Origin of the sequence: Streptomyces sp. NRRL S-337, assembly GCF_000720175.1 — a bacterium.
In the GTDB taxonomy this organism is placed as follows: domain Bacteria; phylum Actinomycetota; class Actinomycetes; order Streptomycetales; family Streptomycetaceae; genus Streptomyces; species Streptomyces siderophoricus.
On sequence record NZ_JOIX01000001.1, the window covers coordinates 341,280 to 397,955 of the forward strand.

47 protein-coding genes and 1 pseudogene (1 of these 48 cut by a window edge) are annotated in these 56,676 nt (G+C 70.4%); 20 read left to right on the forward strand and 28 right to left on the reverse strand.

The window, feature by feature from the left end; translation table 11 throughout:
* A protein-coding gene (locus IG62_RS41185) for an NAD-binding protein (RefSeq protein WP_234326145.1) crosses the window boundary here: on the forward strand, positions 1-77 show its 3' portion. 1,012 nt of this gene lie to the left of the window's left edge; 77 of the gene's 1,089 nt are visible here — the last part of the coding sequence; its start codon lies beyond the left edge, outside the window; the stop codon is at positions 75-77.
* A 360-nt stretch (positions 78-437) separates the two neighbouring features.
* Positions 438-1,586, forward strand: coding sequence for an MFS transporter (locus IG62_RS0101520; protein WP_030796548.1), 1,149 nt, complete (start codon positions 438-440; stop codon positions 1,584-1,586).
* A gap of 791 nt (positions 1,587-2,377) precedes the next feature.
* On the opposite strand, the gene IG62_RS0101525 is transcribed toward IG62_RS0101520, so the two are convergent.
* The 6 genes from IG62_RS0101525 to eno form a co-directional block, all read right to left on the reverse strand.
* Positions 2,378-3,520: an LCP family protein gene (locus tag IG62_RS0101525; protein ID WP_078871757.1), complete on the reverse strand. Its 1,143-nt coding sequence runs from the start codon at positions 3,518-3,520 to the stop codon at positions 2,378-2,380.
* Between the two features lie 403 nt (positions 3,521-3,923).
* Entirely contained in the window at positions 3,924-4,361 is a 438-nt protein-coding gene (locus tag IG62_RS48185) for a hypothetical protein (protein WP_234326179.1), read from the reverse strand.
* Between the two features lie 706 nt (positions 4,362-5,067).
* Entirely contained in the window at positions 5,068-6,222 is a 1,155-nt protein-coding gene (locus IG62_RS0101535) for an FAD-dependent oxidoreductase (protein ID WP_030796553.1), read from the reverse strand.
* Between the two features lie 412 nt (positions 6,223-6,634).
* Positions 6,635-7,312, reverse strand: coding sequence for a class I SAM-dependent methyltransferase (locus IG62_RS0101540; RefSeq protein ID WP_030796555.1), 678 nt, complete (start codon positions 7,310-7,312; stop codon positions 6,635-6,637).
* A 256-nt stretch (positions 7,313-7,568) separates the two neighbouring features.
* Complete coding sequence (locus IG62_RS0101545; RefSeq protein ID WP_030796557.1) at positions 7,569-8,294, reverse strand: dienelactone hydrolase family protein; 726 nt, start codon at positions 8,292-8,294, stop codon at positions 7,569-7,571.
* A 534-nt stretch (positions 8,295-8,828) separates the two neighbouring features.
* Positions 8,829-10,106: a phosphopyruvate hydratase gene (gene eno, locus IG62_RS0101555; RefSeq protein ID WP_030796559.1), complete on the reverse strand. Its 1,278-nt coding sequence runs from the start codon at positions 10,104-10,106 to the stop codon at positions 8,829-8,831.
* A 183-nt stretch (positions 10,107-10,289) separates the two neighbouring features.
* On the opposite strand from eno, the gene IG62_RS0101560 reads away from it, so the two are divergent.
* Both IG62_RS0101560 and IG62_RS0101565 read left to right on the forward strand, forming a co-directional pair.
* Positions 10,290-10,712, forward strand: a complete 423-nt coding sequence (locus IG62_RS0101560; RefSeq protein ID WP_030796561.1) for a MarR family winged helix-turn-helix transcriptional regulator — start codon at positions 10,290-10,292, stop codon at positions 10,710-10,712.
* A gap of 449 nt (positions 10,713-11,161) precedes the next feature.
* On the forward strand, positions 11,162-11,914 hold the full coding sequence (locus IG62_RS0101565; RefSeq protein WP_030796563.1) for a DUF4232 domain-containing protein: 753 nt from the start codon (positions 11,162-11,164) through the stop codon (positions 11,912-11,914).
* Positions 11,915-12,133: 219 nt separating this feature from the next.
* Here the strand turns inward: IG62_RS0101565 and IG62_RS0101570 are convergent, their stop codons facing one another.
* A complete protein-coding gene (locus IG62_RS0101570; protein WP_030796566.1) occupies positions 12,134-13,660 on the reverse strand; it encodes a YncE family protein in 1,527 nt (508 codons plus the stop codon).
* Between the two features lie 418 nt (positions 13,661-14,078).
* Here IG62_RS0101570 and IG62_RS46960 point away from each other — a divergent pair, with 418 nt between their 5' ends.
* Complete coding sequence (locus tag IG62_RS46960; protein WP_158794942.1) at positions 14,079-14,228, forward strand: hypothetical protein; 150 nt, start codon at positions 14,079-14,081, stop codon at positions 14,226-14,228.
* Here the strand turns inward: IG62_RS46960 and IG62_RS0101580 are convergent.
* The gene (locus IG62_RS0101580) at positions 14,192-15,085 is read right to left on the reverse strand and encodes an FAD-dependent monooxygenase (protein ID WP_051797400.1); all 894 of its coding nucleotides are present in this window, start codon (positions 15,083-15,085) and stop codon (positions 14,192-14,194) included. The genes IG62_RS46960 and IG62_RS0101580 overlap by 37 nt on opposite strands.
* Before the next feature lie 261 nt (positions 15,086-15,346).
* Positions 15,347-16,408: a GlxA family transcriptional regulator gene (locus tag IG62_RS0101585; RefSeq protein ID WP_051797402.1), complete on the reverse strand. Its 1,062-nt coding sequence runs from the start codon at positions 16,406-16,408 to the stop codon at positions 15,347-15,349.
* 160 nt (positions 16,409-16,568) lie between these two features.
* On the opposite strand from IG62_RS0101585, the gene IG62_RS0101590 reads away from it, so the two are divergent.
* Complete coding sequence (locus IG62_RS0101590) at positions 16,569-17,402, forward strand: dienelactone hydrolase family protein (protein WP_037837628.1); 834 nt, start codon at positions 16,569-16,571, stop codon at positions 17,400-17,402.
* A gap of 122 nt (positions 17,403-17,524) precedes the next feature.
* Here the strand turns inward: IG62_RS0101590 and IG62_RS0101595 are convergent, their stop codons facing one another.
* Positions 17,525-18,031: a carboxymuconolactone decarboxylase family protein gene (locus tag IG62_RS0101595; protein WP_030796581.1), complete on the reverse strand. Its 507-nt coding sequence runs from the start codon at positions 18,029-18,031 to the stop codon at positions 17,525-17,527.
* 151 nt (positions 18,032-18,182) lie between these two features.
* Positions 18,183-19,151: a LysR family transcriptional regulator gene (locus IG62_RS0101600; protein WP_030796584.1), complete on the reverse strand. Its 969-nt coding sequence runs from the start codon at positions 19,149-19,151 to the stop codon at positions 18,183-18,185.
* A 122-nt stretch (positions 19,152-19,273) separates the two neighbouring features.
* Here IG62_RS0101600 and IG62_RS0101605 point away from each other — a divergent pair, with 122 nt between their 5' ends.
* The 3 genes from IG62_RS0101605 (at position 19,274) to IG62_RS0101615 (ending at position 21,895) form a co-directional block, all read left to right on the forward strand.
* Positions 19,274-20,521 (forward strand): MFS transporter, encoded by a 1,248-nt coding sequence (locus IG62_RS0101605; protein ID WP_030796586.1) that lies wholly within the window; start codon positions 19,274-19,276, stop codon positions 20,519-20,521.
* A gap of 134 nt (positions 20,522-20,655) precedes the next feature.
* The gene (locus tag IG62_RS0101610) at positions 20,656-21,363 is read left to right on the forward strand and encodes a helix-turn-helix transcriptional regulator (RefSeq protein WP_030796589.1); all 708 of its coding nucleotides are present in this window, start codon (positions 20,656-20,658) and stop codon (positions 21,361-21,363) included.
* A 31-nt stretch (positions 21,364-21,394) separates the two neighbouring features.
* Entirely contained in the window at positions 21,395-21,895 is a 501-nt protein-coding gene (locus tag IG62_RS0101615; RefSeq protein ID WP_030796592.1) for a DUF3291 domain-containing protein, read from the forward strand.
* A 144-nt stretch (positions 21,896-22,039) separates the two neighbouring features.
* Here IG62_RS0101615 and IG62_RS0101620 read toward each other — a convergent pair whose 3' ends face one another.
* Together IG62_RS0101620 and IG62_RS0101625 are read right to left on the reverse strand one after the other, a co-directional pair.
* The gene (locus tag IG62_RS0101620; protein WP_030796594.1) at positions 22,040-22,549 is read right to left on the reverse strand and encodes an allene oxide cyclase barrel-like domain-containing protein; all 510 of its coding nucleotides are present in this window, start codon (positions 22,547-22,549) and stop codon (positions 22,040-22,042) included.
* Between the two features lie 211 nt (positions 22,550-22,760).
* Complete coding sequence (locus IG62_RS0101625) at positions 22,761-24,350, reverse strand: IPT/TIG domain-containing protein (RefSeq protein WP_234326148.1); 1,590 nt, start codon at positions 24,348-24,350, stop codon at positions 22,761-22,763.
* A gap of 558 nt (positions 24,351-24,908) precedes the next feature.
* Here IG62_RS0101625 and IG62_RS0101630 point away from each other — a divergent pair.
* Complete coding sequence (locus IG62_RS0101630) at positions 24,909-25,565, forward strand: sulfite exporter TauE/SafE family protein (RefSeq protein ID WP_234326181.1); 657 nt, start codon at positions 24,909-24,911, stop codon at positions 25,563-25,565.
* Between the two features lie 62 nt (positions 25,566-25,627).
* Here the strand turns inward: IG62_RS0101630 and IG62_RS0101635 are convergent, their stop codons facing one another.
* Together IG62_RS0101635 and IG62_RS49420 are read right to left on the reverse strand one after the other, a co-directional pair.
* A complete protein-coding gene (locus IG62_RS0101635; protein ID WP_030796600.1) occupies positions 25,628-25,846 on the reverse strand; it encodes an EF-hand domain-containing protein in 219 nt (72 codons plus the stop codon).
* Positions 25,847-26,043: 197 nt separating this feature from the next.
* The gene (locus IG62_RS49420; protein ID WP_051797404.1) at positions 26,044-28,965 is read right to left on the reverse strand and encodes a tetratricopeptide repeat protein; all 2,922 of its coding nucleotides are present in this window, start codon (positions 28,963-28,965) and stop codon (positions 26,044-26,046) included.
* Positions 28,966-29,093: 128 nt separating this feature from the next.
* Between IG62_RS49420 and IG62_RS0101645 the strand changes: the two genes are divergently transcribed.
* Positions 29,094-29,303, forward strand: coding sequence for a hypothetical protein (locus IG62_RS0101645; RefSeq protein WP_030796604.1), 210 nt, complete (start codon positions 29,094-29,096; stop codon positions 29,301-29,303).
* Positions 29,304-29,439: 136 nt separating this feature from the next.
* Here the strand turns inward: IG62_RS0101645 and infA are convergent, their stop codons facing one another.
* The 3 genes from infA to IG62_RS0101660 all read right to left on the reverse strand — a co-directional run bounded on the left by infA (position 29,440) and on the right by IG62_RS0101660 (position 31,410).
* Positions 29,440-29,664, reverse strand: coding sequence for a translation initiation factor IF-1 (gene infA / locus IG62_RS0101650; RefSeq protein ID WP_030410176.1), 225 nt, complete (start codon positions 29,662-29,664; stop codon positions 29,440-29,442).
* An 82-nt stretch (positions 29,665-29,746) separates the two neighbouring features.
* Positions 29,747-30,544, reverse strand: a complete 798-nt coding sequence (locus IG62_RS0101655; protein ID WP_030796607.1) for a GNAT family N-acetyltransferase — start codon at positions 30,542-30,544, stop codon at positions 29,747-29,749.
* A 263-nt stretch (positions 30,545-30,807) separates the two neighbouring features.
* Positions 30,808-31,410: a TetR/AcrR family transcriptional regulator gene (locus IG62_RS0101660; RefSeq protein WP_030796609.1), complete on the reverse strand. Its 603-nt coding sequence runs from the start codon at positions 31,408-31,410 to the stop codon at positions 30,808-30,810.
* Positions 31,411-31,495: 85 nt separating this feature from the next.
* Between IG62_RS0101660 and IG62_RS0101665 the strand changes: the two genes are divergently transcribed.
* The 3 genes and pseudogenes from IG62_RS0101665 to IG62_RS0101675 all read left to right on the forward strand — a co-directional run.
* Positions 31,496-31,933 (forward strand): nuclear transport factor 2 family protein, encoded by a 438-nt coding sequence (locus tag IG62_RS0101665; RefSeq protein ID WP_234326150.1) that lies wholly within the window; start codon positions 31,496-31,498, stop codon positions 31,931-31,933.
* On the forward strand, positions 31,930-32,796 hold the full coding sequence (locus IG62_RS0101670) for an NAD(P)H-binding protein (protein ID WP_030796613.1): 867 nt from the start codon (positions 31,930-31,932) through the stop codon (positions 32,794-32,796). Before IG62_RS0101665 ends, IG62_RS0101670 begins: the two co-directional genes overlap by 4 nt.
* Before the next feature lie 165 nt (positions 32,797-32,961).
* Positions 32,962-33,177 (forward strand): annotated as a pseudogene (locus IG62_RS0101675) (pyridoxamine 5'-phosphate oxidase family protein); the annotation flags it as partial.
* Between the two features lie 195 nt (positions 33,178-33,372).
* Here the strand turns inward: IG62_RS0101675 and IG62_RS0101680 are convergent.
* The 4 genes from IG62_RS0101680 to IG62_RS42980 form a co-directional block, all read right to left on the reverse strand.
* Complete coding sequence (locus IG62_RS0101680; protein WP_063755312.1) at positions 33,373-35,064, reverse strand: DUF6895 family protein; 1,692 nt, start codon at positions 35,062-35,064, stop codon at positions 33,373-33,375.
* A gap of 34 nt (positions 35,065-35,098) precedes the next feature.
* On the reverse strand, positions 35,099-35,311 hold the full coding sequence (locus IG62_RS0101685; RefSeq protein WP_030410179.1) for a hypothetical protein: 213 nt from the start codon (positions 35,309-35,311) through the stop codon (positions 35,099-35,101).
* 292 nt (positions 35,312-35,603) lie between these two features.
* On the reverse strand, positions 35,604-37,196 hold the full coding sequence (locus IG62_RS42975; RefSeq protein ID WP_051797405.1) for a caspase family protein: 1,593 nt from the start codon (positions 37,194-37,196) through the stop codon (positions 35,604-35,606).
* Positions 37,193-37,609 (reverse strand): effector-associated constant component EACC1, encoded by a 417-nt coding sequence (locus tag IG62_RS42980; RefSeq protein WP_051797407.1) that lies wholly within the window; start codon positions 37,607-37,609, stop codon positions 37,193-37,195. Before IG62_RS42980 ends, IG62_RS42975 begins: the two co-directional genes overlap by 4 nt.
* A 319-nt stretch (positions 37,610-37,928) precedes the next feature.
* Here IG62_RS42980 and IG62_RS0101700 point away from each other — a divergent pair, with 319 nt between their 5' ends.
* The 4 genes from IG62_RS0101700 to IG62_RS0101715 all read left to right on the forward strand — a co-directional run bounded on the left by IG62_RS0101700 (position 37,929) and on the right by IG62_RS0101715 (position 40,227).
* Entirely contained in the window at positions 37,929-38,525 is a 597-nt protein-coding gene (locus IG62_RS0101700) for a TetR/AcrR family transcriptional regulator (protein ID WP_030796622.1), read from the forward strand.
* Positions 38,526-38,600: 75 nt separating this feature from the next.
* Positions 38,601-39,149, forward strand: a complete 549-nt coding sequence (locus IG62_RS0101705) for an SRPBCC family protein (protein WP_051797409.1) — start codon at positions 38,601-38,603, stop codon at positions 39,147-39,149.
* A 97-nt stretch (positions 39,150-39,246) separates the two neighbouring features.
* The gene (locus tag IG62_RS0101710) at positions 39,247-39,753 is read left to right on the forward strand and encodes a glycine-rich domain-containing protein (RefSeq protein ID WP_063755313.1); all 507 of its coding nucleotides are present in this window, start codon (positions 39,247-39,249) and stop codon (positions 39,751-39,753) included.
* A 39-nt stretch (positions 39,754-39,792) separates the two neighbouring features.
* A complete protein-coding gene (locus IG62_RS0101715) occupies positions 39,793-40,227 on the forward strand; it encodes a hypothetical protein (protein ID WP_199812387.1) in 435 nt (144 codons plus the stop codon).
* A 33-nt stretch (positions 40,228-40,260) separates the two neighbouring features.
* On the opposite strand, the gene IG62_RS0101720 is transcribed toward IG62_RS0101715, so the two are convergent.
* The 4 genes from IG62_RS0101720 to IG62_RS0101735 all read right to left on the reverse strand — a co-directional run bounded on the left by IG62_RS0101720 (position 40,261) and on the right by IG62_RS0101735 (position 44,643).
* Entirely contained in the window at positions 40,261-41,478 is a 1,218-nt protein-coding gene (locus IG62_RS0101720) for a SpoIIE family protein phosphatase (protein WP_030796627.1), read from the reverse strand.
* A gap of 253 nt (positions 41,479-41,731) precedes the next feature.
* Positions 41,732-42,877, reverse strand: a complete 1,146-nt coding sequence (locus IG62_RS0101725) for a S8 family peptidase (protein ID WP_234326152.1) — start codon at positions 42,875-42,877, stop codon at positions 41,732-41,734.
* Between the two features lie 143 nt (positions 42,878-43,020).
* Positions 43,021-43,764: a hypothetical protein gene (locus tag IG62_RS0101730; RefSeq protein WP_030796633.1), complete on the reverse strand. Its 744-nt coding sequence runs from the start codon at positions 43,762-43,764 to the stop codon at positions 43,021-43,023.
* Positions 43,765-43,923: 159 nt separating this feature from the next.
* The gene (locus IG62_RS0101735) at positions 43,924-44,643 is read right to left on the reverse strand and encodes a helix-turn-helix transcriptional regulator (RefSeq protein ID WP_030796636.1); all 720 of its coding nucleotides are present in this window, start codon (positions 44,641-44,643) and stop codon (positions 43,924-43,926) included.
* Between the two features lie 92 nt (positions 44,644-44,735).
* Between IG62_RS0101735 and IG62_RS0101740 the strand changes: the two genes are divergently transcribed.
* Positions 44,736-45,608 carry an NAD(P)H-binding protein gene (locus IG62_RS0101740; protein ID WP_030796639.1) on the forward strand — a complete coding sequence of 291 codons (873 nt, stop codon included), beginning with the start codon at positions 44,736-44,738 and terminating at the stop codon, positions 45,606-45,608.
* A 61-nt stretch (positions 45,609-45,669) separates the two neighbouring features.
* On the opposite strand, the gene IG62_RS49425 is transcribed toward IG62_RS0101740, so the two are convergent.
* The gene (locus IG62_RS49425) at positions 45,670-55,308 is read right to left on the reverse strand and encodes an Ig-like domain repeat protein (RefSeq protein WP_037837630.1); all 9,639 of its coding nucleotides are present in this window, start codon (positions 55,306-55,308) and stop codon (positions 45,670-45,672) included.
* Positions 55,309-55,927: 619 nt separating this feature from the next.
* On the opposite strand from IG62_RS49425, the gene IG62_RS45970 reads away from it, so the two are divergent.
* Positions 55,928-56,269: a hypothetical protein gene (locus tag IG62_RS45970; protein ID WP_199812388.1), complete on the forward strand. Its 342-nt coding sequence runs from the start codon at positions 55,928-55,930 to the stop codon at positions 56,267-56,269.
* A 75-nt stretch (positions 56,270-56,344) separates the two neighbouring features.
* Here the strand turns inward: IG62_RS45970 and IG62_RS0101760 are convergent, their stop codons facing one another.
* Positions 56,345-56,653: a hypothetical protein gene (locus IG62_RS0101760; RefSeq protein ID WP_030796642.1), complete on the reverse strand. Its 309-nt coding sequence runs from the start codon at positions 56,651-56,653 to the stop codon at positions 56,345-56,347.
* Positions 56,654-56,676 lie beyond the last annotated feature (23 nt).

The following is a 56,676-nucleotide window of genomic DNA, read 5'->3' on the forward strand; positions in this document are numbered from 1 at the left end:
GGGTCGAGCACGGCAGCGGAAGCTTCACGCCGTGGCCACACGCGCTCCGGTGCGACCACCCACAGGACGGTGTCTGAACGGTGGGATCCGCCTCGCGAACCCACCAACCCGGTGCACCGCTCACCTGCCGACGGGGGCCATTCAAGTTGCCCCCGACCCGGCCTCCGCCCCCGACCGCTGTCCCCGTCCTCGGACGCGCCGACGACTTCACCGTCACCCAAAAGCTCCCAGTCGGTGCACGGGCTGGCCCCGGGGGCCGGTAGACGTCGGTCGGTATGTACCACGGTTCGGTATGTACGACGGTTCGGCATCTACCACGGTTCGGACGAGCATCAATAGTGTGGGCAGCGAAGGCAGGGCCCCCTGACCGGCACTCGTGAGGCCCCGGAGGAGGACCGGTGACGGCGCCGACCACAGAGTGCGCACCGCGGCGGCAGATGTGGCCGCTGTACGCAGCCGGATTCACCACCGCGTTCGGTGCCCACGGCATCGCAGCCAACCTCGGCGGTCTCTCGCCGGACGCGGTGACCTCGGTCATGGTCCTGGGCGGGCTGCTGGCCCTCTACGACGGGGCGGAGGTACTGCTCAAGCCGCTGTTCGGCACCCTGGCGGACCGGATCGGCGCCCGCCCCGTGCTGCTCGGCGGACTGGCCGCCTTCGCCGCGGCGTCGGCCCTCTACGTGCTCGCGGACAGTCCAGGCTGGCTGTGGGCAGCCCGCCTCGGCCAGGGCGCGGCCGCCTCCGCCTTCTCACCTTCGGCCTCCGCGCTGGTCGCCCGCTTGAATCCGGCGGCCAGGCACGGTCGGGCGTTCGGCAGCTACGGCTTTTACAAGAGCATCGGCTACACCTTGGGCCCGCTGCTCGGCGGCGTCCTGATGTGGGTCGGCGGGCTGCGCCTGCTCTTCGCCGTGCTGGCAGTGCTGGGTGCGGCTGTCGCGGTCTGGTCTGTGCTCGCCGTGCCGCACGTACGACCGTTGCCGCGGGCCCGGCAGACGGTGGTGGATGTGGCCCGGCGGCTGGCCGACCCGGCCTTCTGGCGCCCCACCGCAGCTCTCGCCGGTGCGAGTGCCGCGCTGTCGGTCGGCGTGGGCTTCCTGCCGGTCTCCGGGCGGGCCGCGGGTCTGGGCGCTGTTGCGACCGGTGCCGCCGTATCGGTCCTCGCCGCCTGCGCCGCGATCGTCCAGCCACGCGCGGGGCGGGCCCTGGACGCCGGGCTCCTCACCGCGCCCGCCGGCATCAGCGTCGGCCTGCTGACCACGGCCGCCGGTTTGGCCTGCGCCGTGCTGCCCGGACTGACCGGTGTCCTGCTCGCTGCCGTATTGATCGGTATCGGCACGGGGCTGATCACACCGCTCGGCTTCGCCGCCCTGGCGGCCTCCACCCCTCAGGCGAGGCTCGGCCAGACCATGGGCGCCGCCGAACTGGGGCGCGAACTCGGTGATGCGGGCGGCCCGCTGCTCGTCGCCGGCGCCGCCACTTTGGCCACCCTCGCCCACGGCTACGTGGTCCTTGCCGTGCTCCTCGCGACGGGCCCGGTCATCGTGCTCACCCACCGCCGCCCACGCGGCAGCCGTACCCGCGAGTGACGCCGCAGGGGGTCTTGACCCTCTCCGCCCAGCCGCGTTGGCGGTACGGAAGTTCAGCAACAGCCGGCCGTGCGTGCACCGGCTGCCCGACGAGAACCACCCCGCCTTCCGGTCGGTCGCGCACCACTGTCACCCCGATCCCGACCACCTTCCGGTTCCACTGGGGCAGACAGACAAGTTCGGCACGCTCACGGCGCTGCGGCTCGATGCCGTGGGAGACGGTGCCCTGCACTCTCGGAAGTGGCGAAAGACGGTGCCCGGCGCTTTTGTGAGGGGCGGAGGACCCGGTATCGCGCGATCACGGCCAGGGTGGCCACCCCCCACAGGAGTCACCCTGGCCGGGATCGCATACGCGCGCGATCACGCGCCCGTATGCAGTTCTGCGCCGCAGGATGCTCCCGCGTTACTCGACCAGGCCATACGTCCGACATGCGCGGCTATATGTACTCATTCAGCCCTGCCTGCCGTGTGGGTGTGACAACTGATCAACCGGTGACGCAGAAGGAGTAGCCGACTGGTCATCGGCACACGCGGATCCGACGGTTCCCCCCGTGCCAGCGGATCCGCCCTCATGGCGCGGGCGGCGCTGCCTTCCCCCGGCGGCCCCGCCCGCGTCAGACTTCACCCCACGCCAGGCCGCTCTTCCGCGTGCGAGCAGGATGTGGGACCGAATCGGCTGCTCTGGCCGATGCTGCTCTGGCGCGTACTCCGAGCCCCCGTGCTGCTCCGACGCACGAAGAGCGGTCCGTACGAATACCTCGCACGGACCGCTCGCGGCCGGATGGTGTCGGTCAGCGGTCGCTGGTCACGGTGACCGGGGCGTCGTTCTTCAGCTCGTCCACGAGCTGCTTGACCTTCGGCCTGTCCCACTGGAGGTTGCCGCCGACGCTGCCGGAGACCGGCATGTTCATGGACTTGCCCTCGCCGCTGTTGACGTCCTTCATGGCGAAGAACATCTCGGCGAGCAGGTAGGGGTTCATGTCCTTGTCGACGACGAGGGTGTCGAGGCCCGCGCTCATGACCGGATAGAGGGTGAACGGGTTGAGGAGGGTGCCGGGCGTGGCCACCTGGCTCGCGAGCGTCGAGAGGAACTTCTGCTGGTTCTTGGTACGGTCCAGGTCGCTGCCGGCGAAGGCGTGCCGGGTACGGACGTACGCGAGTGCCTGGGTGCCGTTGAGGGTCTGCTGGCCTGCCTTGAAATCGGCGCCGGACCACTTGTCTGTGAAGCCCTTGTCGAGGTCCATCTCGACTCCGCCCATGGCGTCGACGAGGTCGGCAAAACCGGTGAAGCCGATCTCGGCGTAGTGGTCGATGTGCAGCCCGGTGTTGTACTCGACCGTGCGGACCAGCAGTTGCGGACCGTCGAAGGCGTAGGAGGCATTGAGCTTGTTCGGGCCCATGGCGGGCCTGATCCTGCCGGACTCGGAACCGCGGAACTCCGGGATCGTGACGTTCGAGTCGCGCGGCAGGGAGATCAGCGTCGGGCCGTGGGAACCGATGTGCAGGATCATCATCGAGTCGGTCCGCTGCCCCGCCTCCGCACTGCCGCCGGTGTGCAGGCTCTTGCGCTGGGCCGCCGACATGCCCTTGCGGCTGTCGGAGCCGACGATCAGGTAGTTGGTGCCCTCGCCCGCGGCCGGTCGGTCGATGACCTTGCTGAGATCGACCTCCTTGCGCAGCTTGGAGTCCGCCCAGAAATACGTGCCGGCCGCCACCACGAGCAGGATGACGAGGACGGATATCAGAATCCGCTTGGCCTTGCCGCGCCTACGTGGGGCCGGTTCGACGTCATACGGGCCGCCGTTTTCGGAACGGGGCGGCACCGCGGGCCGCTGGGTGGGTATGAATTGGGCGGAATTCGGGGGACGCGCCGCATGTGCGGGCTCATACGGTTCCTGGAAGTCGGCATACCTGCCACGGGGCCTCTGATGCATGCTCAGCAGTGTGCATTCTCCCGTCTCCTCGAACATAACTCAGGAGCGACTCAGGGAAGACTGTTTCCGACCTGATGCACAGCGACAGAGGGAGTCGGCTGCAATGTCCTGCCAAATGCGCAAGGGAGCGACTGAACAGGCAGTCATGGCCGATTACGAGAATTCGGGCAAGTCGAACCCGGTGTCCTCGCTCCTCATCTCAACGCATCACTGGGCCCGCTCAATACCTTCACTGCACGACTACAGAACGGGTATGCGGCATCGCCCGGCAGCCGGAACACGTATCACGATTTCCGGGAATGGCCCACGTGGGGAGAAGAGGCACCGGCTTGGCGGGGCGTCCGCCTCGACGCTCAGGGGACACGGTCGTCCACGTCCCCTGAGCTCGGCGGAAGCGCGGCAGTCAGAGGCGTCGCAGCCAGGCGGCTGTGCCATGGCCGACCGCGAGGTAAATCAGCGCGGGGAGGGCGTAGTTGAAGAACACCCGCAGCCCTTCCGTCTTCATGATGAAGATGTCCTGCGACCAGCCGGCGAGCCAGTCGGCCACACCGTGCACGAAACCGACGAAAACATTCACCTGATTCGCTTCGAGCAGGTACAGGAGGATCCACAGCCCGAGAAATCCCGCGGCGACATCCGCGAGACTGTGAATGATCAAGGCGAGCCGATCCGCTCCGACACCTCGCCGGTTTCCTTGCCAACTCCTCCTGGCGTTGGAGGTGGTGTTCGGAACGGAGTGGTACGGGGCGGCCGGGGCGGGGTCGTACGACGCTGCCCCGACGGGATCGTACGGTGAGGGTGAATTGCTGAGGTGCGGGGCCTGCGCCTGCGCCCCGGAAATCGGCAGCGGAGTCGTATCGCCGCCGTCCGGCGGGTTTGATCCGCCGGGGTACGGAGAGTTTGCTCTGGAGCCGTATGGATGATTTTGCGGTATGCCGTCATTGGGGTAAGTCACGGTCCGCGCATTTCCCGTTGAACGATCCCGAAACTCCCTTCACCGCTATTTCACATCGATGTCCGCGGACCGCCACTTCGTCATCGACGAGCCGATGGCGCGCGCAGCCAGCTGGGGCCACCCGCGCCACGCGCAGCAACGGGAAGCGGGGGCCCCGCACACATCAAGGCACCTCACAGTCGATAGCCATCGGCACCACCCACTGCGGCGCGCCGGTCGAAAGTGTCACACCCGACTGCGGCTGGCCCCCACTAGGAACTCACCGAGGACCGCGCCCGCAGCCGGCGAGGCTTCGCCTACCTGCCTGAGTGCTTCGCCCTAGAGGTGCCAGTGTGTGGTCGGTTGATGCCCAATGGGCGTGAGTGGGGCCGCTGTTGTCGGACCGGACACCGAGGCGGGGCGGACGGTGGACCGAGCGCCGAGAAGTGATCGACGTGAACACCGGAACGGCCAAGGCCACGGCCAACCCGGCAAGGCGGCCCTAGACGGGCAGCGTGCTCAAGGCCCGAAGCGAACAGAGACCGCGCCTCGTCTTGGCCGGTTCTTCGATGCGCCGAGGCCCGCACGGCGGCGAACACCTTGGGCGAATGCTCTAGTGGGACTGCTCATGCCGGGTGAACGCGGCGATCAGGTCGTGGACCGTGTGGCCTGTGGGGGTTGTGTTGTTGTCGGAGTCGGAACCGTGGGCCTCGGCACCTTCAAAGAGGGCAGCCTCGGCGCTGCGGGGGAACATGGCCTGTTCGTATGCGGTGAGCGCGGCCTCGGTGTCGTCGGGGTGCGCGGCGAGGGCCTTGCCGAGTTCGGCGCCGTCGAGCATGGCCAGGTTGGCGCCCTCGCCGTTCGGGGCCGAGAGGTGGGCGGCGTCGCCGAGCAGGGTCACTCCCGGCACCCGGTCCCACCGGTGCCCGGTCGGCAGAGCGTAGAGGGGGCGCAAAACCGGCGCGGTGTCGCCGTCGGTGATCAGGGCGGTGAGCTCCGGCGCCCAGCCGTTGAACTCCTGCGCGATCCGCGCGGCGGCCACGGCGGCATCGGTGAAATCGATTGCGGCGAACCAGTCCTGCGGCTCGGTGAGCCCCACGTAGGCATGCAGAGTGTCGTCCTTTTCCCGGTGAGCGAAGATCTCCCTGCCCGGACTGGGCGCGATCATCGACCCGCCGCCGACTGCTTTTGCGGCAGCGGGGTGCCGGGTGTCGGCGTTGAACAGGTAGGTCTCGACGACCGACTTGCCGATGTACTCGGGTGTGGCGGTGGAGAGCAGTGGCCGGACCCGTGACCACGCGCCGTCCGCGCCGACCAGCAGGCTGGTGACGAGGGTGCTGCCGTCGGCGAAGGTCACCTCATGGCGACCTCCGCCGAGGCTGCGGGTGCTGCTGACCTTGTGTCCCCACCGCACGGTGTCGGCCGGGAGTGAGTCGAGCAGGATCTGTCGCAGCTCACCGCGTTGCACCTCGGGGCGTCCCCCCGCGCCGTCGTCGGCCTTGTCGAACAGCACGGTCCCGTCCGGGTCGAGGACCCGCATTGCCTGGCGGCCCTCCAGGATGATGCCTCGAAACTCGTCCATCAAGTCTGCTGCTTCGAGGGCGAGTTGACCGTTGTAGTCGTGGATGTCGAGCATCCCACCCTGCGCACGCGCAGTGGGGGAGGGCTCCGCCTCGTAGACCGTGGCCGGTATTCCGCGGACGTGCAGGACGCGGGCGAGCGTGAGGCCGCCGAGCCCGGCGCCGATGATGGTGATGTCAGTGGTCATGGGACTTCCTTGCTGGCCGTGGACCGTTGGGCGGACACCCGGCAGGCAGGCCATGCCGGGAGCGTCGTTCCAGTGAGTCGGGACGATGCGATGCTGGTGGCCGGTGCCGCTGAGGCGGACGCCAACCAGTTCCAATGTCCCGGCAGCCGATGACAGATCACCGACAGACCACCGACCACCGCCGACATCCGCCGACAACCACCCGATACCGGACCCGGACCCGACACCAGACCCGGACCTGACACCGGGCCCGGGTCCGGTCCACTGGGGGCTCAGGTATGCGACTGTCACCAGTGCTCCGAGGTGGGTCCAGTCAGCCGGGTGGTGAGGTGATCGCCAGTGGTCTCCTCAGGTCGTCCGGAGGAGCCTTGCCTGGCACGTGACCAACTGTGCCGCTTCCGACGCCTGGTCCTCAGCCGGGTTGCTTGGCCATGACGACCACACCCGGACCGGTGTGCTCATCCGCAGGGAGGCGAAGTTCGGCGACCGGGCGCAGTCCGGCCTGCTCGATCAGGGCCACGAGTTGTTCCGGCCGCCATTTGTGTGTCGTCCAACGAACGGGCACACCTCCGTAGGCCTCGGTGCGTACGAAGTCCTCGTCGCCGACGTGTGTGGCGGTGATGAAGTGTCCGCCTGGCTTCAACGCACGCGCGAACATGGCGAGAACCTGAGGAAGGACGTCGCGTGGGAGGTTGAACAGTGACCACCACCCGAGCACGCCGCCGAGGGACGCTTCACCAAGGTCGAGGTCGGTGGCAGAGGCGACGCTGAAGCGGCATTGCGGATGAAGACGTCGCGCGTTCTCGATCATGCGGGGAGAGAGATCAACCCCGGACACGTCGAGTCCGCGTTCTGCAAGGTAGGCGGTCACCGTTCCGGGTCCGCAGCCGACGTCGAGGACAGGCCCGAGATCGCTCACGGTGTCAGCGAAGGCATCGATCGATGCCTTGAGCCATGGATGGCAGCGGATGTCGCCGACTCCCGTCGTCACCACCATGTGGGCGTAGTTGTCGGCCACGCGGTCATAGGACTCACGTACCACGTCGAGATCGGCTGGGCGGTCAACGGGGTTGTCGATTGGGCTGTCCATTGGGCGGTCAGTATGGTGTGCGCGCATCAGCCAACGATAGGACTGCGCAACGCCATGGGGACTGGTAGGGGCGGGGTCGGAATACGCCAGAAACCTGCCGTGGTGACCGGTAAGCAGTGGTGAGCTGGTGACTGAGCTTGGTGAGTGGGGCGCCGGCGTGCTGGCCGCGACGGCATGCTGCCGTGATGTCCCACAGCGGAGCCGGTGGCCGTCGACCGGCCTGGGGCGCGGCCCGGAATCGCGGTTGCCGACCGGATCACTCCGTTACGGGCAGGCACTCGGCGAGCAGGTCGACGACGTCGTGCCAGGCTCGCTGCGCGTGCCGTGCGTGGTAGCCGACGCCGGGGCGCACGGTGTGGTCGACCGGCGGGTGGTGGAAGGCGTGCAAGGCGCCGCCGTAGACCACGAGGCGCCAGTCGACGCCTGCGGCCTGCATCTCGGCGGTGAACGCGTCCCGTTGCGCGGGCGGCATGATCGGGTCTTCCGACCCGACCCCGGCCCACACCGGGCAGCGAATGTGCGCCGCCTCGCCCGGTCGGCCCGTGGTCAGTGCGTTGACTGTCGCGATCGCCCGCAGGTCGACGCCGTCGCGTCCGAGTTCCAGCCCGATTGCGCCCCCCGTGCCGTAGCCGATGGCGGCGATCCGGTCGGGGTCGGTCCGCCGTTCGGCGCGCAACACGTCGAGCGCCGCGTGGCCGATACCCCGCATCCGGTCGGGGTCGGCGAGCAGCGGGGTCGTGTGCGCCAGCATCTCCTCCGGGTCGGTGAACCAGCGCCCGCCGTTGATGTCGAAGGCCAGCGCCACGTACCCCAGCTCAGCCAAGGCGTCGGCCCGACGGCGTTGGAAGTCGTTCAGCCCCGGCCCCTCGGGCCCGACCAGGACCGCGGGCCGGCGGTCGACACCGGCCGGGAGCGCGAGGTGTCCGATCATCGTCAAGCCGTCGGCCGGGTACTCGACCGTGCGTGTGGTAATCGTCGTCATGAGACGGACGGTAGTGATCGTCGAGCCCGGTCGGGCCGGTGTTCACCGCCGGCAGAACAGCGCGGTGTGCCTCTGAGATGCGGAGAAGGCTCACCTACAACGCGGCAATGGCTCACCGGCAATGCGGCAAAGGCTCACCTGCAATGCGGCGATGGCTCACGGCTCCGTCACGAAGTCGTCGCGCTTACCAGCGCCTGGCTGGCCGCCACCGGATGGAGGCAGGTGTGATCCTGCAGTTGCTCGGCGGAGGCGGGCTCACCGGTGCTGCCACGGTGGCCGGGCTACGGTGGGCGCGCCGCAGCCTGCTGGCCCTGCCCACGGCTTGACGCATGCCATGGGTCACCCTGAGAAGGCTCTTCCCGAAACCGGCAACTGGCCCCTGAACCTGTTGGCAGCCTGGCGTCGAGAGCAGCGTAAGGCGGCAGGGCCGACGTCCGCCGAGCTCGCGGCCAGGGCCGCGTCGGACGGATGCCGGCCAGCAGCCACCACGCTGCGGGGCCCGGCGGCCCGGGCATGATCCGCCGGACAGCGCACCTAGCGGCGCAGCGCTTCCGCGCCTGCGTACTGGGCGCTGTCGCCCAACTGCTCCTCGATGCGGATAAGTTGGTTGTACTTGGCGGTGCGGTCAGAGCGGGACAGTGATCCGGTCTTGATCTGGCCGCAGCCCGTGGCCACCGCCAGGTCTGCGATCGTGCTGTCCTCCGTCTCTCCCGAGCGGTGCGACATGACGACGGTGTAGCCCGCCCGGTGGGCGGCGTTGACGGTGGCCAGCGACTCCGACAGGGTGCCGATCTGATTGACCTTCACCAGGACCGAGTTGGCGACGCCGGAGCCGATGCCCTCGCGCAGGAGGGTCTCGTTGGTGCAGAACACGTCGTCACCGGTGAGCTGGCAGCGGGCACCGACCCGTGCGGTCAGGTCCTGCCACCCCGTCAGGTCGTCCTCGGCCATCGGGTCCTCGATCGACACGATGGGATAGGCGTCGATCAACTTGACCAGGTAGTCGGCGTGTTCGGCGGGGGTGCGCCGCACTCCTTCCCCGGTGTAGTCGTAGACGCCTTCGCGGAAGAACTCGGACGACGCCGGGTCCATGACCAGTCCGATGTCCGTGCCCGGCCGGTAGCCCGTGCGCTCGACGGCGGTCACCACGAAGTCGAGGGCCTCCTCGGCGGTGCGCAGGGCGGGTGCAAAGCCGCCCTCGTCGCCCACGCCCGTGGAGTGCCCGGCGGCGAGGAGGTCACGGCGCAGGGTGTGGAAGATCTCGGACCCCATCCGCACGGCCTCGGCGAAGGTCTCCGCGCCGATCGGGGCGATCATGAACTCCTGGAAGTCCAGGGGATTGTCGGCGTGCGCGCCCCCGTTGACGATGTTCATCATCGGTACGGGCAGCAGCCGGGCGTCGGAGCCGCCGAGGTAGCGGTAGAGCGGCAGGCGGTGGGCGGCGGCCGCGGCCTTGGCGGTGGCCAGGGAGACCCCGAGGATCGCGTTGGCGCCGAGCCTGGACTTGGTCGGGGTGCCGTCCGTGGCGACGAGGGCGGCGTCGAGGCCGGCCTGGTCCTCGGCCTCGCGACCGGTGACGGCGGCTGCGAGCTCCGTGTTGACGTGGCGTACCGCTTGGTCGACGCCCTTGCCGTGCCAGCGGGTCGGGTCGCCGTCGCGGAGTTCGACGGCCTCGCGGGCGCCGGTCGAAGCGCCGGAGGGGACTGCGGCCCGGCCGATGGATCCGTCCGCCAGCTCCACGTCCACTTCGACGGTGGGGTTGCCCCTGCTGTCGAGGACGCGCCGGCCGGTGACGGAGGTGATGACGGTCATGGGAGTCCTTCCCGTTGTCGCATGCGTGCCGGGATCCGGCTGCGGCGACGGTGGCGCTGGACCCGGCGCAGGAGACTCTACAGCAATGCTGTTCAGTTGAGCTGTTTAGTTTTGCTGTTCAGTACTGCTGTTCAGTCATCCTGCGCAGTTCTGCTGTGCAGCTGTGCTGCGTTAAAATTCGGTATGCCCCTTCCGGAATCCGCCGCCGTCGCGGCCGAACTGCGCACCGCGATGGGAAAGCTCACGCGGCGCGTGAAGCTCGAGGACCAGATGCCGCACGGTCAGGTGGCCGTCCTCGGTGCGCTGGACCGCAGCGGCGCGATGACGACCAGCGAACTGGCGGCCGATCAGCGGGTGCGCCCGCAGTCCATGGCCCGAGCCGTTGGACTGCTCATGGAGCAGGGGCTGATCACGCGCCGGGCGCATCCGACCGACGGCCGCAAGAGCCTGGTCGAGCTCTCCTCTGCGGGGCAGGCGCTGCTGGAGGAGGAGCGGGGGCGCAGGGCGGATTGGCTCGCACGGGCGATTGAGGCGGAATTGACGGGGGAGGAGCGGGAGTTGCTGGCGCGGGGGATCGGGCTGGTGGAGCGGCTCGCGGCGCACTAGGTGTGTGCCGTCCCGGGACGTGGGTGACAGGCGACATGCCAGGCGACATGCCAGGCGACATGCCCTGACTGGTCCTTGACCGAGGTGAGGGCTGAGGGCCTTCTGGTTCCGGTGTGGATTGCGAAATCCGCCTTGGTGTCCAGGAGGCCCACGTGAGGGGCCGTAACGCCCCGCTGACACCGACCGGCAGGCTGCCTGTCCCCACGGCTTCGGAGCGGCCCCGCGCCATCGGCCCGAAGCATTCAGCTCGTCTCGGGGCCCTCGCCGCCGCCCGGCCCGGGACGACGAGGAGCGGCCAGCAGCGACGGCAGCTCGACGATCTGCCCCGGCAACTCCTCACACCCGTGTTAGTCGGGCGTTAGCGGAGCGGCAGCCTCGCGATAGTGGCCCCGATCAGAGTGGGTGACGTACCGAGGAGACAACGACACCGACTGCCCGGGGGATCCGAAATGAGCTCCACCACCACTGTCCGCACCGCTCGTCGCCGCACCCTGCGCATTGCCGCCGCGGCCCTGACCGCGGCCGCCGGCCTCACCCTGACCGCCTGCTCCGGCTCGGACGCCGACGGCACGAAGGCCGCGAGCCACTCGGGAACGGGCACGGCCGCCGCCGAGTCCAGCGGCGCGGGCTCCGCCGCCGGAGCGCAGGGTTCCGAGGCCCAGGAGGGCCCCGGCGCCAAGGTCGACGGCAAGGCGGGCGCCGCGGCGGGCAAGCAGTCGGGCAAGCAGCCGGGCAGCGCGCACGCCTCCGGCGGCGGCGGGGCAGCGGGCTCGGGCGTTCAGCGCTGCCACACCTCCGGCCTCAAGGCGGTCTTCGCAACGGGCGAGGACGCGACCCCGGACCCGAACGCGGGCGGCGCGACGACCACCAGCATCGTGCTGACCAACAAGGGGAGCCGCACCTGTGTGATCGGCGGCTTCGCGGGCGTGGACCTCAAGTCCGAGAACGGCGGGCAGATTTGGTCGTTGGCCCGTTCCTCGGCCAAGCACGGCTCGATCAACCTCAAGCCCGGAGACAGCACCGACTTCACGATCAACCTCGGCATGGCCGGCAAGAACGAGGAGCACTCCTGGATGCCCGCCTTCGCGGCCGTCACCCCGCCGAACGAGACCACCTCGCTGACCCTGAAGTGGCCCTGGGGCCCGCTCGTCGACCAGACCGGCGCCACCCACCCGGCCACCTTCGTCAACCCCATCGGCTGACCGCCCTCGTCGCTGCCCTGCCTGGGCGTTCGGACAGGGCAGCGGAGGGGGCGATCCCTCTGTGCTCAGGGTTGGGCCCGGTCACCGATGTGCCGTGCGATGCCCCCGGTTCCGAAGCGGAACCGGGGGCATCGTCATGGGCCAAGCAGTGCTTTCGCGACACCCCTAGGGAGACATGCCTGGGGGACACGCATAGGGGACACGTCTAGGGGGACACGCCTAAGGGGTGAGGATCTCCCCGTGGGCGCTGGCCGGCAGCAGGTCGGGCGACCCGGCGAAGGTGGCGTCGTATCCGCCGTGGGCGAGGATGAGCGGGAAGGTGATCGTCTCGTCCAGTCGGGCCGTTCCCTGGGCGTCGGTGTAGGCGGTGCCCAGGACGTGGGTGCCGGTGCTGAAGGTGATGGGCTGACCGGCGACCGGCAGGCCGGTGAACAGATCCGTCAGCGTGGCCGACAGGACCGGGTAGTACACGTGCGGCGGGAACAACTTCGCCAGCGCCGGCGTGGCGGTCAGCGAGGTCTCGTTCTGGAGGTAGGTGAAGCCGCCTACCAGGCTGGCGCTGCCGCCGGGGGTGGTGACGGTGACCGTCGCAGGGCCGGCAGTTCCCGGCGGGGTGGTGGCCGTGATCTGCGTGCCGGTGGGGTCGACACTGACGTCGGTGGCGGGGTTACCGCCGATGGTGACCGTGGCGCCGGTCAGGTTGGTGCCGGTGATCGTCACCACGGTGCCGCCGGAGGTGGGTCCCTGGGCGGGGCTGATACCGCTCAGCGTGGGCGGGAACTGGATGACGCTGACGTCGGCCGACGCGATGTTGGCGACGTAGACCTTGCCGTTGACGGCAACCACCGTGGTGATGGGCTGGCTACCGACGGGGATGGGGGCGCCCACGACGGCGTTGGTGTTGGTGTCGATCACCGTCACGGTGTTCGCCCCGCGGTTGGCCGTGAAGGCGCGACCGTCGGCGCCGATCGAGATTCCCCACGGGTTGAGGCCGACGGGGATGCTGGGCACGATGACGGTGTTGGTGTTGGTGTCGATCACCGTCACGTTGTTGGACCCGATGTTGGCGACGTAGGCGTTGCCGTTGGGGGCGATGGCGATGAAGTTCGGGCTGGCGCCCACGGGGATCGGGGCGCCCACGACGGTGTTGGTGGCGGTATTGATCACCGTGACGTTGTTCGAGATCCGGTTGGCGACGTAGGCGTTGCCGTTGGGGGCGACGGCGATGCCGACGGGGAAGCTGCCGGTGGGGATGGGGGCGCCCGTGACGGCGTTGGTGTTGGTGTCGATCAACGACACGGTGTTCGCCGTGGCTTGGGTGACGTAGACGTTGCCGCTGGGGACGACCGCCGCCACGGCCGGGCCGCCGCTGAGCGGGATCGGCGCGCCTACGGGGGAGTTGGTGGCGGTGTTGAGCACCGACACGGTGTTCGAGACGTTGTTGGGGATGTAGGCGTTGCCGTTGGGGGCGACCGCCAGCCAGACCGGGACGGTGCCTCCTTCGGGGATGCTCGGGATGGCAACGGTGTCGGTGGTGGTGTCGATCAGCGTCACGTTGTTCGAGCCGCTGTTGGTGACGTAGAGGTCGCCGCTGGGGATGAATGCCAGCCCGACAGGGTTGGTGCCGACGGGGATCGTCGGATCCACGGGGGCTGCCGCCGCGGCCTGGCCGATGGGTGCGCCAGGGCGGGCGGGGGAAGCGAGCTGGAGCAGCTCGTGTGTGAGTGTCGATACGTCCGTACTCATTGCGGACCCCTTCGGAAGGGGCCACCCTCGGTCTGCCGAGCTGCCGGGTGGCACTCGTGCAGAACCGCAGATCCCGCTTCGGGGCACGGCAAGAGGGGAACGCGGGCTGGGCGGAACGGCGCAGGCTGCTCACCCCGAGGTGGGATGGGCAGCCCGTCGGTTCGAATCACGGCATACATTCCCGCGTCACAGGGCGACGAAACAGCCTCAAGGGACTTATGGGGCGCGGCGCTTGCGTCATCGCACCGGACGGCGCCGAGGCGCCCGGAGCTGCCTGCGGGCGCGGGAGACCGCGACGCCTACGTGGTGGCGTATGTGCTCGATGGTGCAGGTGGACGCGCTGCACGGGTTGAGCCGGTCCCTGCCGCCTTCGTTACCCGCGGAGGGTTCAGCCGCGCTGCCGGGTCTCTTCGACCGGATGTCGCCCCGAGTTGGCGGCCCCGACCTCTCCGACGACATGGACCCGGAGCTCGGCGGCAAGCTCATGGCGCTGCACGAGCAGAAGACCGCGAGGTACCCGGAATGGGCCGCTCAGCTCGAACCGCTCGTGAACATGCAGGTCGCGTAGAGCGGCCACCTGCGTTGCCCTACGCGGTCACCTGCGTCGCCCCACGCAGTCACCCCGGGACGGCAGCCCGCGCGTTTCCTCGCTCGCTGGAGGGGCACACGCCATGTCAGTCCCCGGCTGGCCACCCCCGTCCAGCCGGGGATCGCGTAGCAACCCTTGTGAAAGTCGGGGGCCCGCAGCGGTTGCAGCACGCCCATCCAAGGGGGCCGGGACTGTCCGTCCGGGCAGGCGTAGGTGCGTGAGGCGTAGCCGACCTGTGCATCGACGGTCAGCGTACGGGGAGTGGGCAGACCGAAGGCAGCCAGCCATTGCGGCAGGTGGGAGGAACGGCCCGAGGCGTCCACCACGAGGTCCGCGACGATCGCGTCCTCGCCCTCGCTGTCCCTGACGAGCACCCCGCTGACCTTGCCCGGGCCGGCCGTGCGCAGGCCGGTGACGGTCAGCCCGTCCCGTAAGGTGACGGGCTCCAACGCCGTCACGCGTTGGCGCAGAACATGTTCCAGGAGGGGGTGGGAGAAGGTCTGGATCGGCATGCCCATCGGTGTGGGCGGTGGGGTGCCATGGGGCAGTACGGCACACAGCCCTTCGCCCCAGTCCCACACCGGCGCACCGGCCTGTTCCAACTCGGCGCGCAGTCCAGGGAAATACCCCTCGAACACCTCGGCGCCCATGGCCAGGAGGCCGTGGACATGCCGCCCCTGCGGAACCCCCGCCCTGGGCACAGACGTACTCGGGAGCGCGTCACGTTCGATGACGGTGACAGCCTCGAAGCTGTCGGCCAGGACGCGGGCGGCTGCAAGACCCGCCAGGCCTGCCCCGATTACCACCGTGTGCCGGACGTCAGTACCCATAGGCATGCTGCTCTCTCCCTGCCGCGGGCCGAACCCACCGCTCCGGGGCCCTACCTGCCCCGATCGACACCCAGGTACGCCACAGGGAGTAAGTCACTGACAACGTTGCGTAGCCGGGGTGGCATTTCTTGAACTTGGCTGTGGCGTCTCGGAGCTGAGACCTGGCGGGGCCCCACCACCGGCCGCGCGCCCGGCTCACGGGCGGCAGCAACGGCGCGATCACCGCCCACGGGCGGCGGCCACGGCGCGATCACCGCCCACGCGGCGTCAGAGATCTCCCCGGGGGGCGCCGCCGTCCGGGGCGGACGTCCGGGCCCTGCGGCGGAAGGCGGCCCGGTAGGCGCTCGGGCGGTGGCCGGTGTGGCGGGCGAAGAGGGCGGCGAACGTGCCGGGGTCCTGGTAGCCGACGGCCGCGGCGACGGCGGCGACGGTGCGGTCGGTGGTCTCCAGCAGATGGCGGGCGCGGCGGACCCGGGAGGCCTGCAGATGGGCCAGCGGGCTGCGTCCGGTCTCGTCGGCGAAGCGGCGCAGCAGCGTACGGGTGCTGACCCGGAAGGCGTCCGCGAGCGCGGCGAGGTCGTACCGCTCGGCGAGGTTCTGGTCGAGCCGCCGCATGACCCGCTGGGAGAACTCCCGGCCGGGCTGCGGGAGGAGCCGCGGGTCGACGTACGGGGTCTGGGAGGTCCGGGCGTCGTCGACGAGCGCCAACCGTGCGGTGGTGCGGGCCACTTGGGGACCGCTGTGCCGGCGGATCAGGTCCAGTGCGAAGTCGTACATGGCGCTGAACGCGGCCGTGGTCGTCACCCCCGCGTCGGTGACGACCAGGTGCTCGGGCCGTACGTCGGTGCCCGGGCAGCGCCTGGCGAGTTCGTCGGCGTGCAGCCAGGAGGTGGTGGCCCGGCGCCGGTCGAGGAGCCCGGCCTCGGCGAGCAGGAACGCACCGACGCAGAGGGAGACGACGGCGGTGCCGGCGGCGGCCTGCGCGCGGATCGCCGCGATCTCGGGGGCGAGCCGGGCGAGCCGTGCGTCGAGGTCCGTGCCCGGGCGCAGTTCGAAGCCCGGCACCACGAGGACGTCGACCTCGCGCAGGGGACGCACCTCCAGGCTCGCGCCGCCCGAGGCGACGACCCGGCGGCGGGGCGAGACGATCGACACCCGGTAGCGGGGCGCGTCCGGTCCGGCGACATGCCCGGCCATCGTCAACAGGTCGGGGACGCCGAACACTTCGGACGCGAAGCAGTCCGGGTACGCCAGGACCCCGACCCGCAGCGCGCCCGGCCCGGTGCCCGGACCCGCACCGTCCGCCGCCTGCCGTGCCGCCTCCGTCATCGCTCCCGTACCTCCTGGTGTCCCCGGCCCCGCCCCCGTGTCCCCGTGCCCGGATCGCCGACCGCGTACCGCTGGCCTCCCTCGCGTGTGGCGAGATTACCCCTGGCCTTGGCGATCTGGCCTCTCACCCGGCGGCCCGCCCCAGGACGAGGCTGGCTCCATGAGCGACAACGACGATCCGATCACCGACTTCACCCGCCGGAGCATGGCCGTGGAGGGGGTGGAGAAGACGGTGTACGTGGCCGGGGCCGGGCCCGCGGTCGTGGTGCTGCCCGAGATGCCGGGCATCAGTCCCGACGTCCTGCGCCTCGCGCGCTGGGTGCGGGACGCCGGCTTCACCGTCCATGTGCCCTCGCTGTTCGGGACGGACGGCGCCTTCCCCACGGTCGAGGGCGGCCGGGAGGTCGTCCGCCGCGCCTGTGTCAGCGCGGAGTTCCGCGCCTTCGCCGGGGGCGGCACCAGCCCGGTGACGCTCTGGCTGCGCGGCCTGGCGCGCCAGGCCCACACCGCGTGCGGTGGGCCGGGGGTGGGCGCGATCGGCCTGTGCTTCACCGGCAACTTCGCCCTCACCATGGCCCTGGAGCCGGCGGTGATCGCCCCGGTGGTCAACCACCCGTCGCTGCCGCTCGACGACCCAGGCGGACTCGAACTCGACCCGGCCGACGCACGCGCGGTGCGCGACCGGCTCCACCGCGACGGACTCAGCGTCCTCGCCTACCGCTTCGAGGGCGACCGCTGGTGCACGGGACAGCGCTTCGCCGCCTACCGCGCGCTGCTCGGCGACGTCTTCGACGGGCGCGTCCTCCCGGACAGCGCCGCCCACCCGGCCCCGCCGCCCTTCTTCGCCGACCTGGTCGGCACCCCGCACAGCGTCGTCACCGCCCATCTCGTCGACGAGGCCGGCCACCCCACGGTCCGGGCCCGCGACGAGATCCTCGCCTTCCTCACCGACCGCCTGCACCCGCACGGGAACGGACCGCTGCCCGCCATCTGACCGGGCCCTGGTCCGCCGGACACCGCTACTTCGTCGCCATCACCCTCGCCCCAGACCCTCATCGGTTGGCACGTTGGGATCCCGGACGGGATCCCAACGTGCCAGCCATTACCCGGGCGGACTCAATTCCACGGGTCGGTGAACGACCGGCCGGGGACCGGCTTGGCGATGAGTGCGACGGCGATGAAGAAATTGACCTGGCCGATCGCGAACATCAGGGTGGCGAGCGCCTTGGCCTCATAGTGTTCTGCTGCCTGGGCATACAGCTCGTCGGAGACCCTCTCGCCGTGCGCGGACGGCTGAAGCACGGCTTCCACGAGTGCCAGCGCGGCCCGCTCGGCACCGGTGAAGTACGGCGAGTCCTGCCAGGAGGCCACTGACGTGATGCGCTCCTCCGACTCCCCGGCCTTGCGCAGAAAGCCCGTGTGCAGAACCGTCAGATAAGTGCTGCCGACGATCTGGCCGGCCCGCAGCTGGACCAGACTGATCGTGGAGCGCGGTACCGAACCGTTGCCGGTGACCTTGAAGAGCGCCGCCGACACCGCCGCCAGCTCGGGCACGAGCTGCGCAGGGTCCTCAGCCATCCGCGGAACCATCGGGATCTCCGCCGTGATCGAACGTGTTTCCATCGCCGTCTCCTTAGGGCTTTCGTGTTGCTGTCACTGCCCTGACGGATCGCGGCAGAGAAATGTGACCGATGGAAGACAGTTGTTCGTGTTCGGCTTGGAATCGACCTGGCCGGACCGCCTTCCCCCTCCCCGGAAGACCTCCTGGCTTCACTTACTGGCGGCTGTCCGCGATGTCGTCGGCGCTGCGGCGTGGTGCCGTTGCCCAGGACGGAAGCCAGGCCGGCTCGGGGACCGGTGTCAGGGTTGCGAAGTGGTTGATGATCGCCCGAAGCCCCGGGTGCGGATTCGTTCTGGGGAACATGAGGGAGAGCGGGTAGGCGAGCGTGGGGTTCACGATCGGGATGCGGCGGAGGTCGTAATTCGTCGGCCAGATGTACCGGTCGCGCGCGGCGACGAGGGTGGCCACGTCGGCGGAGTCCGCGAGGGCGTCGAGGAGTACCTCGTTACCGAAGTTCGGGCCTGCCGCGTCGATGCGGAGGTCGAATTCGGTGGCGAGCTGGTCGTAGAACTCTCCCCATTCGCTTCGGGGTGCGATACCAGGCACCCAGATCCGGAGCTTGCGCAGCTGGGGTGGTGTCAGTGTTCGTGCGGAGGCGAGCGGATGTCTGGGGCCGACGAGGAGTTCCAGTGGGGAGTCGAAGGCGTGGATCATCTGCACGTCGCGCGGCAGCCTGGCCGGATCGGTGACGGTGCGGAACGAGGCGTCGAGATCGCCTGCCTGGACGGCGGCGGCCACCTCGTGCGGGTCGTTGACCCTGAGGGTCACCACATCAAGGTCGGTTTCGGGATGCGACCGCCAGTAGTCGTGCAGAAGGACGGCCTGGGCGGTCCGGAAGCCGAGAACGTCGATCCGAAGGGCCCGCGAGCCCGGTCTGACGGCGGTGACGGCGCGATCGACACCCGCGACGATACTCCGTGCGTGCGACAGGAACGCCTGGCCGTCCAGGGTCAGTTGGACCCCGCGGGCGGTACGGGTGAACAGGCGGACCTCCAGCTCGCGCTCCAGGGTGGCGATCCGCTTCGAGACCGCCTGTTGGGTCACGCCCAGCTCGTCGGCCGCGTGCTGCAACTGTCCGAGCTCGGCCGCCCGGACGAAGGATCGCACTGCCTCGGTATCCATGGGGCCATCCTATGCGCGCCCAACCGATCGTTGTGGCTCGGCGAAAAGCGGTTGTTTGATCCTGCTCTGCTGTAGCCGATGTGATGCGGGGATCCAAACATCGGTTGTCGCGGAGGAGTGATGTGCGCGTGAAATCGGGGTCCGGTTTCGGCTGGCTGTGGGCGGCGTACGCCGTCAGCACGTACGGCACGTGGATAGCCTTCGGAGCGTTCCCGCTCATCGCGGTTCGAGTGCTGCACTCGCCGGCGTTCGCGGTTTCGCTTCTGGAGGCAGCCGGGCTTGCCGTCGCGGCGATCGTTGCGTTCCCGCTCGGGCCGTGGGTCGAGCACCGAGCCAAGCGTCCGGTGATGATCGCGATGGACCTGGCCCGGTTCCTCGCGATGGCGAGTGTCCCGATCGCGTACTTCCTCCGCTTGCTGTCCTACGGCCACTTGCTGGTCGTCTCGGTCATCTCCGGAACCGCAGGCATCGCCTTCACCGCCGCATCCGGCGCGTACCTGAAATACCTCGTCCGCAGCGAGCACCTCCTTGCCGCGAACGGGAGATTCGAGGGCACGAGCTGGGTGGCGACCGCGGCCGGCCCGCCCCTCGGCGGCGCGCTCGTCGGGCTGCTCGGCCCAGTCATCACGGTCCTGGCCGACGCTCTCAGCTACCTGCTGTCCGCGCTCGCGGTCCTGCGCATCCGCGGCGGTGACATCGCGGCACCCCGCGACCCGGCCACCAGATTGCGCGGAGCCGACCTTCTCGGCGGCTGGCGGATCATCCTCCACGACCGCGCACTACGGCGCCTGTTCCTCAATTCGATCCTGGTCAGCGGCCTGATCATGGCCACCGTCCCGCTCCTGGCCGTCCTCCTGCTGGGCGCATACCACTTCCCGGCCTGGCGGTACGGTCTCGCCTTCGGCATCCCGGCACTCGGCGGCTTCGTGGGCGCCCGCCTCTCCGCACGCCTCGTGAAGCGTTACGGCCGGCACCGGGTCATGACCGCCTCCGGCTGGCTGCGATCGCTCTTCCCACTCGGTCTCGCGTTCATCGGTCCGGGCATCCCCGGACTCCTCACCGTGATCACCGTCGAGGGCCTGCTGATCACCTGCATGGGCATCTTCAACCCGATCTACGCCACAGAACGCCTGCAACGGACTCCCACGGATCATGCCGCCCGAGTCCTCAGCACATGGAGTGTCAGCAGCAAACTCGTACAGGCCACTCTCATGGTGATCTGGGGCATCCTCGCCACACTCACCAGCCCCCTCGCCGCGATCACCCTCTCCGGCGTCCTCCTGCTCGCCACCCCGCTCCTGCTCCCCAAACGGACACACTTCTCCGCCCCCGATCGCGGCGTGTCGGCCGAAGAGGTCCCTGCCGCATGACTCACCGCAACTCACCGCCAGTCACTGCAACTCGCCGCAACGCCCCGCTCACCCCGCGACGGGTCGAGTGCGGCCCGGTGGGGGCTGCGTCCGGCCCTTCTATCTCTTACCTGGGTTGTTCCTAGAATGGTCGGGTGGAGGACATCGACGCGATCGCGGCGTTGCAGGATCCGGTCCGGCGCCGCCTGTACGAGTACGTGGTGGCCCAGGGCCGTGAGGTCGGCCGCAACGAGGCCGCCGAGGCGGCCGGGGTGGCGCGCACGCTCGCCGCGCACCACCTGGACAGGCTGACCGAAGCCGGGCTACTGGAGAGCGGCAGCCGCCGCCTGACGGGCCGCTCGGGGCCGGGAGCGGGCCGACCCGCCAAGGTGTACACGCGGGCGCGGGCTGAACGGGCGGTGTCCTTGCCCGCCCGCGACTACCGCACCGCCGCCGAACTGCTCGCCGAGGCCGCCGAGCAGGCCGGACTCGACGCCGGGCTCTGCGCGGCCGCGCGCCGCCGGGGCGAAGCGCTGCGTGGCGCGGCGGCGCCCTGCGGCGGCCTCGAAGAGGCCATGGCGATGCTGGCCGCCCGCGGCTACGAACCGCACCTGGAAAGCGCCGCGGGCATCCAGGACGCCGAAGGCGCCAAGGAGACGGCCGGCGAAGCCGCGGTGGTCGTGCGGATGCGCAACTGCCCCTTCCATGCCGTCGCCGAACGCTTTCCGCCGCTCGTCTGCGGAATGAATCTCGCGCTGCTGGAGGGGCTGCTCGGCACGGACGGTCCCGTCCGCGCCCGCATGGACGCCCGGCCGGGGGAGTGCTGCGTGGTGGTCGAGAACTCTAAAAACAATATTGATTGACATAGAAAGTGGCCAGTGCTGGGATGTGGCCATGACTGCATCCGTGCACGCCGCCCACCTTGCCCAACTCAACGTCGCCACGCTGCTGTACCCCCTCGACGACCCGCGCATGGCCCCGTTCGTCGAGATGCTCGACCCGGTCCACGCCGCCGCCGACGGCGCGCCCGGCTTCGTGTGGCGGCTCGTGGAGGAAGGCGCGGCCGACGCCACCGCCCTGCGCCCGGCGGGCGAGGACGTCATCGTCAACCTGACGGTGTGGGAGACCCCGGAGGCGCTGTGGGACTTCACCTACCGCAGCGGGCACCTGGAGGCGATGCGGCGCCGCCGCGAATGGTTCGAACGGCACGTCGAGGCACACCTGGTGCTCTGGTGGGTGCCCGCCGGCCACCTCCCGACCGTCGACGAGGCCCTGGAACGGCTGGCGGACCTGCGGGCCAACGGGCCGTCCCCCCGCGCGTTCACCTTCGCCTCCTCCTACACCGCCGCCGAGGCCGCCCAGCACCTTCGGACCGTGCCGCAGGGACAGCCCTAGGCATCGTCTGGCAGGTCCTCAGGGCATAGCGGCAGGTCGAAGCGAGTGTGGCGCAGGGCTTCCCCCGGTGCACCCAGTGAAGTCCCCACGCCCGTGGGCGGCCCCGGAGTTGCCCGGGGCCGCCCTGGGGTGTCTTCCGCCCGGTCAGCGGATGAGATGCACGGTGAGGTGCGTTTCCGTGTCACTGACGCTGTCGCCGTGGACGGTGCCGTGCGCCGTGCGGTAGCGCCCCGTACCTCCGGTGATGGCGAGGTCGATGTTGCCGGGGCCGGCAGCCGTGACGGTGAACCGGCCCTGAATGGTGAGCTGTCCCAAGGGGAGGGCGAGGTCGCCCGCGCACTGCAGGTCGAACTCGTCGGCGGGGGCGGTGCGGGTCAGCGTGCAGATCTCGCTGTAGGTGCCGACCGTGACGCTGCCGCGCAGGAGATTCCCGCTGATGACGAATTCATCCCCCTGGCTGGGCCCGGACGACCCGTCCACATCGATGAAACTGCCCTGCGTTTGCTGCGCGGTCAACTGGAACACTTCCTCTCTCGGAGGATAGTGGTCCCTGCTGCTACCGGTCGCGGCCGACGCCGGGTGCGGGCAGAGAAGAAGGGCTGCGAATCCGGTGGCCGCAACCAGCGTGATGCGCTTGAAGTTGAAGTGACGCACGATTTCTCCTGTGGGACTGGAAGGAAAATGCATGTGGCTAGGTGCCTGAAGGTGACCTGACGGTTTTTCATGCAGGGACCGGTATTGCGTGGTCGTCGGCATGGCTCCGCGGCTCAAGGGCCCGAAGTCGGGCAGTCCAGCGCCCGGCCGACCGGGATCTCGCCGCTCGGGTCCGGCTGCGGCGTCCGCCCGGACGGCGGGCGCGGGTGGGTCAGATGCCGGGTCCGGCAACGTAGGTGAACGCGCCGGCGGGAGTACCGCCGGGGGTGGTGACGGTGACGTCGAAGGTGCCCTCGGTGGCGCTGGGCGGGGACGTGGCGGTCACGGTGGTGTCGGAGATGACCGAGAAGGGCGCCGGATTGCCGTGGAAGGTGACCTGTTCGGTGTGGCTCAGGCCGGTGCCCGTGATCGTCACCTCCGTGCCGCCGCTGGTCGGTCCCGTGCTGGGGCTGATGCCCGTGACGGTGGACTGGTCGACGTAGGTGTAGGTCAGGCCGTCGGCGCTCCCGCCGCTGGTGAGCACGGTGACGGCGACGCCGCCCGGGGCCGGGGCGCCGGCGGCTCTGACGGTGACCTGGGTGTCGGAGACGCGTTGGATGACGGCTCGAGTGGTGCCGAAGTACACGTCGATCGCTCCGGCGAGGTTGCGGCCGGTGAGGACGATCTCCTGGTCGCTGCCCGAGACGGGGCCGGCGTCGGGGCTGATGCCGGTGAGCACGGGCACCGGCGTGTAGTAGAAGGATCCGAGGGTGCCGGTGCCGCCCGGGGTGGTGACCGTCACGGGGACGGCGCCGGAGCCGGCGGGGGCGGTGACGGTCACCGATGTCGCCGTGTTGGCGGTGATGACGGCTCGGGCGGTGCCGAAGCGCACGGCGGTGGCGTTGGCCAGGTGATGACCGGTCAGGGTCACGGTCGTTCCGCCTGACGTGGGCCCCTGGTCGGGGATCACGGTCGTCATCATGACCCCGACGGTGCCGGCATTGGCGTTGCTCACGTAGGCGCGGGTCCCGTCGGGGAGGACGGCGATGCCGGTGGGCCCGTCTCCCGCGCCGATGTTCTCGACGACGGTGCGGGTGGCGGTGTCGATCACACTCACCGTGTCCGGTTCGGCATTCCCCACGTACAGATGGGCGCCGTCGGGACTCAGCGCCGGGAAGCGCGGCTGGCCGCTGACCCCGATCGTGTCGGTGACGGTGTTCGTGGCGGTGTCGATCACGCTCACCGAGGAGCTGCCGGCGTTCGTGACGTACACGCGGGCCCCGTCGGAGCTGACCGTCAGCAGGATGGGGACGTCGCCGGCGATGATCGTGGCGACCACGGTGTTCGTGGCGGTGTCGATCGCGCTGACGGAACCCGAGAGGCTCGCCACATAGGCGCGGGTCCCGTCCGGGGTGATCGCCACACCGGTCGCCCCGGACCCGACCGTGATGGTGCCGGTCACGGTGTTGGTGGCGGTGTCGATCACACTCACCGTGTCACTGGTCTGCCGCGTCGCATAGACGCGCGTGCCGTCCGGGGTGACCGCCACCATCGTCGCTCCGGCGCCTACGGGGATGTCCGTGACGAGGGTGTCCGAGGCGACGTCGAACACGCTGACCAGACCGTCGTCGTAGACGGCCACGTAGGCCCGGGTGCCGTCGGGGCTGATCGCCACGTCGGTGGGACCCGCCCCCGTGGCGATGGTGTCGGTAACGGTGTTGGTGGCGGTGTTGATCACACTCACCGTGTTCGAGCCCCGGTTGGCCACATAGACGCGGGCCCCGTCCGGGGTGAGGGTAATTCCCAGGGGGGTGTTCCCCACGGGAATAACAGCACTTGCGGCAAACGCGGCATTCAATGTCGAGCCGGGTGACCTGGCGGGCTCCGGAGATCGTAAAGCTAAGGCGAACATGACACTCCCCAAAACGGGCGGGACGATCTTTATCCCGCACATGGAAATGTCTGCTCCGCCGCATGGGCAAACAGCGAGCAGTCAACCGGCCGTGAATCCGGCCGGCGAATACACACGCAAACGGAGAGTACCCTCCCCGGGAAAGCGTTTAAAGGGTGCGGGGTATTTCCGATAATCGTTTTAAGGTGCTGGGATGGGAATCCGGCCGTGATCGACGTGGCCTGACGGGCGACGTGAGCTCGGAGAGGTGGGCGACGCGGCCGGCCGGGGCGGGGCCGCTGGTTCCGAAGAGAACGTGCCTGCCAGGCCGTTGTGTTCGGGGCCGTCCTCTGTCGAGGATGGCCCCGAACATCCGGGTGACGGTAGGAGTCTGCTGTGGCTGGCGCTGCTGTGGCTGGCGCAGGAGCGGCCGAGCTACTGCTGGGCGGCATAGTCGTGTTGGCTGCTTCGGTGCAGTGGCTCACCGGCATGGGCTTTGCGCTCATCGCGGTCCCCGTGCTTGTTCTGTTGCTCGGGCCGACGCAGGGAGTGGTGCTCGCCAATTGCGCGGCGGGAGTCATCAGCATCGGCGGACTCGCCGCGGGGTGGCGGCGGGTACGGATCGGCGCCATGGTTCCCTTGGTCATCGCTGCCGCGTGCACGGTGCCTGCGGGCTCCTGGGCGGCCGCCCGGCTTTCCGAACCGGTACTGCTGGCCGGCATCGGAACTGTGGTGACGCTTGCCGTGGCTCTCGCGATGGGAGGCGCGCGCATACCAGCTCTGACCGGGACGAAGGGCGCCGTGACCGCGGGTGCCGTAGGTGGCTTCATGAACTCCGCCGCCGGGGTCGGCGGGCCACCCTACTCGCTGTACGCCATGAATGCGGGATGGTCGATCCGCGAATTCGTGCCGAATGCACAGTTCTACGGAATCGCGGTGAACGTCTTCTCGGTGGCCGTCAACGGTGTACCACGGCTGAGTGGGTCGGCCTGGTCGGTGGCCGTGGCCGCCATGGTGGTGGGCGCCCTCATCGGCCGGGCGCTCGCCCCGAGGGTCCGGGAGCGCGGGATGCGGCGGCTCATCTTCGCCTTGGCCCTGGCCGGTGGCTTCTCCGTGCTGATCAAAGGGCTGTTGGGGATGGCATGACGCCCACTGAAGTGGGGTGACGGACCGGGTCCGGCAGGCTTTGTGTGCCGGACCCGGCAGTGTCAGCCATTCATGGCCGCCCAGAACTCCTCGAAGGACATCTGGCGGTCGCCGTTGGTGTCGAGCGAGTCGATCAGCTCCTGCGCCTGCGACTCGGTGATCTCCGAGCCCTCCAACTCCGCGACGACCTTGCGGTATTCGTCGGCGGTGACCTGGCCGTCCCCGTCGATGTCGTAGCGCTCGAAGACCTTGCGCGCCGCCGTCTCCACGATGTCTGCCATGTGCTCCGCCTTTCTGTGATCTTCACTGACGGGCCCACACTATCCGTCCGCCCGGAGCAACGCGGAGGCGCCCGACCTGCCCAGGGTGTGTCCGGGCGGTCACGGGTCGGCGGGTTCTCGACTCGTCAGGGATCAGGGGGCGCTGCCGCCTCGAAGGTGACGCGGGACCGGAACCCGGCCTGCGGAACAGTGCTTTCTCAGGGGGTTCGTTCGTCGTTGGTCGCGGCGTCGAGCCTGCGGCGGATGTGCGCGGTCGTGGGGTGTGCGGGGCCGAGGGCCGTCTCTGCGACCTTCAGGGCCTGCCGCTGCAGGGCCAGGCCTTCTTTTCGTTGGTGCAGGGAGAGCAGGGTCTGGGCGAGGTTGTGCAGACGTACCGCCAGCTCTGCGTGACTCTCGCCCAGGGTCTTCGTGGTGAGGGCCACCGCTCGTCGAGCGTGCGGAAGCGCCTCTTCGTACCTGCCGAGGCGGTGCAGCGAGTACACGAGATTGCTGGCGTAATTGGCGCAGGTGGGGTGATCCGGGCCGTGGGCCTTTTCGGCTGCTCTCAGTGCTTGCGTCTTCAGGCGGTATGCGTCTTCGTGTCGGCCGAGTTCGTCGTAGGTCGTGGCCAGGTTGTTGGCGAAGACGGGGAGTTCGGGGTGCTCGGGTCCCATGGTGGCCGTGGCGATGTCCATCGCCCGCTGTCCGTGTTCCAGAGCCTTCTGAAGCTGTCCGGTACGCCGCAGGCTCTGGGAGAGGTTGCACAGCCGCAGCGCGGTGTCGGGGTTGTCCTTGCCCAGCACGGCAAGGGTGATGTCCAGCGCTTCCCTGTCCAGGGCCAGTGCCTGTTCGTATTCGCCCTTGGCCGTGCGGAGGAGGGACAGATTGCCCAGGCGGACGGCGGTGTCGAGGTGGCTGGACCCGTATGCCTGCTGCGTGATGCGCAGAGCGTCCTCAGCGTGGCCCAGGGCATCGTCGTAGCGCCCGATTGCTCGGAGGGTCGTGGCGAGGTTGCTCATCCGTAGTGCGGTGTCGGGGTGGTCGTCGCCGAGGGTGGTTCGGGTGATCTCCAGGGCCCGCTGTTCGAGTTCGAGGGCTTGTTGGTAGTGCCCGAGGGAAGTGTGGACGACGGCGAGGTTGCCGAGGCGGATGGCGGTGTCGGGGTGGTCGTCGCCGAGGGTGGTTCGGGTGATCTCCAGGGCCCGCTGTCCGAGTTCGAGGGCTTGTTGGTAGTGCCCGAGGGAGGTGTGGACGACGGCGAGGTTGTCCAGGCGGAAGGCGGTCTCGGAGTGTTCCTCGCCCAACGTGTCACGGACGATTTGCAGGGCCGTCTCGGAGGGGGCGAGAGCCTCTTTGTGGCGGCCCAGATGAGTCAGCGCATGTCCCAGATTGCCGAGTGAGGCCGCCGTGCTCAGGTGCCGCTCTCCGTGGATCTCCTGGTTGATCCGCAACGTCTCCCCGAACATGCGCTCGGCGTCTGCGTACTTGCCGGCCTCGCTCAGAGTCACCGCGAGGTTGTTCATGTGGGTCAGGGTGTCGGGGTGCCTGGGGCCGTGGAGACGCTGGGAGAGTTCCAGGGCACGCTGGCGCAGATCCAGCGCGAGGGTGAGGTGGCCGCGGGCGTGGAGGTACGTTCCCGTTCGTCCCATCAGGTTGGCCAGTTCGGGAAGCGGTTCGAGACCGTCCCGGTGGGCGACGACGGCTTCCACGTGAGGCAGCAACCGCTTCCAGAGGGGCCAGCCGCTGACGTCACCCGAGGTCGCCTCGGCGGGCGCCGTGTCGTCCAGCAGAGCGACCGCAAGCGCGCTGGCGTCATCTGTCCCGGCCAGGTCAGAGGTAGGCAGGCTGCCGCCGGCTTCTGCGCGCAGGACCGCCTGGAGCAGCCGGTGCACGGTGACCTCGTCAGCGGTCAGGGTGACCAGGCTGTAGGCGGCGAGCACGCCCAGAGCCTTCGCCACACGCAGGCGTGAGGGCAGGACACCGTCGAGCACGGTGCGGGGCAGCGGGGTGGGCGCGCAGTACGCGAGAACGCGTAGCAGCAGCACCGCGTCGGGGTGGCTGAGCCGGAGCGTGAGGAGTGTCACCGACCACAGGCGGGCGATGGTCTTCTCCTGCTCGTCGTCCACGGGCGGCTGCTGGGCCAGCATCCCGGCCAGGTCCTTGCGCAGCTCGGTGAGGTATTCGCCGGGCTCCATCGCGGTCTGTGCCATGAAGGCACCGGCCTGCCTGAGTGCCAGCGGAAGGTTCCCCAGTTCCACGGCCAACTCGGTCAGCGCATCGACCGCTTCCTCGTCGCTGCGGCCGGTGAGCTCCTTGAGCAGGGCCACCGAATGCTCGCTGCCAAAAGGACCGAGGTCCAGGAATTCGCTGCCGCGCTGCCAGGCCAGGGTGCGGCGGGTGGTGACCAGGACCTGACCGGTGGTCAATCTGGCGAGCCAGGTCTGGAGATGGGCGCCGTCCTCGACGTTGTCGAAGACCAGCATCCAGCCCGTGCGGGCCTCCAGCCAGTGCGCCGCCCACGCGGCCGCCTCGGAGACCGGCAAGGTGTTCACGATGTCCCGGTCCAGCTCACCGGCCAGCCCGGCCAGGCCGGCCTCGATCGCGTCGGGGCCGATCGCGTCGATCCACCACACGGGGTTCCGGCCGGCCGCCTTCTGCGCCCACGCGTGGTGGAGGGCCAGCGTGGTCTTTCCGGCTCCGCCCATGCCGCGCACGGTCACCGGCGGCAGTCCAACGCCGGCACAGGGAAATGCTTCCAGGCGGCGCAGCTCCGTCTCACGCCCGACGAACGGATCCGGCCTGAGGGCACGCAAATTGCTGACGGGGACGGTGAGATCAGGCTTCCGTGAGGTGGTGGCTCTGACGGAGGCCGTGCTCGACCACAGCTCGTACAGGTCGCCCTCGATGAACTCACCACTGAAGCCCAGCGCCCCCGCGATGGCCGCGACCGTGTCCCAGGACGGCGGCGGATGGCCCTCGTTGAGCGCGTTGCTGACCGTCGTCCTGCCCAGCTTCGCCCTTCTTGCCAGGGTGCTGGTGGTCAAGCCCTCGCGGCGGGCACCCATGCGGGCCTTCAGAATCTGACGCAGGCGGCCCAGCGCCTGCGCACCGTCGTCGGCCGCCGCCTCAGCATCAGCCATTCCCCGTCGCCCCCCCCGAGCCGCCGTACGGATCTGTTCATCTTCGTACGGCTGGACCCTGCTGCACACGCGATTGGGCAAAGTCGCCGCATCGGCCCCCGGTACAAGCAGTCGAAAAGGAGCCTGCCGTGCCCATTTCCGTCGTGGTGGCGGTCACCGTTCTCGCCGTCTCCGTCGCCGTGATCATCGCCGTGCTCGCAGCCGTGACCGCCGGCTTCCTCGCCCGCAGGGAAGGCGCATCCCCGGCAGCGGCCGTCAGCCGGGCGGGGATGGCATTTGCGGCCACCCTGTCGCTGCTGGCGCTCTTGACGACCACCGTCAGCGACCTCCTCGGATGACCGCCGTAGCGGGCCGCGCAAGCAGCACCGGATCCGACCACTCCCGCGCCGCCGCGCGTCCGACGGCCCGGCCGGACGGTGTCGGACCGTCCAGCGCGGGGCGCGTCGCTACGGGTTGACCTGGCCGGCTTTTTCGCTACGACCGGTAGCGGTAGCGGATCCGGCCGCGGGTGAGGTCATAGGGGCTGAGTTCCACGAGCACCCGGTCGTAGGGGAGTATCTTGATGTAGTTCTTGCGGATCTTTCCGCTGATGTGGGCGAGCACCGTGTGCCCGTTCTGGAGCTCCACCTTGAAGGTGGCATTGCGCAGGCACTCGACGACGGTGCCTTCGACTTCTACGCCCCCTGCTGTTTTTGTCATGGTCTCTCACTTCTCTCTTCTGTGGCGTTGTATTCGCTCTGCTACGGCTCGACTTGGCCGCTCGCTGCGGTGTGGCGGAGCGTCAGCGGCGGACGAGCTCCACAGTGCCGGCGGCGCGCCGGGCGCCGATGCTCTCGAACAGGGTGAGGGCCGCCGCGTTGGACTCGTCCACCTCGGCCCATGCCGAAGCGATCCCGGTGCGGCGCATCGAACCCAGCGTGTGGGCCAGCAACGCCCGGGCGATGCCGCGGCGGTGACTGTCGGCGCGGACGGCGATCAGGCCGATCCGTGGCTGCCGGGGCAGCGGCGCCACCCGGACCAGTCCCACGTACCGGTCCAAGTGCCGCGCCACCGCGTACTTCGACGGGTCGACCACGGTGGTCCCCACCGGGCGGGGGAGCACCTCGGCCGGCATCGTGTGCCATCCGGCGGTGGCCTCGACCTCGTCGCGGATGATGCGGTCCAGGGCGCGCAACGGGTCCTCCTCCGCCTTGCCGGCGGGCACGATCGTCACGCCGGACGGGGGCCGCACCGAGCCGAGCCCGGTGACCTCCGGGGCGGTGGGCACGCGATAGCCCCACTCGCGACGTGCGGCGGTGAAGCCGGCCCGCTCCCAGGCGGACCGCGAGTCGTGATCGGCCTCGTCGACGACGGCGTACAGAGGTGTCGGCAGGTCCGCCAGAATCGCGTCGGCGATGCGGTCGAAGACCGCGCCGTGCCACGCGTCGATGCTGAGGAAGAGCCGGCCGTCGGGTCGGCGCGAGGCGTCGCCGCGGCCGACCTCCCGGTCGTCCTCCACGGCCAGCCACTGCATGTCCGAAGCCCGTGTGACCACGACTGCGTGGTTGCCCGTGCCCGAAGTGGAATGCGCAAAGTTCATAGGTGTTGCCTCTCAGGAGTGCCTTGTCCGAGGCGCTCCCGGCGACACCTACGTCAATCGCCCACCGTGACGAAAAGGGGGAGCACCCACATGGATACAGCCTTCATGGGTCTCACCTCCTCGCGTTCTCTCACGGCTGCCTGGACGGTACCAGCGGGGCTCTGTGGTCCCAACCCATTTACCGGGCATGGTCGGCCGCCCCGGACATGGGCCGAACGCACTGCTCGCAGGCGTGACTACGGCCACGAGGGGGTCCCGGCTGATCAGTCGTGGCGGGAGGTGGCCGGGTCGGAGGACACCACTCTGGTGGCGAAGCCTGCCAGTTGGTCACGCAGCCGCTCGCGCGGCGTGCCCTCCTGGTCGGCCAGGCGCTCCACGAGGTCGGCACGGGTGGCGGCGAGCAGGGCGTGCGCGGTGAACGCGGCGTCGTCCAGGCCCGGGATCTGCTCCAGCATGGAGCGCAGCAGGCCGTGCCACCGTTCGTAGTGCTCCGCCTGGTAGAGGCTGTTGCTCCCGCTCTCCTCCAGGGCCAGCGCGAGGCGCCGGTTGTCGAGCTTGAAGCACAGGATGGCGTCGAGCAGGGCGGGTACGCGTTCCTGCGGTGAGGTGGCGGGCCCGAGGGGTGGCGGGCCCGCCTCCGCGGCCTCCCTGACCGGTTCGAGCCGGGCCTCGTACAGCGCGCGGAGCAGGCCGGCGCGGTCGCCGAAGGCGCGGAAGAGGGTTCCCTTGCCGACCCCGGCCGCCGCCGCGATGTCGGCCATCGTGAGGTCCTCAGGGCGCTCGGCGCGGGCGAAGAGGGCATCGGCGGCCTCGAGGACGGCTTTCCGGTTACGGGCGGCGTCCTTGCGGGGTTTGCGCTCGGCCACGTGACTCCTCCATTGAAAAGCGGACCCGGAGTCCGTATCGTCGAACCGGACCCAGGGTCCGTATTCTATGAGACGGAGGATACCCGTGCCCCTACCCGCTTCGATCTCTCCCGCGGATCTGTTCCGCCACAGCCTGCGACTCCTGCTCGACAAGGACATCCCCGGCTGGGTCGGCCTGTGGGCCGAGGACGGCGTGATGGAGTTTCCGTTCGCGCCATCCGGCTGGCCCACACGGCTGGAGGGGAGGGCGGCCATCGCCGCCTACATGCGCCCCTACCCCGACCGGATCGACCTGTACGACTTCCCCGAAGTCGACCTGCGGATCCACGAAACCACTGAGCCGCGGACCATCGTGGTCGAGATGCGCGGTGTCGGCCGGCTGGTGGAGACCGACCGCCCCTTCGACATGACGTACATCGCCGTCGTCACCGTCGAGGACCGGCGCATCACCTCCTACCGCGACTACTGGAACCCCCTCGCCGTCCTCGAACCGGGCATCGACTTCGCAGGGAGCAGCCGATGAGCGCCACCGGCACCCCTCAGCTCACCGGCACCACGCTGGTCATCGGTGCCACCGGCACCACCGGCAGCCGCACCGCCGCACAGCTGACGTCCGCCGGTCACGCGGTCAAGGCGGCCAGCCGCCGGGCCACACCGGTGCCAGGCGCCGAACCGGTCATCTTCGATTGGTACGACGCCGACACCCATCACGCCGCCCTCGACGGCGCCGAGCGCGTCTATGTGATCCCGCCCGTGGGCGAGCCCGACCCCGCGGCCGTCGTCCTGCCCTTCCTGCGCCGGGCCGGCGCCGCCGGCGTACGGCGCGCGGTGCTCCTGAGCGCCTCCTCCATCCCGAAAGGCGGGCCGGCCGTGGGCCTGGTGCACCAGGCACTGCCGGGCATCTTCGACGAGTGGGCGGTGCTGCGGCCGTCCTGGTTCATGCAGAACTTCACCGGCAGCCACATGCATGCCCTCAGTATCCGGGCCGACGGCACCATCTGGACTGCCACCGGGAGCGGCCGGGTCGGCTTCGTCGACGCCGACGACATAGCCGCCGTCGCCGTCCGCGCCCTGACCGACGAGCACACCCCCAACGACGATCTCCTCCTCACCGGGCCCGAGGCGCTGAGCTACGACGACATCGCCACGGTCGTCACCGAGGTCACCGGCCGGCCAGTGGTCCACCGTCCGCTGTCCTACGAGGAGATGTGCGACCGGCTCGCCGAGCTGATGCCCAAGGAGTTCGCCGTGCTGCTGGCCGGCATGGACCGGGCGATCGCCGAGGGCACGGAGGACCGGGTCACCGACTCCATCCGGCGCGTCACGGGGCGGCCCGCGCGCACCTTTCGCGACGTCGCGGAAAGGGAGCTGCGATCAAGCAGTTGATGTTCCACGACGTGTCCTGGGGCGATGGTTGGGGCGCGCCGAGCAGACGATCCCGGAACCGTCCCGCTGTCGGAAGAGACACCATGGGAATCGATGTGGTGCCTTGATGGGCTTCGTTCACTTCAAGCGACAGCGACTGTCGATGACTGGCGCTGCCCGAACTCCGGTGCTCAGCTCTTCGGACAGGCTCGGGTGCTGTCCGAAGACGACCCTGATTTTGGGCACTACTGGCCGGCTTTCCGCTGGCAGTCCGACCACGTCGAGCGGTCGCGTTCTCTCGACGAACCGCCGTCGGGACCACTCGTCGTGATCGAGGCGGAACGGATCGTCTATACCGAGCACTGGCTGCGGCGCGAGGGCTTCGCGCCACGTCAGTTCTGAACCAGATCGGACGGGTAGTCGGGCTCCTCCGGCCAGATGCTCAGGCGTTACGTCATCGAGGCCGGGGCGGTAGATGTCCACCCCCCCCCACGTCCGGCGGCCACACCCACGTCAGGCGGCCACGAGCGCTCCCGTTGCCGCGGTCTCAGACCAACCGCGTGGTGTGCTCGCGGAGTGCGTCCCGGGTTTCCCCAGTCAGGGGCGGTTCTGGAGTGCGGTGACGGGTGTACCGCAGGCGGTGTGCGCGGTGGCCAGGGTGGTGACCACGCTCTGGGTCCACGACAGCATCGTGCGTTCGCGGATTGCCCGATCGTCGCAGGCCGGCCGGCCGAAGGCACCGCACGAGCTCTGCTGGGCGAGGAGGAAGGCGAGGGCGTCGCGGGTGACGCGGTGCTGCGCCAGCCCGGCACGGGTCCGGTCCCGGACGATGCCGGCGACGTGCCCCAGGTGGTAGTTCTTGCAGGCAACGAGCAATTCAGCGGCGGACGTTTCCGGCAAGGAAGGCGGCCCGTCGGCTCCGGCGTCGATCAGTGCGGCCGCACGCCGAGGAGCGATCAGGCCCAGACCGACGAGGCGTTGGACGTTGGACGCCGCCTGTGGCGGAACCTTGTCGAGGAGTTCGACGGCGGCGGCGGTGGAGTTGAAGAACCTGTCGAGTGACGGGCACGTGATGCCGTGCGCCCGCAGACCGAACGCGAATTCACCCACGACCTCCATCCCGTGTCCCTGCCACACGTCCGCTTCCGCGTCCGCGAGACGTTCGGAGAAATCGAGGAGCAGGGGACGAGCGAGCTCGGGTTCGCCAAGAGCCTCGGCCGCATGCGCGACAGCCGCTGCGGCCGGCAGACATCCGGATGGGTCGTGGCGCCGACCGGTGTCCGCCAGCCACACCACTGCCCGCCGCAGCGGCTGCTCCACGCTGAGGCGGGGGTTCGGCGCGGACGGTCGCTGCCTGCGCAGCACCTTGGGGCTGCGGTCCAGGAGCGCGGCCAGGGCCACGACGATGGTGGTGTGGTAGCCGGTGGCCCAGTGCTGGTACGCCTCGTCGCCGTCGGCGAGTCCGGGGTGGACCACGCCAGGTGGCCCGTTGACCCGCCCCTCGGCCTCTTGTGCCGCCGCGAGGAACTCCCATGCCCGGCGGGCTTCCTCGGATTCTCGCACCCCGAGGCACAACAGGCAGCACAGAAGTTCTCCCACCAGGTCGGCATTCCCTTGGTCAAGGGTGAGAACGAGGAGTGCTTCGAGCAGTTCCACCGCCTCGCCCGGAACGAAACCCCGGGGCCAACGCGGCTCGCGCAAACCGAAATCCGTGACGTAGAAGATCGTGTGGGTGATGGCGTAGATGTCGCGCTCGGCGAGTTTGACGACATTCGGTTTGTTGCAGAGCAAGGTGAACGGCAGGACTTCGTCCATGGCCGGCAGCGAGTGCGGCACCCCGCACAACTCCAGGGTGTGCAGCAGATCGAGCTGCCGGTACGGGATCCGCTCGAAGACCGTCGCGTATCCTCCGGCAGCTGCCTGAGTGAGGAGTCGCCGGAACTCCGGGTCGTCGCGTCCGCAGAGCCGCAGTGCCGCATAGGTCCCCGCGTACAGCAAAAGGGCAGCTTCGTCCCGGGCGATCAGCTCCCGATAGGAGGGACGGGCCGCGATCTCCTCGACCTGATCCAGGAGGGCCGTGTAGTGACCGTCCAATGGTTCGGGGTCGAGGCGCGCCCGGAGCCCCACAAGGAACGCGGTCTCGATAAGGGCTTTGCGGGCGAAGAGAACCCGGTCGGTGGCGGCTTCGGCCGGATCGATGAGCCCCCGGCGCGCAGCGAGCCAGGCGACAGCCCGGGTCTCCACCGCGCGCCTTTGTGACGAGCCGTCACCGGGGTGCGTCGTGTCCATCGGATGCCTCCCGGCGGTCGGCGTGGTCAATGGCTCAGTTGCCCGCAGCGCCGTCGTCGCACTCCGCGACCTGGTTGGCGACCACAAGGACATATCGCTCCCAGGCGAGTACGTAGCCGGCCACGTCGTCGAGTTGGCTGACCTGGTCGACGACCTGCTCCAGCGGAATGCGGAGGTCGACAAGTCCGCTCGTCCGCAGGAAATCTAACGCCTTACGGGCATCGACCGGAGGGGGAGGACAGGACATGGGTTACTCCTTCGGAGTGGTTCGGATGGATATATCGAGTGTCGCGTTTGCGTGAGGGACTTGTCACGACTTTCGGCTGTCCCGGAAAAGGGACGATTCGATAGGTCCAGGTAAGCCACGTGTAACCCACGGAGAAATCACCCGGTTGGCTCAACGTTTCCGAAGGGTTACCGGCCAGTCGGTGTTTTCAGCGGATCTGAGGCCGGTCCAACTGCCAAGTGCGACATGGGAATCCGACCGTGTGGTCGTCCGAGCCGAGCCCCTTTGACCGGCTGTCGCAGGCCGGAATTGCCTATGCCCCCTCCGCCTTCTCCCACAACGTAGCGATCAGCTCCAGCGTGGGATTGCCCGCCCCGCTGCCGATGAAGCCCTGGCCGTACGGCACGCCGGCCTTGGTGATGGTCAGTTTGGCCACTCTGTCGTCCGTGGTGATCAGGCACCAGATCGTCCCGGCGGCGAGGTCCTTGGACAAGACGGGCAGGGGGACGGCGCGCTCGTTGGCCGCGGCCCGGCAGGCAGTTGCCGTGGAGGTGCCGGAGTCAGCTTGGCCCAGTCGAATCACCGTGGACGCGTCGTTGAGCTTGATGCCGCCTGCGGTACTGCTGCCCTCGCCGAGACAACCGCCGTAGATCAGGTCGACGTTGCCGTTCGCACCGCTGTAGAGGTCTCCCTTCGCCACCGTGGCGTTGTCCAGATCGAGGAGCTGATCGCTGCCGAGGCCGCACGACGGGCCCGGGATCACCAGGCGCTTGTTGCGGTACACCGCCTTCGGCTCGGACGGTGTGCGGTGGGACGGCTGGGTGCTGGGCGACGCCGCGATCGGCGTTTTGCCGCCCTGGGGGGACGGCGCCTTGCTGTGCTGGTTGGTCGGAGTGCCTTGAGGCCCCGCCTTGCCTCCGCCCCCGCGGTCATCGTCCCCGAAGGTGCCCGGCAGCCACTTGACCAGCGACACCGCCAGGAGCACCGTCGCCGCACCGGTCAGGGCGGCCGCGACCACCGCGCCGCGGCGGCGGGGGCGTACGGGAGCGGGCGCCGGCGGGCCGAGGCGGAAGACCCCCGCTTCCGGGTCGTGCCACGGGGGAGGGGGCGGTGGCGGCGCCGACGGCCGGGGAGGGGTCGCGGGCCGCGGCGCCCCCGCCGCCCGCTCCGACCACCCCCGTACCAGCGCCAGCGACCCCGCGTTCCCCGCCGCCCGACGCTGCGGCCGCGGCAGCCCGCGGCCGTGCAGTTCGCGGTCGACATGGGCGTGGATCTCGTCGAGGGTCATCGGGGCCGGACGGGCCAGGGCGGTCAGCAGGGACCCGGTGAACGCGGTGTGGGCGGCGCCCTGGGGGGCGTGGGCCGGAGTCGTCTTCGTGGACGCGGTCAGCAGATACGTACCGGCCATCTCGAGCTGCCCGAGGGCCAGTCCGGCCGGCGAGGACATCGCGGAGATCGCCCGCCCGGAGAAGCAGCAGTCCACCAGGAGCACCCGGTAGGCGGCGCGCGCGTCGCTCACATTGCGTTTGACCAGCTCGATCGGCACGGCGGAGAAGCCGGCCTGGTCGATGTCGGTGTGCCGCAGGCCCAGGTGCAGCAGCCCGTCGTCGTCCAGTACCCCGTGCCCGGCGTAGTAGACCAGCAGGAGGTCGTCCGCCTCCCGTACCGCCCAGCTCAGCGCCGCACCGACAGTGGCCTGGTCCGCGGGGTCGGACACCACGCGGCAGTGTTCGGGGGCCAGCAGGCCGTGCGCGGGGTGCGTCAGCGCGGCCTGGAGCGCCCGGAGGTTCGCCTCCACGGCGGGCATGTCGGGAAGTTCGGCGCTGCTGAAGCGGCTGGTTCCGATGAGCACGGCCCGGCTGGCGGGGCCGTGCGGAAGTCTCGGACCGGCCGTGTGCCCGCTCATTCTCCCCGCCCCGCGGGGTGCGCGCCGTATCCCTGTTCGCCAGGATGCGCTTCGGGCCGTTCGGCGAGCGAACGGAACACCTCCTGCGCCTCGCGGATCACCGCCCGTTCGTCGGTGGCGCGTTTGACGTCGAGGGTGACCTTACGGCCGTCGTCCGCCTCCAGCGTGACGGCGATGTCGCTGCGACGGCTGGTGAGCCAGGCACACAGCGGGGCGATCAGCCCGACGATGCCCCCCGAGCCCAGGATGATGGTCAGTGCGTCCGCGCTGCCGCCCATGTGGCCGGGCGAGGGCGGAGTGTGCCGCCGGCGCACCCGGCCGCGCAGCCCGTTGTCGGCCGACAGCCACTGGTGCAGCGCCCGTAAGCACGCCTCGGCGTCCGGCGCTTGGACGGTCAGTGTCAGTTCCCCCATGGCGGCATCTCCCCACAGCCCCATCCGTCTCCCGCACAGCGGTGGCCACGGCAGGTGGCCGTTGCCATCCTGGCACGATCAGGGGGCGCCGATGTCCCGTTTCCCCGTCACGGCCGGCGCTCGCGGCCGGTCCCTCTCCCCGCCCCGGACCTCCGCCTCGCCGCCCAGCACGGGCACCGTGAACCCGCATCACGGAGCCTTGCTCAAGCCGCGCGGCTGGGGGCCCAGTGGTCCGCGAGGGCCCGACGAGCAGCAGTCCCGGCAGGGGCGGTCAAGGGCGCCGGTCAGTCGCGATCACGCGTGTGGTAGCACTGCGTACATGAAGGGCAAGTCCACTGAACGCGCTGGTTATCACCATGGCGACCTCCCCGCCGCGCTCACCGCCGCGGCCATCGAGCTCCTGGACGAGCGCGGGACGGAGCATGTGACCGTACGGGAAGTCGCGCGCCGGGCAGGGGTGTCGCCAGGAGCGCCGTTCCGGCATTTCGCGGACCGTCAGGCGCTGCTGACCGCGGTCGCCGACCGCATCCTGGCCGACTTCGAGAAGTGGCAGCTCGGAATGGTCGCAGACGTCGAGGGTTCCGGGATGCGCGCATTCGGCCTGGGTTTCGTCCGTTACGCGATCCGCTACCCGCGCCGCTTCGAGCTGCTCAAGACCAGGGTGTTCGGCGCCAGTCGGCCCGCCGAACTGCAGCAGCGACTGTCCGACATCGAGCGGGCTCTCGCCGACATCATCGTCGCCGACCAGGAGGCCGGTGTGTTGCGTCCCGGCGACCCCGCGCTGGTGGGTCTCGCGGGTCAGGCGATCGTCTACGGCCTGTCCCAGATGATCGTTGACGGGTATCTGCCGCCGGATCGGGCGGAGCAGCTGGCCGTGCAGGTTCTGGACATGTTGGGCTTCGGCATCGCCAACTGACCAGCTTGCGCAGGGCCTTGACCGCCCTTCCACGCGCTGATGTAATCAATGATTACATCAGTCGAGGAGGCTCCGATGCCCGTGCTGCGCCTGTCGCGCATTCCGCGATTCCCGGACCCCGCGGCCAGGGGCGCAGTGGCCATCAGGGCGACCCCGGCTGATGCGTATCGCGTCGTCAGTGATCCGCCCGTCATGATCCGCCTCGCCGAAGAGGCCCACCGTGCCCACTGGTTGGGCGGAGCCACCGCACCGGCGGTGGGCGCCCGCTTCCGTGGCCACAACCGCAACGGCCTGCGTCGCTGGGTCACCACCTGCCGTATCACGGATGCCGATCCGGGCCGACGCTTCGCCTACGAGGTGACGGCGCCGCTCGGAGTCCCCATCTCCCGCTGGCAGTACGACATCGCACCCACAGCAAAGGGCTGCACCGTCACCGAGACCACCTGGACGCGGGTGCCCCTGTGGTTCATTCCCCTGGCCATCTTGATCACCGGGGTCTTCGACCGCATCGGCGTCAACCACACCCACATCGGCACCACACTGCAGCGCCTCAAGCACCATCTGGAGTCACCCCGGCCCAGCGTGGCGGGCAGCTCGCAGCGCAGTGATCGGCCAGCGGGCTGACCCAGCGAGGCGACTCCCGCCCCGGCCGGATCAATCCTGGCAGGTCGGACGGGCGAGGCGGGCACCGGAGGAATCACACCAGGAAGGAAGACACGACATGCACGAAGTACGTGACTTACTCGCTCCTGACGCGTTCAGGGGTGTCGTCGCCACGGTCATGGACAACAACCCCGACATGGACGAGCCCACGGCCAGGCGCGTCGTGGAAGAAGCCCTCAAGTTCGTCGTGGCCGCCGCGAAGTTTCCGACGACGTCCATCCGTCCTTCGCGCATGGTCGACGAGGGGTGGCACGCCCTCATCTTGCACACGGCGCTGTACGCCAAGTTGTGCGCCCGGCTCGGGCACTTCGTACACCACCACCCCGACGGGCCGGACGCCCCCGATCACGACCCGGGCGCACACCTGCGGACCGTGGCCCTGATCGAAGAGGCGGGGTTCAGCGCGGACACGGAACTGTGGACGGTGCCGACAAGCGCACTGGTCCCGACGGGGGCGAGGTGCCGGCGGCGGCCCCATCCGGGCGGCGGCTGTTCCACTCCGACCTGTGGCTCGTCGTGCGGTTCGTCGTGCGGCTCTTCCTGTGGCGGGGGAGGGGGCGACTAGCTTGTCGTTCCCCCTCAGACCTCCAACTCGCCACAGGCTTTGAACGACAAGGTGCGGCCTTGCCATGGGCAGGGCATCGAACTGGCAGTGGTTGTACGCAACGGATTCCGCACGGGCGGAAGGACGGGGGCACGAGTGAATCGCAAACGGAGCGTGGTGGTGTCGGTCGTAGCAGCCGGGTTGGCGACGGCTGTGCTGGCAGGGTGCGGCGTCGATGGAAAGATCGGAAACTACGACAAGGTCTCCGTCTGGCCGGACGCCGATCCCCGCGGCCAGAGCCCGATCGCCGATCTGACCACGCTCACACCGGTAACGGTCGAGTGCTACACGCCAGGCAAAACGGATGCGACCGGATTCGGCTACGGCGCGACGTACAAGATCTCCTACGACGGCGGATCCGGCTACATCGACGCCAGCACATCCATCATGAGCGACGGTGGCGCGGTCTCCCCCGACCGGGTACCCAACTGCTGACGGGGGCGGTGCGAGGCTCGGTGCCGTACCGCGTCACCGGTGCTGCGGGCGCCATTCGAAGAGCAGGATGGTCGCGTCGTCCCGCAGTTGATTGCGCTGGTAATCGAGGATGGCGTGGATGAGCAGCCGCAGCACCTCGGCCGGGAGCTGACCGGCGGCGGAGGAGCGGATGATGAAGTCGGTGAACCGGTCGAGACCGAACTCCGCACCGTCTGCGTCGCGGGCCTCCACGACACCGTCGGTGTAGAGCAGGACGCAGTCGCCCGGCTCCAGTGTGGTCTCGTAAACCTTCCGGGCTGCCGGGGCGAGTTGGCCGACCAGGCCGATCGGAGGCTGCGGCGGGCTGTCCAGCACGCCGTCGAGCACCCGCTTGGCGCGGATCAGCAGCGGCGGCGGGTGACCGCAGTTGACCCACTGCAGTACCCCGGTGACCGCGTCGAGCCGGCACAGCACGCCGGTGCAGAAGTGGTCGGGCAGCCACTGGGCGAGCGCCTGGTCGACGGAGCCGACGACGTCGGCCAGGTCGCCACCGCCGCGGCGGGCGTTCCGTGCCGCCGCCATGGCGACCGAGGTGGTCAGGCCGGAGACCAGATCGTGCCCCATGGAGTCCACGATCATGGTGTGCAGCACGTCCTTGACCACCGAGTGGTCGTAGGCGTCACCGGCGACGTCGTATGCCGGTTCCAGGACCGCGGTCGAGACGCACTTGCTGCTGCCGACGGTGTGGGGCGGCAGGAAGGCCCGCAGCATCTCGGTGGGCAACCGCATGGTGCCGGTGCGGGTGAGTCCGGCGAGCCAGTCGCTGTAGGCGCGCTTGGAGGTGATCAGCATGGCGAGCAGATGGGCCAGCATCCGGCTGCGGCGCATCCGCGCCCCGTCGAGCGAGGCAGTCCGCACCGCCAGCACGCCCAGCCGCTCCGCACCGTCGACCAGAGGCAGCCAGACGATCACGCCGCCGTCGGCCTCCGACACCCGCGGGGAGACCGTACGGTACGCCCAGCCGGCCGACGAGCGGTCCACCAGCAGCGGCTCCGCGGCCTCGTCGAGCGGGATGAGCAGCCGTTGTTGCAGGTCGACGAGGTAGAGGAGCGCAGCGTCCAGGCCGAGGGCGGAGGCGCACCGGTTCGCCAGGCCGGGCAGTTCGAACGGCAGGGCCGTCTGCGCCTCGTTGATCAGGTCTTCCAGCCGGTTCTCGTCGACGGCCGTGTCGGGACCGGCGGACGCGTGCGGTAGGTCCGACACGGGGACCACCCCTTCTGTGCCCGCTCTCACACCGATCCCAATCTCTCACGTCAGGCATGATCGCGCCGGGTACGGGCCGGGGTGGGAGCGGTGGCCAGGGGCGGTCAGCGGAGCTCGACCGGGCAGAGGTCGTGCGCCGGCCACCCTCGGCCGGTCCCCCTCAGTCCCTGGGGAGGACCGGCCCGGCCGGCCGCGCAACGTGCGTCCGCCATTTCGGTGAGGCGCGGCGCTTGGGTGACCGCAATGGGGGTGGCGGGGCGGGTCAGAGGCCGCCGGTGTTGAGCAGCCGGTTGGGAGTGTCGGAGCGGACGCCGCGCACGACACCGCGGGTGGCCGTGTGGTCGAGCCAGACGTGGACCTCGTTGGCCGTGGCACGCGGGTGTGCCGACAGGTACAGCGCGATCACGCCGGTCGCATGCGGCGCGGCCCATGACGTCGCGCCGTCGTTGTCCGTGGTCGTACCACCGCCGGCGAGGGCGGCGGTCACCTTCTGGCCGGGGGCGTACAGGTCCACGCACCGTCCGTAACCGGATCCGTAGGAGCCGCCGTCGGTCCATGCGCGGTCGTTCGAGGTGGAGGCGGCCACGACGATCGTGCCGGGGACGCCGGCCGGGGAGTGCTTGCAGGCGTCGTCATGGAAGTTGCCGGCCGACACCACCGTCGGGATCCCGGCATCGACCAGCTTCTTCACCGCGGACTCCAGGGCCGCCGACCGGTGGTCGAGGTTGAGCGACATGTTCACCACCGCGGGCTTCTGCGCGTGCGCGGTGACCCACTTGACCGACTTCACCAAGGCCGCCTCGGCCGCCGCCGGGGAGCCGCCGCCCTCGCTCTCGCACTGGATGCCCTGGACCCGTACGAGCTCCGCCTTGGGCGCCACCCCGTACCTCGCCCCGCCGATGATGCCCGCGACGAACGTGCCGTGGCCCATCCCCGCCTCGCTGAAGCAGTCACCGGAGTCCTTCGGGCCCACGAAGTCGGCGCCGAGGCGGGCGCGTCCGCCGAACTCCTTGTGGGCGATGTCCATCCCGGTGTCGATCACATAGACGTGAACGCCCCTGCCCGTGGCGGTGGTGGTGAACTTCCCGTTCAGCGGCCGCGACCGCTGGTCCAGAATGTCCAGGTTCCACGGCACGTGCCGGCTGAGGGGCGGCGCCGTGGTCTGCGCGAGCCCTGACAACTTCCGCGCGGTGCCGGGGGACACCGGTGCCGAGCTGGACGACGCCCCGTCCCCGCTGGACGAGACCCCGCCGCCGGAGGGCGCCATGGACTTCGCCTTCCCGTGCGCGGGGAGCGTCCCGCCGCTCCCGCCGGCCGCCGCGCCGGCTTTCCCGCCACAGGCCGAGGCCCCGAGCACCGTCACCACGGCCACCACCATGAGACCGGCCTTCGTCACGTTCCGCGTCACAACGTCCCCCATATCCCTGCTTCGTACACAGTCAGCGCACAAGACGACCACAGGGGACGAGCGGTTCCGGCGGGGCGTGCGGGTGGGTCGGGTCGTTGCTTTTCTGAGGAGTTCCAGCAGAAGCTGCGGGCTTTTGCGGGCATTTACAGGTGGGCGCTGATCACACCGCCGTTGCTGAGCACGATGTACACGCCGTTGGCGTCGAGCCCGGTGTCGTGCTGGTTCGTCTCCAGCGTGCCGTACACCGCGCCGTCGTGGCCGAGGATCTGGGCGCGGTACCGGAGTTCGCCGAGCTTCGTGACCTTGGCCGTCCAACCGCCCGCGAGCTTGAACGTGCCTGGCCCCTGGTGGCCGCCGCCCATCCAGGAGTGGACCTGGCCGTCCAGTGTGAGCACGATGAACATGTCGTTGGCGTCGAGCCCGGCGTCGTGCTCCTTCGCCTCCAGGGTGGCCAGGACCGAACCACCGTGGACGATCTTGGCGCGGTAGTGCTGGGCTCCGAGCCGGTAAATCTCGGCCTTGCTGCCGTCCGGCAGGGGCTGGGTACGGGCCGGGGACGCCCCCTTGGCCGCGCCACCGTGCGCGCTGCCCGGCTGCTTGCCCGCAGCGCCCGCATCGGCATGGGTTTTGTCGCCGGAACCTGCCTGGGCGTCGGTCTGGGCACCTGAGACCGCCTGGGCATCGGAGCCCTGCGCTGCGGCGGAGGAGTCCGTGCGGCTGGACTCGGCAGCGGTCTTGCCCAGGTCCGTCCGGCTCGCGGGCTTCGTCTCGGCGGCGTCGGAGCCGCCGCAGGCGGTCAGGGTGAGGGCCGCGGCTGCGGTCAGGGCCGCGGCGGCAATGCGCAGGGTGCGGCGGCGAGCGGTGCGGGCAGTGGTGGTGGAGCTCATGTCGGATCCCCCCGGACAGTCGGTGTCGTAGCTTCCTCGGTACGTCACCCACTCTGATCAGGGCCACTATCGCCTGGCTGTCGCTCCGCTGACATCCGGCTAACGCCGACCGGAGCCCTCGCGGCCGGGGAGTTTTAGCGTGCCTGCATCTGACTGCTCTCAGTTGCTCGTCGTCCGGGGCGCGCGCCCGAAGTCGGTGGTGAGCCAGTGCTCGATGGAGGTGTCGGGGAACTCGTGGGGCTGGTAAGTGCCGGGAACCGGGGTGAGTGCGGTCATTCGGTCGATGCAGAACGTGCGCCAGTCATCTCTGTCGAGGTCGAAAGCGATGAGGTACCAGCGGCCGGTGCGCAGGATGTGCCGGTACGGCTCGACCAGGCGGGTCGAGGACTCGTTGCGCTGGTCGGTGTAGTGGAATTCGATCCTGCTGTTGTTGGCCACTGCGTCAGCGAGCACGCCGATGGAGGTCGAGGTGATGGCGGTGACCGGTTGCTGGAGGACCTCGGTGGCCAGGTCGGTGGCAGCCGCCCGTTGCCGGAGCCGACGGGGAAGGACTTGGTCCAGCTTGAGCAGCGCGCTGGAGGTGACTGGATCTTCCGGGAGCCAGGTTTGCAGCACGCGCAGACCGGCGATGACGGCGGAGATCTCATCGGCACTGAACAGCAGCGGAGGGATCTTCACGCCCGGGCGAAGCCGGTAGCTGCTGCCCGGGCCCGGACGTGCCTGTACGTCATAGCCCAGTTCCCGCAGTCGTTGTGCATCGCGTCGGACGGTGCGCACGCTGACGCCCAAGCGTTGGGCGAGGGTCGCGGCGGGCCAGTCAGCCCCGCTGTGCAGCAGCATGAGCAGGTTCAACGTCCGTGCTGTCGGATCCGCATCCATACGGCCAGCCTGCCAGGAAAGGAGGCCGGAATCAGGCCGCCTCTGCGCCTACCGTGGTCGGCGATCCCCAAGACCCGAAAGGAGCCCCGCGAGTGCAGATCGCCGTCACCACACCCCACGGCAACGTCGGCCGGCACGTCGTACGCATCCTGGTGCGTGCCGGAATTCGGCCCCGGCTGCTGATGCGGCGTCCGGACCGGTTGGCCCCGGAGCTGCGTGGACTCGTCGACGTCGCCAGAGTCGACCAGTACGACGCCGCGCAGGTCGTCGGTGCCACCAGCGGCCTCGACGCGCTCTTCTGGGTGGACCCCACTTCGGCCGGCGCCGACCCGCTCGCCGACTACGCGCGCGCCGCTGACAGCGTCGTAGCCGCCGTCACCCGGAACAACATCGGACGGGTGGTGTTCCAGAGCAGTGTCGGCGCGGAGAAGCGTCACGGCGCGGGCGAGATCGACGGTCTGGCCCACACCGAGACCGCCCTGGACGCCACCGGCGTCGACGTCACGCACCTGCGCTGCGGATACTTCTTCACCAACCTGCTGCTCCAACTCGACGCGCTACGCGCCGGGACGTTGCAGGTCGTGCTGCCCCTCGACGCCCCCATGGCCTGGGTCGCCCCGAGAGACATCGCCGAAGTCGCCGTGACCCGGCTGCTCAACCCTTCCTGGTCCGGCCGGCACGTGCAGGCCGTCCACGGCCCTGCTGACCTCACCTGGTCCGAGGTGGCCCAGATTCTCAGCACCGTGCTGGAGCGTCCGATCACCGCCGAGCGGATCACTGACGAGGCCATGTATGCACAGCTCACCGCTTCCGGTATGCCGCCCCGGCTCGCCGACGCTGTCCTCGGCATGTCGACCGGACTGCGCGCAGACTTCACTCCCGAACAACCACGCACACCGATCACCACGACCCCGACGACGCTGATGTCCTGGGCCTACGAAACCCTCACACTCGCGCTGACCTGACGACGGCCGGCGGTCGGTCGCCGGGTACCCGACCGCGGAGTCAACCACCTTTCCAGGGGCGTCAGTTGGAGACCGTCTGAAGGGTGGATCCGCTGGACGGGGCGAAGCTGACGTCGCCGTTGTAGTTGCCGGTGATCAGGTGCGTCCCCTTCGGCAGGGGGTTGAACTGCGCGCTGGCCCGGCCGTTGACCAGGGTAACGATCTGCGGGGTGCGCCCGGTGACGGCGAGGGCGACGGTGCCGGTGGGGGTGCCCGTACCGGGGGACACCGCGGTGACCGTCGCGGTGACGGTCACCGTGTCGCCGGTCGTCGAGGGGTTCGGCGTGGAGACCACGACCGTGGAGGTGGTGGCCCGGTTGACGGTCTGGGGGTCGGTGCCGGTCGACGCGGCGAAGCTGGCGTCCCCGCCGTAGGCGGCCGAGAGGGTGAACGGGCTGCCCGTGGTGCCGCTGTACGTGTGGGTGATCGTGGCGACGCCGCCGGACACCGGTGCGGTGGCCGAGTTGGTGCCGTCGCCGAAGGTGAAGGTGACGGTGCCGGTGGGGGTGCCGGACGTGGCGGACACCGTCGCCCTGATGGTGACCGGCTGGCCGGACACGGAGGGGTCGGGCGTCGAGGTCACCGTGGTGGTGGTCGGGAGTTTGCTGAGGGTCTGGGTGTCGGTGCCGGTGGAGGTCGTGAAGTTGGTGTCGCCGTTGTAGGTGGCGGTGACGGTGAAGGGGCTGCCGGTGCGGGTGGTCCAGGTGTGGGTGAGGGTGGCGACGCCGCCGGACACCGGTGCGGTGGCGGAGCTGGTGCCGTCGCCGAAGGTGAAGGTGACGGTGCCGGTGGGGGAGCCCGTCCCCGGGGCGACCGGGGCCACCGTCGCGGTGAGGGTGACGCTCTGCCCGGCGGCCGACGGGTCGGGAGCGGAGGTCACGGTGGTCGTGGTGGCGGCCTTGTTGACCGTCTGGGCGTCGGTGCCGCTCGACGTCGCGTAGTTGGCGTCGCCGTTGTAGCCGGCCGTGACGGTGAAGGGGCTTCCGGAGGTCCCGGCGTAGGTATGGGTGAGGGTGGCGACGCCGCCGGTGAGGGTGGCGGTGGCCGTGCCCGTGCCGTCCCCGAAGGAGAAGGTCACCGTGCCGGTCGGGGTGCCCGCCCCGGGGGCCTGCGCGTCGACCGTGGCCGTCAGCGTGACGCTCTGTCCGGCGACGGAGGGGTCGGGGGAAGAGGTCACGGTGGTCGTGGTCGCGGCCCGGTTCACCGTCTGGGTGTCGGTGCCGGAGGACGTCGTGAAGTTGGTGTCGCCGTTGTAGGCGGCGGTGACGGTGAACGGGCTGCCGGTGCGGGTGGTCCAGGTGTGGGTGACGGTGGCGACGCCGCCGGAGAGCGTGGCGGTGACGGAGCCGGCGCCGTCGCCGAAGGTGAAGGTGACGGTGCCGGTGGGGGAGCCCGTCCCCGGGGCGACCGGGGCCACCGTCGCGGTGAGGGTGACGGGTTGGCCCACCACACCGGGGTCGGGCACGGAGACCAGCGACGTCGTGGTGGCGGCCCGGTTCACGGTCTGGGTGTCGACGCCGTGGGACGTCGTGTAATTGGAGTCGCCGTTGTAGGTGCCGGTGAAGGTGTGGGGGCTCCCGGAAGTGCCGGTGTAGGTGTGGGTGATGGTGGCGACGCCGCCGGAGAGGGTGGCCGTGGCGGGGCTCGTCCCGTCGCCGAAGTCGAAGGTGACCGTGCCCGTCGGGGTGCCGGTGCCAGGGGCGATCGGGGCCACCGTGGCGGTAAGGGTGGTGGGTTGGCCGACCACGGTGGGGTCGGGGGAGGAGACCACGGCGGTGGTGGTGGCGGCCTTGCCGACGGTCTGGGTGTCGATGCCGCTCGACGTCGTGTAGTTGGTGTCGCCGTTGTAGGTGCCGGTGAACGCGTAGGGGCTCCCGGACGTGGCGGTGTAGGTGTGCGTGGTGGTGGCCAGGCCGTTGCTGAGGGGTGCGGTCACCGTGGGGCTGCCGTCACCGAAGTCGAAGGTGACCGTGCCCGTCGGGGTGCCGGTGCCGGGGGCGGCCGGGGCCACTGTGGCGGTGAGGGTGGTGGGTTGGCCGACCACGGTGGGATCGGGGGAGGAGACCACGGCGGTGGTGGTGGCGGCCTTGCCGACGGTCTGGAGGTCGGTGCCGGTCGACACGATGAAGCTGGTGTCTCCGTTGTAGCTCGCCGTCACGGTGTACGGCCCGCCCTCGCTGGAGTAGGTGTGGCCGATCCTGGCCACCCCGCCGGACAGCGCCGCCGAAGCGGCCGGGCTGCCGTCGCCGAAGTCGAAGGTGACGGTGCCGGTCGGCACGCCGGCCCCCGGACCGACCGGCGCCACCGTCGCGGTGAGGGTCACCGGTTGACCGGTCACCGAGGGGTCCGGGGTGGTGGCCGGCGTGGTGGTGGTCGCCGCCGGCAGCACGGTCTGGGTGTCGGTGCCCGAGGAGGAGCTGAAGTTGGCGTCGCCGCTGTACCGGGCGGTGATGCCGTACGGGCTGCCGGTGGCCCGGGTGTAGGTGTGCGCGACGGTCACCCCGCCGCCGGACAGCGGTGCCGTGATGGCCGCCGTGCCGTCCCCGAAGTCGAAGGTCACGGTGCCGGTGGGCACCCCGCCACCGTTCGGCGTGGGGGCCACGGTGGCGGTGAAGGTCACCGGCTGGCCGGTCACCGTGGGGTCGGGCGAGGACGTCACCGTCGTCGAGGTGGTGGCGGCGCTGGCCGTCACGGCGTGCGGCGCGGTGGCGGCGACGGTGGTGAAGTCGGGGTCCCCGCTGTAGGACGCGGTGACCTGGTACGGGCTGCCCGCCGTGGTTGCGTATGCGTGGTCGGCCGTCGCGACCCCGCCCAGGACCGGTGCGGTGGCCGGCGCGGTGCCGTCGCCGAAGTCGAACGTGACGGTCCCGGTGGGAGCGCCCGCGCCCGGAGGAACCGCGGAGATCCGCGCGGTGAAGGTGACGTTCTGCCTCGCGGTGGACGGGGTCGGGGAGGAGAACAGCGTCATCGCCGCGGTCACCGGGCCCACGGTCTGGGTGTCGGTGCCGGTGGACGCGTCGAAGTCGCCGTCGTCGTTGTAGGTGGCGGTCAGCGCATAGGGGCTGCCGGCGGTGGTGGTCCAGGTGTGCGGGGTGGCCGCCGTGCCAGCGGTCAGCGGCACGACGACCGAGGGGGTGCCGTCGCCGAAGTCGAAGGTGACGGTGCCGGTGGGGGTGCCCGTGCCCGGGGCGACCGGCGCCACGGTGGCGGTGAGGTCGACGGAGCGGCCGGGCACCGACGGGTCGGGGGAGGAGGCCAGGCTGGTGACGGTGGCCGCCGGTGTGACGGTCTGGGTGGCGGTGCCGCTCGACGCGGTGAATCCGGCGTCCCCGCCGTACGTGGCGGTGACGGCGTAGGGGCTGCCGACGGTGGTGGTCCACGTGTGCGGGACGGTGGCGGTGCCGCCGGTCAGCGGCACCGCCACCGGTGCACTGCCGTCGCCGAAGGCGAACGTCACGGTCCCGGTCGGCGTCCCGGCGCCCGGTGCCACCGCCGTGACGGCGGCGGTCACCGTCACCGGCTGCCCGGTCACCGACGGGTCGGGCGAGGAGTCGACCACCGTCGTCGTCAACGCCGGCTGCACGGTGTGGATTTCGACCCCCGCCGAGGCGGTGAAGTCGTCGTCGCCGCTGTAGTGGGCGGTGACCGTGTACGGGCCGGCCGCCCCCGTGAAGGCGTGCGTGGTCGTCGCCAGGCCCTGGGACAGGGGCGCGACGACCGGTGCGGTGCCGTCGCCGAAGTCGAAGGCGACCGTCCCGGTCGGTACCCCGGCGCCCGGCGGATCCGGCGTCACCCGGGCGAAGAACGACACCTGCCCGCCGGTCACCGACGGCTCCGGGAGGTCGCTGACGGAAGTGGTGCTCGCGCCCGGGCCGACGGTCAGGGTGCTGGCACCGCCGGACGTGGTGAAGTCGGCGTCGCCGTTGTAGGTGGCGGTCAGCGGGTAGGGGCTGCCGGCGGTGGTGGTCCAGGCGTGGGTGGCGGTCGCCGTGCCGTCCGTCAGTGGGGCGGTGACCGAGGGGGAGCCGTCGCCGAAGTCGAAGGTGACGGTGCCGGTCGGGGTGCCGTCGCCGGGGGCGACCGCGGCGACCGTCGCGGTGACGGCGACGGGCTGGCCGGGCACCGCCGGGTTCGGGACGGAGGCGATCGACGTGGTGCTCGCGGCCGGGGCCACGGGGTGCCCGGCGGTCGCCGTGGTGGGCCCGAAGTCGGCGTCCCCGCCGTAGGAAGCGGTGACGACGTACGGGCTGCCGGCGGCACCGGCCCAGGTGTGGGTGACGGTCGCCGCCCCGCCGACGAGCGGCACCGCGACCGGTGCGGTGCCGTCGCCGAAGTCCACGGTGACGGTGCCGGTCGGGGTGCCGTCGCCCGGCGCGGTCGGGGTGACCGTCGCGGTCACGGTCACCGGCTGGCCGGAGACCGAGGTGTCCGGGCCCATGGTGATCACCGCCTCGGATGCCGCCCGGCCGACGGCGTGGCCGGTGGTGTCGGCGGAGGCGGTGAAGTCGGGGGCGCCGCCGTAGGCCGCGGTGACGGTGTAGGGGCTGCCGGCGGTTCCGGCGAAGGCGTGCTGGGCGGTGGCCACCCCGGCCACCACGGGCACCGCGACCGGTGGGGTGCCGTCGCCGAAGTCGAACGCCAGGGTGCCGGTCGGGGTGCCGGCGCCCGGCGCCACCGGTGCGACCGTCGCGGTGAAGGTGACCGGCTGGCCGGCGACGGACGGCTCCGGCCCGGCGGCGACCGTGGTCGTGGTGGCGACGGGCAGGACCGTCTGGTTGGCGCCGGCCACCGCGGGGGTGAAGTCGTCGCTGCCGTTGTAGACGGCGCTGATCGCATAGGGGCTGCCGAGACTGCTGGTCCAGGCGTGGGTGAACAGCGCGGAGCCGCCGGTCAGCGCCGCCGTGGCGGGGGGTGTGCCGTCACCGAAGTCGACGGTGAGGGTGCCGGTCGGCACCCCCGCTCCCGGCGGCACCGCCGCGGCCGTTACCGCGACGGTCACCGGCTCGCCCACCACCGACGGGCCCGCGCCGGCGGAGACCGTGAGGGTGGCCGCGGTCCGCACCACGGCCTGTGTGATGGTGACCGTGGAGGACTGAAAGTCGCCGGTGCCGTGGTAGGTGGCGGTGACGGTGTAGGGGCTGCCTCCGGTGGTGGTGTACGCGTGCACCACGGTCGCCAGTCCGGCCACCGTGGCGGTGGTCTCGGCCGGGGAGCCGTCGCCGAAGTCGAAGGTGACCGTGCCGGTCGGCTCCCCCGTCGCCGGGGCGAGGGTGGAGACCGCCGCGGTCAGGGTGACCGGCTGGCCCACCGACGACGGGTGGGGCGAGGCGACCACCGTGGTGGCGGTGGCCGCGGCGTTCACCGTCTGGGTGTCGGTGCCGGAGGAACCGGTGAGGTTCGCGTCGCCGTTGTAGGTGGCGGTGACGGTGTAGGGGCTGCCGGCGGTCCTGGTGTACGGGTGGACGGCTACCGCGGTGCCATCGGCGAGCGGTGCCCGGACCGCCGGTGAGCCGTCGCCGAAGTCGAAGGTGACGTACCCGGTGGGGGTGCCGGCGCCGGCCGCGGTGGACGCGACGGTCGCCGTGAAGGTGACCGGTTCGCCGGTCGCCGAGGGATCCGGCGCGGACACCGGCGTCGTCGTCGAACCGGCCTGGTCGACGGTCTGGTTGTCCAGCCCGGACGACCCCGCGAAGTCGGCGTCGCCACTGTAGACCGCGGTCACCGAGTAGGAGCCGGCGGCGGCGTAGGCGTGGGTGGCCGTCGCCGTACCGCCGGCCAGCGGTACCGCGACCGTCGGGGAGCCGTCGCCGAACTCGAAGGTGACGCTGCCGGCCGGGGTGCCCGAGGCGGGCGGGACCACCGCGACCGCCGCGGTGAAGGTCACCGTCCCGCCGACGACCGACGGTTCGGGCGACGAACTGACCGTCGTGGAGGTGGTCGAGACGCTCGTCGCCACGCTCTGCACGGCCGTGCCGACCGAGGCCGCGAAGTCCCCGTCCCCGGCGTAGGACGCGGTGACCGTGTAGGGGCTGCCCGAGGTGCTGGTCCAGGCGTGGGTCACGGTGGCCAGATTGCCGGAGACCGGTGCGGTGACGGTCGGGGAGCCGTCCCCGAAGTCGAAGGTGACCGAACCCGAGGGCGCACCGGCGCCCGGCGGCACCGGCGTCACCCGCGCGATCAGCGTCACGGTCTGGCCCACCGCCGAGGGCGAGGCCGACGAGGTCACCGTGGTGGTGGTCGCGGCCGGCGTCACGGTGTGCACGAGGGTGTCGTCCGACGGGGCGAAGTCGCCGTCACCGCTGTAGTGGGCGGTGATGGTGTAGGGGCTGTTGGCGGCGCTGGTGTAGACGTGGGTGACGGTGGCCGAGCCGTCGACCAGCCGGGCGGTGAGGATCGGACTGCCGTCGCCGAAGTCCAAGGTGGCCTCGCCGGTCGGAATGCCGGCACCGGGTGCGACGGGGGAGACGGTGACCGTCACCGCTTCACCGGTCACCGACGGGTCGGGCGCGGCGGTGACGGTGGTGACGGTGGCCGACTGCTCCACACTGTGCAGTGAACTCCCGCGGGATTCGGTGAAGTTGATGTCGCCGCTGTAGCTGACAGTCATCGCGTAGGGGCTCTGCGAGGCGTTGATGTAGGCGTGGGTGGTACCGGCGGTGCCGCCGGTCAGGGGCACCGTGACCGGCGCGCTGCCGTCACCGAAGTCGAAGGTGACGGTGCCGGTCGGGATGACCGAGGACGCCGGGACGCCCTGCACGGTGGCGCTGAAGGTGACGGTCTGTCCGGTCACCGACGGGGCCGGGGTCGCGCTGACCGTCGTCATCGAGAGGGCCTTGGTGACCACCTGACTGTCCGCCCCCGCCGAGGGGTTGAAGTTGTCGTCGCCGCTGTACGTCGCCGCGACCGTGTACGGACTGTCCGACACCTCGGGGTTGGTGTGGCTGACGGTCGCCGTGCCGCCCGTGACCGGTGCCGTCACCGGCGGGCTGTCGTCGCTGAACTCGAAGGTCACGGTGCCCGTGGGCGAACCGGCGGCCGGCGTCTCGGGGATGATTTTGGCGACGAAGGTCGTCGACTGGCCCACCGTGGAGGGGTCGGGCACCGACGTCAGGGCTGTGGCGGTGTCGGCCGGCTCGACGGTCTGGGCGTCGATGCCGCTCGACGCGGTGAAGTCGGCATCGCCTTGGTAGGTGGCGGTGACCTGGTAGGGGGTATCCGAGGCGGCGCCGTAGGGGTGGGTGGTCTGCGCGGTGCCGTCGGTGAGCGCCGCGGTGACGGTGGGGGTGTCGTCGCCGAAGTCGAAGGTGACCGTCCCGGTGGGGGTGCCCGCGCCGGGCGGAACGGTGGTGACCGCCGCGCTGAACGTCACTTCCTGCCCCACCGGGGAGGGGTCGGGCGTGGACACCAGAGTGGTGGTGGTGCCGGCCGGCTGCACCGCCAGGATGACGGTCTGCACGGACGGGGTGACGTCGGCGTCGCCGTTGTAGGTGGCGGTGACGGTGTACGGGCTCTGTGCGGCACCGGTGTAGGTGTGCGAGGTGGCGGCGGCTCCGTCGGCGAGGGGGAGGGTGACGGTGGGGGTGCCGTCGCCGAAGTCGAAGGTGACCGTCCCGGTGGGGGTGGCCGCGCCGGGCGGGATGGCGGTGACCGTCGCTCCGAACGTCACCGGCTCGCCCACCGTCGCGGGATCGGGCGTCACGGTGACGGCCGTCGTCGAGGAGGCCGGGCCCACGGTCTGGGTGGCCGTCCCCGTCGAGGGGGTGAGGTCGCTGTCGCCGCTGTAGGTGACGGTGACGGTGTACGGGGTGGCGGACGCGTCGGCGTAGGCGTGGTCGACGGACGCCGTCCCGCCCGTCAGCGGGGTGGTGACGGTGGGGGTGCCGTCGCCGAAGTCGAAGGTCACGGTGCCGGTGGGGGTGCCCGCGCCGGGCGGGACGGCGGTGACCGTCGCGCTGGCGGTGACCGGCTGGCCGGCCACGGTCGGGTTCGGGGCGACGCTCACGCCGACCGCGGAGGCGGCCTGTTGGACGGTCTGGGTGTCGGTGCCCGTCGAGGCGGTGAAGTCGGTGTCCCCGCTGTAGTCGGCGGTGATCGCGTAGGGCGTCCCGGCGGCGTCGGTGTAGGTGTGGCCGACCGTGGCGGCGCCGCCGACCAGCGGGGCGGTGACGGTGGGGGTGCCGTCGCCGAAGTCGAAGATCACCGTCCCGGTGGGCTTCCCGTCCCCCGGCGGTACGGGAGCCACCCGCGCGACGAGGGTGACGGACTGCCCGGCCAGCGACGGATCGGGGGCGGACCGCACGGAGGTGGTGGTCGAGGCCGCCTCGACCACCTGGGTTGTGGTGCCGGTGCACACGGTGAAGAAGACGTCGCCGCCGTAGGAGGCGGTGACCTGGTAGGGGGTCTCGGACGGTGCGGTGTAGACGTGGCTGACCGTCGCGGTGCCGCCGGTGAGGGCCACCGGCACGGATGCCGAGCCGTCGCCGAAGTCGAAGGTGACGGTGCCCGACGGGGTGCCGGTGGTGGGCGGAACACCCGTCACCACGGCGGTGAGGGCGACCGCTTGCCCCACCACGGAGGGGTCCGGCGCGGAGCTCACGGTGGTCCGGGTGGAAGCCTGGTAGCCGTAGCCGCCGGACACGGTCACACTGCCGCCCGGTGTGGTGATGACGAGGTCGGCCGGGCCCGGCGTGCCCGGCGGCGTCACCACCAGGAGCAGGCTGTCGGAGAACGCCCGGAAGGACACCGCGGGCACCCCGTCGACGGTGACCTCGGTGACCCGGCTGAGGCCGGTGCCGCTCACCACCAGGGTGGTGCCGCCCTCGATCGGCCCGGTGCTCGGGCTGACACCGGTCACCGAGGGCGCCGCGACATAGGTGTAGAGCAGCCGGTTGCTCACCCCGCCGAGGGTGGTCACGGACACCGGGACGGTGCCGGGGCCCGCGACGGGCGGAGCGGTCACCAGCAGCTGACTGTCGGAGACCGCGGTGGGGAAGGCCACCGCGTCCCCGAAGCGCACCAGCAGCGCGGTGCGCAGGTTGACGCCCACCAGCTCCACCACATTGCCTCCGCCGACCGGGCCGGTGGTGGGGATCAGCCGCGAAATGCTGGGCCAGTACAGGTAGAAGAAGTACCCGATGCGGGTGCTGCCGCCGGGAGCGGTGACGGTGACCGGGACCGCGCCGGCGCCCGGGGGAGTCACCGCCACGATGGTCCGGTCGTCGAGCACGGCGAAGCTCGCCGCCCGCCTGGTGCCGAAATACACCGCGGTGGCGCCGGTGAAGCGGCGCCCGATGATGGTCACCAACGTGCCGCCGCTGTACGGGCCCTGGTCAGGGAAGACCCCGGACAGGCTCTGCAGGCCGGGCGCCGCGGCCCGGCCGGTGAGCTCGGTCCGCCGCAGCGACGCCAATGCGGCGGCCGGCCGGTTCAGCAGCCCGGGCAGACCGTGCAGCAGGGTGCCGCTGTCGAGCGCCCGCGGCAGGTCGGCGCGGTCCGCGGAGGTGCGCAGCACCAACTGGTCGGCCGCGCCCCGCACGGCGAGCGGCACCGGTGCGTTCAGGGTGGGCACGACCGTGGGGGAGGCCGGGTCGACGACGGCGAGGCAGTTCCCGTCCCGGTCGGTGATCAGAAAGGCCCCGTTCGGGCGCTCCGGCGTCAGCATGTGACGGTCCTCACCCGGGTCGTCGTTCCGTCGACCGCATCGACGCCTCCCACGGGGCGTCCCTCCATGGGAGGCGCGGTGGTCAGCGCCGGAAGCCGGCAGCCTCTGAGGCCCACGGCCACGACCGCATGGCGCAGGCCGGTGAGGGACACGGGGCGAACATGACGGACTGCATGCATGACGGCTCCAGGCCAGCTCGCGAGCCTGTCGCACCGCTCGGCGCACGCGGGGGCGCCGGAACGGCCCTGATCTGCATGCCTCAACGGAGGAGCGCGCTCGGAAGGCCTCGTCAGCACGAGGCACCGAGAGGGGCAGGACGCCTTCCACTCCCCCGGAGAGGATGGGCGGCCCGCCGGAATCGGACGGTCTCAGTAACCCATTCCGGTGACGACGGCGACAACACTCCGCGTTCGATGTCACTCGAAAGGACTAGCGTGCGCTCGGGGCGGGCGAGGTCGAAGCCCGGCGCGCGGCCGAGGGCGTGGCCACGCGGGCGCACCGACCATGGCGAGTGGTGCACTCGAGGGTTGCTGTCGTGCATGCCCTTGTAAGGTCGTGGTGGGTCAACGCCGTGGCGTGTCCGCACGAGCCGTGAAGCATGGGAGGGGCACAGATGGGCTTGTCGTTGCTATTGCTGTTGGTGGTCTTGGCCGTGTTGGCCGCGCTCGTGGTCGTCATCGCCGTGGCGGTGAGCAAGCGCGGCAGGAGCGCGCAGCCGCAGGTCCCTCCCGGGGGTTGGGCCGCGGGCCCGGGCATGCCGAACCAGGCGCCGTATCCGCCCGCCCAGTACCCCGGCCAGGGGTACCCGCCGGCGCAGCAGCCGGGCGCGCAGGCGTATCCGCCGGCGCAGCAGCCCGGCGCGCAGGCGTATCCGCCGGTCACCCCTCCCGCGCAGCCGCCGCAGCACCCCGGACCGTACGGCACCCCACCGCCGCAACAGCCGCCCTATCAGGGGCAGTAACACCCGAAGATCGCCAATGACCGGCCGCGGAGTCTCCGCGGCCGGGGGACCTCTACCTGCTGCGGGACGAGCTAACTACTCCACCGCATAGAGCAGCTTGTACTCAGCGCCACTCGCCTTGAAGTGCAGACTGCGCTCACCAGGCGTATCCGTGATCCAGTGCTTCCCGAGCTTGTCGTCCTCGTCCGGGCCGTCGTCCTCCCAGAGGGAGACCGCGATCCTTCCCGTGAAGTCGCAGTCGTACTTGACGGTGTACATCCGGTCTCCCAGCACTGTGCCATTCCACACGGTGCCGCGGTCCTGGAGCACAAGCCTCGGCTCATCGAAGCCGCTCCAGCCCTCAGTCGTGACGCACTTGAGCTTCTCCAGATACAGCTTGGCCATACCGTCCCCTGTGAAGGATCCTT

What these genes read in the sequence shown, in the direction of transcription:
- IG62_RS0101635 (WP_030796600.1), bottom strand. Translation starts at nt 25,846, where the DNA reads ATGGCAGACATCGTGGAGACGGCGGCGCGCAAGGTCTTCGAGCGCTAC.
- IG62_RS0101685 (WP_030410179.1), bottom strand. Translation starts at nt 35,311, where the DNA reads ATGTCCTGTCCTCCCCCTCCGGTCGATGCCCGTAAGGCGTTAGATTTC.
- IG62_RS0101585 (WP_051797402.1), bottom strand. Translation starts at nt 16,408, where the DNA reads ATGACGGAGGCGGCACGGCAGGCGGCGGACGGTGCGGGTCCGGGCACC.
- IG62_RS0101565 (WP_030796563.1), top strand. Translation starts at nt 11,162, where the DNA reads ATGAGCTCCACCACCACTGTCCGCACCGCTCGTCGCCGCACCCTGCGC.
- IG62_RS49425 (WP_037837630.1), bottom strand. Translation starts at nt 55,308, where the DNA reads ATGCTGACGCCGGAGCGCCCGAACGGGGCCTTTCTGATCACCGACCGG.
- IG62_RS0101655 (WP_030796607.1), bottom strand. Translation starts at nt 30,544, where the DNA reads ATGAACTTTGCGCATTCCACTTCGGGCACGGGCAACCACGCAGTCGTG.
- IG62_RS0101545 (WP_030796557.1), bottom strand. Translation starts at nt 8,294, where the DNA reads ATGACGACGATTACCACACGCACGGTCGAGTACCCGGCCGACGGCTTG.
- IG62_RS0101630 (WP_234326181.1), top strand. Translation starts at nt 24,909, where the DNA reads ATGGGCTTTGCGCTCATCGCGGTCCCCGTGCTTGTTCTGTTGCTCGGG.
- IG62_RS0101600 (WP_030796584.1), bottom strand. Translation starts at nt 19,151, where the DNA reads ATGGATACCGAGGCAGTGCGATCCTTCGTCCGGGCGGCCGAGCTCGGA.
- IG62_RS0101680 (WP_063755312.1), bottom strand. Translation starts at nt 35,064, where the DNA reads ATGGACACGACGCACCCCGGTGACGGCTCGTCACAAAGGCGCGCGGTG.
- IG62_RS42980 (WP_051797407.1), bottom strand. Translation starts at nt 37,609, where the DNA reads ATGGGGGAACTGACACTGACCGTCCAAGCGCCGGACGCCGAGGCGTGC.
- IG62_RS0101730 (WP_030796633.1), bottom strand. Translation starts at nt 43,764, where the DNA reads ATGAGCTCCACCACCACTGCCCGCACCGCTCGCCGCCGCACCCTGCGC.
- IG62_RS0101540 (WP_030796555.1), bottom strand. Translation starts at nt 7,312, where the DNA reads ATGGACAGCCCAATCGACAACCCCGTTGACCGCCCAGCCGATCTCGAC.
- IG62_RS42975 (WP_051797405.1), bottom strand. Translation starts at nt 37,196, where the DNA reads ATGAGCGGGCACACGGCCGGTCCGAGACTTCCGCACGGCCCCGCCAGC.
- IG62_RS0101535 (WP_030796553.1), bottom strand. Translation starts at nt 6,222, where the DNA reads ATGACCACTGACATCACCATCATCGGCGCCGGGCTCGGCGGCCTCACG.
- IG62_RS0101735 (WP_030796636.1), bottom strand. Translation starts at nt 44,643, where the DNA reads ATGGATGCGGATCCGACAGCACGGACGTTGAACCTGCTCATGCTGCTG.
- eno (WP_030796559.1), bottom strand. Translation starts at nt 10,106, where the DNA reads ATGACCGTCATCACCTCCGTCACCGGCCGGCGCGTCCTCGACAGCAGG.
- IG62_RS0101560 (WP_030796561.1), top strand. Translation starts at nt 10,290, where the DNA reads ATGCCCCTTCCGGAATCCGCCGCCGTCGCGGCCGAACTGCGCACCGCG.
- IG62_RS0101705 (WP_051797409.1), top strand. Translation starts at nt 38,601, where the DNA reads ATGCCCGTGCTGCGCCTGTCGCGCATTCCGCGATTCCCGGACCCCGCG.
- IG62_RS0101570 (WP_030796566.1), bottom strand. Translation starts at nt 13,660, where the DNA reads ATGAGTACGGACGTATCGACACTCACACACGAGCTGCTCCAGCTCGCT.
- IG62_RS0101595 (WP_030796581.1), bottom strand. Translation starts at nt 18,031, where the DNA reads ATGGAAACACGTTCGATCACGGCGGAGATCCCGATGGTTCCGCGGATG.
- IG62_RS0101670 (WP_030796613.1), top strand. Translation starts at nt 31,930, where the DNA reads ATGAGCGCCACCGGCACCCCTCAGCTCACCGGCACCACGCTGGTCATC.
- IG62_RS0101525 (WP_078871757.1), bottom strand. Translation starts at nt 3,520, where the DNA reads ATGCATCAGAGGCCCCGTGGCAGGTATGCCGACTTCCAGGAACCGTAT.
- IG62_RS0101580 (WP_051797400.1), bottom strand. Translation starts at nt 15,085, where the DNA reads ATGCCTATGGGTACTGACGTCCGGCACACGGTGGTAATCGGGGCAGGC.
- IG62_RS0101590 (WP_037837628.1), top strand. Translation starts at nt 16,569, where the DNA reads ATGAGCGACAACGACGATCCGATCACCGACTTCACCCGCCGGAGCATG.
- IG62_RS0101760 (WP_030796642.1), bottom strand. Translation starts at nt 56,653, where the DNA reads ATGGCCAAGCTGTATCTGGAGAAGCTCAAGTGCGTCACGACTGAGGGC.
- IG62_RS0101700 (WP_030796622.1), top strand. Translation starts at nt 37,929, where the DNA reads ATGAAGGGCAAGTCCACTGAACGCGCTGGTTATCACCATGGCGACCTC.
- IG62_RS0101710 (WP_063755313.1), top strand. Translation starts at nt 39,247, where the DNA reads ATGCACGAAGTACGTGACTTACTCGCTCCTGACGCGTTCAGGGGTGTC.
- infA (WP_030410176.1), bottom strand. Translation starts at nt 29,664, where the DNA reads ATGACAAAAACAGCAGGGGGCGTAGAAGTCGAAGGCACCGTCGTCGAG.
- IG62_RS49420 (WP_051797404.1), bottom strand. Translation starts at nt 28,965, where the DNA reads ATGGCTGATGCTGAGGCGGCGGCCGACGACGGTGCGCAGGCGCTGGGC.
- IG62_RS0101520 (WP_030796548.1), top strand. Translation starts at nt 438, where the DNA reads ATGTGGCCGCTGTACGCAGCCGGATTCACCACCGCGTTCGGTGCCCAC.
- IG62_RS0101615 (WP_030796592.1), top strand. Translation starts at nt 21,395, where the DNA reads ATGACTGCATCCGTGCACGCCGCCCACCTTGCCCAACTCAACGTCGCC.
- IG62_RS46960 (WP_158794942.1), top strand. Translation starts at nt 14,079, where the DNA reads ATGTCGCCCCGAGTTGGCGGCCCCGACCTCTCCGACGACATGGACCCG.